The organism is Streptomyces sp. NPDC048462 (assembly GCF_043200175.1).
Classification (GTDB): Bacteria; Actinomycetota; Actinomycetes; order Streptomycetales; family Streptomycetaceae; genus Streptomyces.
Genome location: NZ_JBICXG010000001.1, coordinates 461,009 through 516,537 on the forward strand (window position 1 = coordinate 461,009; position 55,529 = coordinate 516,537).

The following is a 55,529-nucleotide window of genomic DNA, read 5'->3' on the forward strand; positions in this document are numbered from 1 at the left end:
GCGATCACGGGCGGATTCGCCCACCCGCAGCTGGGGCGATACGCCGCCGCCGGGGCCGGCCCGTGCAACTGAGACCCCGGGGGGGCCCCCCCCCCCCCGCGGGCCCCCCCCGCCCGTCCCCCGTGAAACCGTCCGCCGTGAAACCGTCCCCCGTGAAACCGTTCCGCGACGAGGGGGACGCGACGACAGAGACACGACGCGAGATACGCGGCGTGAGAGGAGCGCCATGCCCACCCCAGCCCCCGTCACCTACCGCCACAGCGGCCTGGTCTGCACCGACCACACCCTCGACGTGCCGCTCGACCACAGCGACCCCGAGGGCCCCGCCATCGGCCTCTTCGCCCGCGAAATCGTCGCCGAGGGGCGCGAACACGAGGACCTGCCCCGGCTCCTCTGGCTCCAGGGCGGCCCCGGCGGCCGCGCCGAACGCCCCAACGCCGCCGGAGCCTGGCTGCGCCGCGCGCTCACCGAGTACCGCGTCGTCCTGCTCGACCAGCGCGGCACCGGCCGCTCGGCCCCCGCCGACCGGCGCACCCTGGCCCGCTTCGGTACGGACCACGAGGCGGCCGCCCAGTACCTCGCGCACTTCCGGGCCGACTCGATCGTCCGCGACGCCGAACTCCTGCGCCGCCGTCTCCAGGGCGAGCAGCCGTGGAGCGTGCTCGGCCAGAGCTTCGGCGGCTTCACCACGCTCACCTATCTCTGCCTCGCCCCCGAGGGGCTCACCCGGGCCTACATCACCGGCGGACTGCCGACACTCACCGGCCACGCCGACGACGTGTACCGCGCCGCCTACGCCCGCACCCTCGCCCACAACGAGCGCTATTTCGAGCGCTACCCGGGCGACCAGGCCCTGGCCGACGCCGTCGCCGCACACCTGGACACCCACGACGTCCGGATGCCGGCCGGCGAACGCCTCACCGTGCGCCGCTTCCAGACCCTCGGCATCAACTTCGGCACCGCGGCCAAGTTCGACGCGCTCCACTACCTGCTGGAGACCGCCTTCACCCAGGGCGCCGACGGTCCCGAGCTGACCGACACCTTCCTGCGTGGTGTGGACGCCGCCGTGTCCTTCGCCGAACGTCCGCTCTACGCCGCGCTCCACGAGCCCATCTACGCCCAGGGCGGCCGCGCCACGGACTGGTCCGCGCACCGCGTCCGCCACGAGTTCCCGGCCTTCGACGCCACCGCCGGCGGCCCGCTCCGCTTCACCGGCGAGATGGTCTACCCCTGGCAGTTCGACGAGGACCCCGCGCTCGTGCCACTGCGCCGAGCCGCCGAGGCGCTCGCCGCCCGCACCGACTGGCCGCCCCTCTACGACCTGGACCGGCTCGCCGACAATGAGGTCCCGGTCGTCGCCGCCGTCTACCACGACGACATGTTCGTCGACCGGGAGCACGCCCTGGCCACCGCCGACGCCGTACGCGGCCTGCGCACCTGGGTCACCGACGCCTACGCGCACGACGGGGTCAAGGCCGACGCCGCCGTGCTGGACCGGCTGCTCGCGATGGGCCGGGGCGAGGCCTGACACCGGGGCGGGGCGCCGCCGGGGCGCCCCGCCCCGGCGCATATGATCTACGGGTCCACAGGGCGACCGCCGTCCTGCCGCGCCACCAGGGGTGCCTCATCAGTTCCGTACGCGTCCGGCTTCCCGAACAGCGCGGTGAACTGCTGGCCCGGCACGAGGACGGCGTGCACCTGCACCATCTGGTGTGGCGGCTGGGACCCGGCTGGCGCGTGTGCAGCAGCGCCGTGCTCGGCGGCGGCATCGGCCCGCGCGGCTGGATCCTCAACGCCCAGGTGCCCGGCGGCTATCCGCGCACCGACCCGGACCGGCACCTCGCCGAGATCGCCGCGGCCGAACACCTCACCGGGCCCGGCGCCGGACTGATGACGGCCGCCGACGTCACCGCGTACACGGTCGCCGTGGACGGCGAGGTGACGGCCACCGCCACCTGCGGCCTGGGAGTACGGGGCTGGGCGGCGGCACCGGCCGAGGACACCGGGGCGCTGCCGCGGCCCGGCACGGTCAACATCGTCGTCGTCCTCCCGGTACCACTCTGCGACGCCGCACTCGTCAACGCCGTCGCGACCGCCACCGAGGCCAAGGTCCAGGCGCTCCTGGACGCCGGACTCGACTGCTCCGGCACCCCCACCGACTCCATCTGCGTCGCGTCGCCCGCACCGGACGGGGGACCGGGCGAACCGTTCGCCGGGCCCCGCTCGCGCTGGGGCGGGCGACTGGCCAGGGCCGTGCACGCCGCGGTACTCGAAGGCGCGCTGCGGCAGTCCTGAGCATCCGAAGCGCCGCGCGCGAACTCCGGGCGCGGCCGACGAAGGGAATGGCCCTCATGAATTCAGCAACAGCCGGCACGACCCCGCAGCGGCCGGTCGTCGCCGTCCTCGGCACCGGGATCATGGGGTCGGCCATGACGCGCAGCATGATCCGGGCCGGGCTGGAGGTCCGCGCCTGGAACCGCACACAAGCCAGGGCGGAGCCCCTGACGGCGGACGGTGCCACCGTCACCGAGACGGCGGCGGAGGCCGTACGCGGCGCCGACGTCATCCTCACCACGCTCAACGACACGACCTCCGTCGCCGCCGCGCTCACCGCCGCGTCCGACGGCACCCGCCGGGGCCAGGTCCTGCTGCAGAGCTCCACGGTCGGACCGGACGGGGCGGTCGCACTGGCCCAGCGCGCCGCAGACCTGGGCCTCGTCTTCCTCGACGCACCCGTCTCCGGAACCAGGCAGCCGGCGGAGCAGGGCGCGCTGACCGTCTTCGTCTCCGGACCGTCCGCCGCGCGTGGCGTGGCGGACCCGGTGTTCGACGCGATCGGACAGCGCACGGTCTGGGTCTCCGAGGAACCGGGGGCCGCCTCCAGGCTGAAGCTCGTGGTCAACACCTGGGTGATGAACATGGTGGGCGCGGTGGCGGAGACCCTCAATCTCGCCGAGGGGCTGGGCGTCGACCCGCAGCTGTTCCTCGACGCCGTGCGGGGCGGCCCGCTCGACTCCGGCTATCTGCAGAGCAAGTCCGCCGCGGTCCTGTCCGGCGACCTCACCCCGAGCGTCTCCCTGAGCACGGCCCTCAAGGACACCCGCCTCATCCTCGACGCCGCCGAACAGTCGGGCGTCCGGCTGGATCTGACCGCCGCCTCCGTGGTCCGCTTCGCACGCGCCGAAGCGGCCGGGCACGGCGCCGAGGACATGATCGCCACCTACTACGCGGGCCGGGCGCCGATGGACGGAGCGTCCGGCGTTCGCGGGGAAGCTATGTGATTCTCGCGGTGGCGGTCTTGACGAACTCGGGGAGCACCTTGTCCCGCCAGACGAAAGGCGCCGGCGCCACATTGTCCTTGAAGGTCACGGTGGTCTGGCCGCCTACGGTGAACAGCACCGGGCCTTTGCGGCAGTTCCAGCTTCCCTCGGCGAGATCGACGATGAAGCAACGATCCGCACCCTCCTCACCCTGGTCGGTACGGGTCCCGGTCGCGACACGATCGGCGTAGCCGGAAAGCAGTTCAGGGCTGGCCACGGCGTCGATGCGGAGCCAGAAGAGGGTGGAGCGGTACCTCTCGCCGGGAAGACGCATGCTGTAGAGGCACCGGCCGGACTCGGACCGGTTGTCCGCTTTCCACGAAGGGTGTGCGGCGAACTCCTTGACGGACAAGGGGGTTACCGGGTAGCTCTCCTGTTGGATTTCCTCGGCGCCGGGGAGGACCGTCTCGATGTCCTCCTTGCGCACGAGTGAGCACGCGTCCGGCCACCGGTTCGCGGCCAGGACCTCCCCGCTCTTGAGTGAGGGGATGGGGAGGGCCGCACCGCGGGGGGCCGCGTTGCCTATCTCAACACCGTTGTTGAACAACACGTTGGTACCGACCAGGTACACGAGCAGGACGATGTTTGAGATCAGCAGGGCGCCTATCACGCCGAGCAACGTGGCTCTTTTCTTCAGCATGGCGGCTGATTCTCCACGAAGGGCGAACTGGTTGTCGACCGCGTCCGCCGCGCCGTGGCACCCTGCTGCCGGGAAACCAGGTATCCGCTGCGGGCCTTGTGCCCCGGTACGGCATGCCCCGCCGGGATTCTCACCCGGCGCGGCATGCGGTAGTGGACCGGGAGCCGAACTACGGTCTGCCGCGGCAGTTGACGTGGGCGGTCCCGGAGCCGGTCAGCGGGCGGCGGGGACCTCCACGATCGAGCGACCCGCCCAGGAGGGCGCCTCCTCCGTCAGAGCGACGAGGCGCTCGCGCACCTGGTCCGGGAAGGGCGCGGTGCGCCCGGCCTGCTGGTCCACGTGGAGAGCGAGCAGTTCGGTCGTCGCCACGGGCTCGGCGTCCGGGCCCGGTTCGGCGTCTTCCTGTGCGTCCGGCGCGAGCACGTACAGCTCGTGGGCGAACCGGGTCTTCTTCGCGTCGGCACCCAGCACCCGGGTCCGGACGGCGAGCCGGTCACCCTCGGAGACGTCGCGCAGATACCGGATGTGGGACTCGACCGTGTACAGCGAACAGCCGGTCCGCTCCCGGTACTCGGAGTTCAGACCGGTCTCGATCATCATCCGGTCGGTCGCGAAACCGAAGACGAGTACGTAGAACGCCTCGCTCATATGGCCGTTGTAGTCGATCCACTCCGGGCGCACGGTCTCCCGGTGCAGCGGCAGCGCGGTCACTTGGCCGCCTCCTCGGTGCGCCGCCCGGCGAGCCGGCCGGTGGCGCGCAGGACCTCGATGACGCCCCGGTCGCGTTCGGCCACGAGGTCCGCGATGCTGCGGCCGTCCGCCGCCTCGTCGCAGCCGCGCACCACCGCGTCGTACAGCTCCCGGTCCAGTTCGGGGGCTTCGAGCCGGGTCCACGGGGCCTTGAGCGAGGGGCCGAAGTGATCCAGCATGTGCGCAATGCCGCCCTCGCCGCCCGCGAGCGCGAAGGTGAGCATCGGCCCCATGCACGCCCAGCGCAGCCCGGGGCCCTCGGTGATGGAGGCGTCGATCTCCGCCACCGTCGCCTCACCGTTGGCGACCATGTGCAGTGCCTCGCGCCAAAGCGCCTCCTGGAGGCGGTTCGCGATGAAGCCGGGGACCTCGCGGTCCATCGTGATGACGGACTTGCCGGCGACCTCGTAGAAACGGGACGCCCAGCCGACCGCGGACGGAGCGGTCAGCTCGCCGCCCACCACCTCGACCAGCGGGATCAGGTACGGCGGGTTGAACGGGTGCCCCACGACCAGCCGTCCGGCGTCGGCGGCCCGGGTCTGCATGTCGGTCATCGGGTAGCCGGACGTCGACGACGCGATCACGACGCCCCCGGGCGTGGCGGCGTCGAGGCGGGCCAGCAGGTCCCGCTTGAGCTCCAGCTTCTCCGGAGCGCTCTCCTGGACGAACTGGGCATCGGACACCGCCTCTTCGAGGGTGGCCATGACCGTGAGCCGGTCCGGGGACGCCCCTTCGGCGAGACCGAGCTGCTCCAGCGCCGGCCAGGCGGCGTCGACCAGACGGCGCAGCCTCTGCTCGGCGTCGGGAGCCGGGTCCCAGGCGGTGACGTCGTAGCCACGGGCCAGGAAGTGCGCGACCCAGCCGCCTCCGATCACTCCGGCGCCCACGCACGCCACCCGGCGTACGTCCTGGGGGGCGCAGGGGGCGGGCGCGGGCTGAGCGGACGTCGTGGGCTGAACGGACGGTACGGGCTGCGCGGGCGGTACGGGCTGTGCGGCGTTCATCGTGCGGTTCTCCAGAACGGGTGGAACGAGTGGGGGAGCGGGCGGCGGCCGGGGCGCGCCTCAGCCGCGGGGCTTGAGCCCGAGCCGCTGCCGGGCCTCGTCCGGGGTGGCGACCCGGGAGCCGAGCGACTCGGTGATCTGTACGGCGCGCTCCACCAGCTGGGCGTTGGTGGCCTTGACGCCCTTGCCGAGATACAGGTTGTCCTCGAGACCGACCCGGACATGGCCGCCGAGGAGGATCGACTGCGCGACCCAGGGCATCTGCATCCGGCCCAGCGCGAAGCTCGCCCACTGTGCGCCGTCGGGCAGCATGTTCACCATCGACTGGAGCACGCCGGGGTCGGCGGGCGCGCCCCACGGGACGCCCATGCAGAGCTGGAAGACGGTCGGGGCGTCGAGCAGCCCCTCGGCGAGGAGCTGCTTGGCGAACCACAGCTGCCCGGTGTCGAAGATCTCCAGCTCCGGGCGTACGCCCAGCTCCTGGATGCGGCGGGCGCCGGCCCGGAGCATGTCGGGGGTGGAGACGTAGAGGTTGCTGCCGTCACCGAAGTTCAGTGAGCCGCAGTCGAGCGTGCAGATGTCCGGCAGCAGGTCCTCGACGTGGGGGAGGCGTTCGAGCCCGCCGACGAGGTCGGTGCCCGGCAGCTGCCGCAGCGGGGCGTCGGGGTCGATCACCAGGTCTCCGCCCATCCCGGCGGTCAGATTGATGACGACATCGGTCCCGGTCTCCTTGATCCGCTCGACGACCTCCCGGTACAGACGCGGATCGCGGGACGGTGCGCCGGTCTCCGGCTCACGGACGTGGATGTGCACGACGGCGGCGCCTGCCCCGGCCGCCTCGACGGCGGAACGGGCGATCTGCTCCGGGGTGACGGGCACATGAGGGCTCTTGCGGACCGTGTCACCGGCCCCGGTGAGGGCACACGTGATGATGACGTCCTGGTTTACGGGCATGCGGAAGCGGCTCCTGATTCGGATGGGATTTGTTGGGGATCTGTTGACTCGAACGACTCGAACGAGCTGAGCGAGTCGAAGAGATCGCGATGGGGCGTACGTGCGTGGGGGCGGGTCAGCCCGCGGTCAGGGTCGTGTCCACATAGCGGAGCAGCGCACCGTGCATGTCCTCGGCGCCGGTACCCGGCTCCCCGGGCGTCGTCGCGAGCACCTGGGAGGCCAGGCCGTCGATGAGAGCGGTGAGGCTGAGAGCGGCGGCCTCCGGATCGACCGGCCGGAAGACCCCCTGCGCGACGCCGCGCCCGATCACCTCCGCGACCGTGGCCCGCCACTGCCGGTAGTACTCCACGTGGAGTTCACCGACCGCGGTGGAGCGCGCCGCCTCGGCCCACAGGTCGAGCCAGACGCTCCACTGGCGCCGCTGCTGGGGGGTGTACGGGGTCTGGAGCTCGATCAGCAGGCGGAGTTCGTCGCCGGCGTGGTTCGTATCGGCTGTCCCGGCCGCGCGTCTGGCGGTGTCCTCGTCCATGCACCAGCGAGCGGCCGCCTCCAGCAGCTCGTCACGTCCGGGGAAGTGGTAGTGGATGGCGGCGGTACTGGTCCCGCAGGCCTCCGCGATGTCCGAGACCCGTACGGAATGGAACCCGTGCTCCGCGATCAGCTCGACGGTCTGCCGGACGATCTGGAGGGGTCTGCCGCTGTCCGCCGCCGGACGGCCGGCAGCGGAGTTGCGGGCTCGCCGGGGGCGGGCGGCCGACGGCGGGGCCTCGGAGAGCCGGGCGGGCGCAGTCGCGTGCTCCGGCTGCGTCCCGAGCAGCCAGCCGGCGTCGACCCCGGCGATGTCGGCCACCCGGGCCAGTTCGGCCGTGGTGAAGCGGCGGGTGCCGCCGAGTGAGCGCGAGAGCTTCGACGGATCGATGACCATCCGCCGCGCGAACTCGCGCTGACTCACTCCGGCATCCCGGATCACCTGTCGGACCCGTGCGGCCGCCTCGTCGTGCTGCATGGTCGGTCACGTTACCCATGTGTTGAGAGGATCTCAACATCAGTCACGGTGAATGACCTGTTTGGATGAGCGTTGAGGTGCTGACTGATGCATCAGTCAGCTGCATCGGTCAGCTCATTCGTCGACGAGCATCCCGGTCCGGAGCTTGCCGAGGATCCGGCTGATCAGGCGCGAGACGTGCATCTGCGAGATGCCGAGTTCGCTGCCGATCTGCGACTGGGTCAGCTCCTGGCCGAAACGCATCTCGATGATGCGGTGCTCGCGCGCGTCCAGATCCCCGAGCAGCGGCGCCAGCGTCTGCAGGTTCTCCACCGTCTCCATGGCGGGGTCCGCCTCGCCCAGCGCGTCGGCGTACGTGCGCCCCGGAGTTCCGTTGCGGCCGGTTTCCGTCGCGTCGGTCGGCATGTCCAGGGATCCGGCCGTGTACCCGTTGGCCGCGACGATTCCCTCGGTCACCTGCTCCTCGGTGATCCCGAGGTGTTCGGACAGTTCCTGGACTGTGGGGTCCCGGTCGAGCTCCGTGGCCAGGGACTCCTTCGCCTTGGCGATGTCGACGCGCAGCTCCTGGAGCCGGCGCGGTACATGGACCGCCCAGGTGGTGTCACGGAAGAACCGCTTGATCTCGCCGACGATGTACGGGACGGCGAAGGAGGTGAACTCGACCTCGCGGGACAGGTCGAACCGGTCGATCGCCTTGATCAGCCCGATCGTGCCGACCTGGACGATGTCCTCCATGTCGCCGCTGCCCCGGTTGCGGAACCGGCCCGCGGCGAACCGGACCAGCGAGAGGTTCATCTCGATGAGCGTGTTGCGCGCGTACTGATGGGCGGCGGTGCCCTCCTCCAGGACCTGGAGCCGGTCGAAGAACAGCTTCGACAGCGCCCGCGCGTCCCTGGGCGCGATCTTGCCGGCGTCCTCGATCCACGGAAGCTCGTCCACCGCTCCCTGGGTGTCCACGGCGCCCGTGCCACCGGTCACGCCTGTCGGGTCGGCGGGCTCCAGCAGGACCGCCGCGTCCGCTGCGGCGGTCGCGGCAGGCGCTCCCGCCGCCGTCGACCGTGCACTCTCCGCTCGGTCCGTACCGGCGGTCCGCGCAGTGTGCGCCGTCATCTCGTCACGCTCCCCTGGTCGTAGGCCATGAGGTGTAGGCGTATGCCCGCGAAAAGCCCGCCCATGCGGGTCGCTGAGAGTTGATCAGGCAACAACAGGTCAATGGCCGAAAATCGACGTGATCCCTCGTCATATCTGTGCAGGGACACGGATCCGGCAGCAGAACCGCCCCACCGGTACGGGGGAGCCCGGTGGGGCGGTCGTCACCAGAGTGCCACAGCCCTGGGCGCAATGGGCACCGACCGGCGCATATCCAGCGGTAGTTGAGTTGAAATCGACGGTGCGTCGACTCGCGGTTTCCGGCCGACGGTTTCGGTCGCGCGGATGACCTGCGACGGGGGCGTGGCGGGCGGCCGCGGACCCACTGGCGGGAATCGGTCAGCGCACGGAGAGCAGCGGCGTGTCACGGCTCCGTGAACCCCGTGGGTCGCCGGGAATACGTGCACGCGGGAAGGGCTTCCTGCTGCTGTGGGGCACCGTCCGGGGCGGCCGGTGCAAAGGGAAGCAGGAGAGAGAGGGAGCTCATGCCGAAGGCGTACGTGTTCACCCGCAACGGCGGGCCGGAGGTGGAGGCACTCGTCGAGCAGGACGCTCCGGTGCCCGGTCCCGGGGAGCTGCTCGTCGCCGTACGGGCGGCGGGCGTCAACCCGGTCGACTGGAAGCTGCGTACGGGGTACACCAGGCCCGGCAGCGAGCCGCAGCCGTTCCCCACCGTCCTCGGCAGCGAGGCCGCCGGGGTCGTCGTGGCGGCGGGCCCGGACGCCGAAGGGTTCGCGGCCGGCGACGAGGTGTTCGGCAGCCCGCTGACCGGCGGCTACGCCGAGTACACGCTGCTGCCCGTCGCGGTGACCGCGCACAAACCGGCCGGGCTGTCCTTCACCGACGCGGCGGCGCTGCCGGTCGCGGTGGCCACCGCCTACGACGGGGTGCGCCAGCTCGCTCCCGCCCCCGGCTCGACGCTGCTGGTCACCGGCGCCGGAGGCGGGGTCGGGAACGCCGTGGTCCAGCTCGCGCACCACGCGGGCGTCAAGGTCGTCGCGGTGGCGAGCGCGGCCAAGAAGGAATTCGTCGAGTCGCTCGGCGCGGTGCACGTCGCATCCGGCGCCTCGCTCGCCGGCCGGGTACGGGCGGCGGCCCCCGACGGCATCGACGCGGTCTTCGACCTGGTCGGTGGCGACACGCTGAGCGAGGTCGCCCCGCTGCTCGCCGATCCCGCCGCCCTCATCAGCGCCGCCGACAAGCCGCTCGCGGTGGAGCTGGGCGGGGCGGCTGTGGTGCGCGCCCGTACCTCGGCGGTTCTCGCCGAGGTCGCGGACCTCGTCGTCGCCGGAGCCCTGCGGACGCACGTCACCCGGACCTACCCGCTGAGCGCGGCGGGCGAAGCGCTGCGGGCCGTGGAGAGCGGGCACTCCCGCGGAAAGACAGTGATCGAGGTGAGCGCATGAGCGCGGAGCAGCCCCCGTCCGGCGGCGCGCACCCGCTGGACGACCCGGTCGGCGCGTCGCTGACCGGCCCGCATGCCCGATTCGCCGAACGCCGCGGCCGCGTCCTGCGCTACCCGGCCGACGTCACCCCCTGGGCCGCACTGCCCGACCGGCCGGGGCCCGCGGACTGGGCAGACGCCGCGGCGCTCGCCGGCCCGGGCGGAGCGGTCACCATCACCGCCTTCCGCGAGCTGCCCCCGGAGGACTGGGAGCGGACCTTCCACGCCGAGGGTGTCCAGCTCGTCGACACGGGCGTCGCCGCCGCCCCGGACCCGGAGGCGGTACGGCTGGGCCCGGCCGATGTGCCCGAGATGCTCGAACTGGTGGAACGCACCCGGCCGGGACCGTTCCTGCCCCGGACCATCGAGCTCGGCACCTATCTCGGGATCCGGCGCGAAGGGGTGCTGGTGGCGATGGCCGGGGAACGGCTGCACCCGCCCGGCTGGAGCGAGATCAGCGCCGTCTGCACGGACGAGTCGGTACGGGGGCAGGGGCTCGCCACCCGGCTGCTGCTCGCCGTCTCCCACGAGATCCGGGAACGCGGCGAGACTCCGTTCCTGCACGCGGCGGCGGCCAACACCCACGCCGTGCGGCTCTACGAGTCCCTCGGATTCCGGCTCCGCCGGCGGACATCGTTCCTTGCGGCGCTCGTACCCGACGGCGGGCCGGCGCGGCCGGCCCGGAGCGAGGCGGCCGACGCGGCGGTCCGCGGCTGATCCTGGACATGCCGCACGGGCCGTGATCCGGACTCCCCGGGCGGGACGCCCGTCGGGACCCTCCGGCCCGAGGCGCCCTGAGACGTCCCGGGCCCCCGGCGGGACGTCCGTCCGGGACTTCCGGCCCGAGGAGCACCGCCGACCGGTGACCGGTGACCTTCGGCGTGGTTCAAAAGGCCGAAAGCCCCCTGCGCCGAAGCCCCGGCCCGGGTGGACTGGAGATGACTGCCGGGGCGTGCCCGGCGCCGGCGGGAGGAGAGGGCCTTGACGATCGGGGTGCGACGTCCGGCGATGGCGCGGAGCGTGGAGCCGCCGTCCCCGGACGCCGGGGAGCGGGCCGCCGTCGCGGCCCGGATCGGCACCCCCGCCCTGATGGGCGGACTGGCCCTGCTCTCCCTGATCGTGGTGTGCCTGGACGTCCTCACGGGTGAGGACCTTCGGCTCATCCCCCTCCTGGTCGTCGTGCCCGCACTCGTCTCGGTCTTCTGCACCGTCCGGCAGACTGTCGCGGCAGCGCTGTGGATCATGCCCATCGTCGTGATCTCCCGGCTGGCATCGGGAGGCTCGTTCTGGGACATGGCGAGCGGCGTCTGTTTCACGGTGCTGGCCTGTGCGCTCGGCGTCGGCGTCTGTGCCCGCAGGATCCGGCACGTCAGCGAGATCGCCAGGCTGCGGTCCGCGGCCGTCGCCCTCCAGCGGCAGATCCTGCGCCCGCTGCCCGTGGCGACCGAACAGGTCCACGTGGACGGCATCTACGCGCCGATCGAGGAGGACCACCTGGTCGGCGGCGACATCTACGAGATCATCCAGACCCCGTACGGCACTCGCGTCATCATCGGCGACGTACAGGGCAAGGGCCTCGCGGCCATCGGGGTGGGCTTCGCCGCACTCGGCGCGTTCCGGGAGGCCGCCATCCGTGAGCCCGGCCTGACCGGAGTGGTGGACGCGGTCGAGGACGCCGTCGTTCGGCACAACGCCTTCTCTGCCCAGACCGGCGAGACCGAGCGCTTCGTCACCGCACTGGTGCTCGGCCTCGACGGGGCCGGGCGGGTGCAGGCCGTCAACTGCGGCCACCTGCCGCCCCGGATGCTGCACGAGGGCGTGGCTGCCGCTGTTCCGCTGCGCCGTACGTCGGTGCCGCTGGGTATGGCGGAGCTGAGCAACGAGGCGCGGGTCGCGGAATGGCTGGACTTCCCGCCCGGCGCGACACTCCTGATGTTCACCGACGGAGTGACCGAGGCCCGTGACGCCTCGGGAGCCTTCTATCCGCTGGACGCACGCCTGAGCCACTGGACCCGGCTCGGCCCCCGTGAGCTGCTGGACACGCTCCACACGGACTTGGAGGCCTTCTCCGGAGGTGTGCGGCGCGACGACATCGCGGCGCTCACGCTGAGCGGGTCGTCATCGGACAGCAGCAGCCGTCCCGTGACGGCCGGAGTCGACGCACGCCGGGCCGCGGAGGCTTTCAGCGGACGGTAGGCCCGTACCCGCAGCCCCGCAGCCCCGCAGCCCCGCAGCCCCGCAGCCGTAGGCCCGTAGGCCCCATGCCCCACAGGGCTTTCCCCCCTCGCCGCCCCTTCGGATGTCCCGAAGGGGCGTTTGTCGCAGCGGGACATTCTTGGGTGTACGGTGCAGTTATGAACCGGGAACGGAAGACCCCGGAGAGGCGGAGCCGCAAGGCCCGCCGGACCCGGGACACACTGGCCCAGGCCGCGTTCGAGCTGGTGCTCGACCGGGGGCTGAGGGAAGTGACGGTCGAGGAGATCGCGGAACACGCGGACGTCGACCGCCGGACCTTCAGCCGGTACTTCACCAGCAAGGAAGCCGCCGTACTGGACTCGGTCCGGGGCGACGGCGACCGGATCAACGACGCCCTGCGCGTTCGCCCCGCAGACGAACCGCCGCTCACCGCGTACCGCAGGGCCGTCCTGGACTGGCTGGAGGACCCGGAGGCGGCGGCCTGGCACCGCCGCCCGAGGATCTTCGAACTGCTGGTCCTCGCCGAGCGGGAGCCGACCCTCTACGCGGCGTTCCACCACATCCGGGTGGACGCCCAGGAGGACTCGGTCGCCATCGTCGCGCAGCGGCTGGGCACCGACCCGCGGCAGGACATCCGTCCCGCCGTCACGGTCGCCGCCGGAGCGGGAGCGCTCCTCGCCGCCCAGGCCGCCTGGGTGCGCGGCAACTGCCCCGACGAGCTGCCCCGGCTCGTGGGGCAGGCATTCGACGCCCTCTCGGCGGAGCTGTTCGCACAGCTCCCCGCCGGGCCGGCGTCACACAGCACCACGGAAGGAAACGGAACATCATGAGCACCACCCCCGCCACCACCGAGCAGGAATTCGCCGGACGCACCGCCCTGGTCACCGGAGGGGCCTCCGGCATCGGACTGGCCCTGTCCCACCGGCTGGCCGCCGCAGGCGCGTCCGTGGTCGTGGCCGACTACGACGAGGAGAGCGCCCGCAAGGCGGTCGCCGCACTGGAGAACGCCGGTGCCAGGGCCGCGGCCGTCGCCATGGACGTCACCGACCCCGCCTCCGTCGAGGCGGGCGTGCGGTTCGCCGTCGACACCTTTGGCGCCCTGCACCTCGCGGTGAACAACGCGGGCATCGGCGGCCCGAGCAGCCCGACCGGCGAATACGCCGTCGAGGACTGGAACCGGGTCGTCGCCACCAACCTCAGCGGCGTCTTCTACTCCATGCGCTACGAACTTCCCGCGATCGTCGCCGCCGGCGGTGGCGCCGTCGTCAACATGTCGTCGATCCTCGGCACCAACGGCTTCGCCGGATCGCCCGCCTACGTCGCCGCCAAGCACGGTGTCGTCGGCCTCACCAAGACGGCTGCGCTGGAGTACGCGGCACAGAACGTCCGCGTCAATGCGGTGGGGCCGGGCTTCATCGACACGCCGCTGCTGCGCAACACGGACGGCCCCGCCCGCGACCACCTCATCTCGCTGCATCCGGCCGGACACCTCGGCACCGCGCAGGAGGTGGCGGAGCTCGCCGCCTTCCTGCTCTCCGACCGCGCCTCGTTCATCCACGGCAGCTACCACCTGGTGGACGGCGGATACTCCGCCTCCTGAATGGCGCAGGGGGGCTTCGGGGGCGAGAAATAGAACAGCAGAGGTCAAGGAGGACCCCATGAAAGCCGTCCAGTACCGCACCGTCGGCGCCGCGCCGGAGGTCGTCGCCGTGCCCGACCCGGAGCCCGGCCCCGGGCAGGTGCTGCTGAAGGTCACCGCCGCAGGTGTCTGCCACTCCGACATCGCCGTGATGAGCTGGCCCGCAGACCAGTTCCCCTACGATCTCCCGCTCACCCTCGGCCACGAGGGCGTGGGCACCGTGGCCGCACTCGGCGACGGCGTCGGCGGACTCACCGTGGGCGAGTCCGTGGCGGTATACGGCCCCTGGGGCTGCGGTACGTGCGTCAAGTGCGCCGAGGGCAAGGAGAACTACTGCCTGCGCGCCAAGGAGCTCGGCATCAACCCGCCGGGGCTGGGCTCGCCCGGCGCCATGGCCGAGTACATGATCGTCGACGACCCGCGCCACCTGGTGCCGCTGGGGGACCTCGACCCGGTCCAGGCCGTGCCGCTCACCGACGCGGGCCTCACCCCGTACCACGCGATCAAGCGCTCCCTGCCGAAGCTGGTGCCCGGCGCGACCGCCGTCGTCATCGGCACCGGCGGACTCGGCCACGTCGCCATCCAGCTGCTGCGCGCCATGACGGCCGTGCGGGTCATCGCCCTGGACGTCACGGAGGACAAGCTCGCCCTCGCCCGCACCGTCGGTGCGCACGAGACCGTCCTGTCCGACGAACACGCCGCGGCGCGAATCCGTGAGCTGACGGGCGGCATCGGCGCACAGGTCGTCCTCGACTTCGTCGGGGCGCCGCCCACCGTGGCCACGGCGGGTGCCGCGGCCGCCGTCGACTCCGATGTCACGATCGTGGGCATCGGGGGCGGGGCGCTGCCGGTGGGCTTCGGCTCCCTGCCGTTCAACACCACGGTGACCGCCCCGTACTGGGGATCACGCTCGGAGCTGGCCGAGGTGCTCGACCTCGCCCGTGCCGGTTCGGTCGAGGTGCACGTCGAGACGTACTCGCTGGATGAGGCGCCGCTCGCGTACGAACGGCTGCACGACGGCAAGGTCAGCGGCCGGGCCGTCATCCTCCCCAACGGCTGACCCCGGGCCCTTGGCCAACCGGCCCTTGGCCAACGCCCCTGCGGGCCGTCGCACCGAGCGGCGGCCCGCAGGGGCGTACGCGCGACCGCTTCACGCCGCGCCGCAGGCGAGGGATACTGCCCGGATGGAATTCGCCGCGATGATGACGCTGCCCGGACTGGTGATCGGGCTGACCGTCGTCGCCATCCTCGATCAGCTGATGCTGCGCGCGGGCCGGGCCGGTCTGCTGCCGTGGCGCAACAGCGCCCGGCAGGGCCAGGTGTCGGCGACCGGCTTCGAGCAGCTGCACGCGACCTTCTCGCCAGGCAAGCAGAGCGAACTCAAGGAGCGGCAGAGCGCCCTGCTGCTGCGCGACGACGAGGAGGACGGTGCCCCGCCGCACCGCTCCACCGTGGACCTCGACGGCGGCCTCGCCGTCATCCGCATGCCCGGCAACGAAGGCTGAGGACTGCCACCCACCCGCTCCCGGCCCGCGCGCAGACCTCTGCATGCCCGGCGTCCGGGGCGTCGCGGCCTCAGCGCACCGCCACCAGCGGACGCAGCCGGCTGTCACGCAGGCGCACCACCACCGGGGCGCAGCGCCCGGCCGCCACCACCAGCGGCCAGGCGACCAGCGCGCCGATCAGCAGCCCGGCCAGCACATCGTGCGGGTAGTGCGCGCCGATCCACACCCGGGACGCCGCCATCAGCAGCGCGGCCGCCGCCGCGACCGATCCGAGCCGCCGGTCGGTCAGCCAGATCGCCATCGCGGCCGCCGCCGCGATGGCGGCGTGATTGCTGGGGAAGGACCAGTCGCCCAGCGCCGGGCACGCCTCCACCGTCAGGACATGCAGGCTCCGGCAGGGGCGTTGTTCGTGGAAGGCGGACTTCACCACGTCGTTGACGAGATACGTGGCGACCACGACGAGCGGGGCGCAGAGCGCCATGGCGGTACGCGTGGGGTCCCCGGACCGGGAGCGCCACCAGGACGCGAGCATGAGCACCGCGAACAGGGCGAGCCCGTAGTCCGACCACAGGCGGACGGCGGAGTCCAGGACGGCGGGGGAGCGCTGGGCCAGCTCGGTGACCCAGGTGTACGGCCCACCGTCGATCGAGGTGGCCGCGGAGGCGAGCGGCATCAGTTGTTGTCTCCTTCGGCAGTGGTCCGCCTGCGGGAGCGGAGCAGTTCGGCGGCGAGCGGGACGAGGGAGACCACGACCACGAGAGCGACGATCGGCAGCAGGTAGCGGTCGACGTTCGGTACCGAGGACCCCAGTGCGTATCCGGTGAGGACCAGCCCGGCCGTCCAGACGACGCCCCCGACGACCTGCCACAGGGCGAACACCCTGGCCGGGACGTCGAGCGCCCCGGCCAGCGGATTGAGCACCGTGCGCACGACGGGGACGAAGCGGGCCAGCACGATCGCGCGGGCGTGCCCGTATCTGGCGAGCAGCTCCGCCGCACGGTCGGCGCCCTCGTGCAGCCGTCCGGAGCGGCTGCGGGCGAGCAGCGCCCGGCCGCCCCGGCGGCCGAGCCAGTAGCCCGTCTGCGCACCGAGCAGCGCCCCGGCCACCGCGGCGATCAGCACCTGCGGCAGCGACAGCTCGACCGGGCCGTGGGTGCCGGAGACGCTCAGCAGGCCGGCCGTGAACAGCAGTGAGTCGCCGGGCAGGAAGAAGCCGACGAGCAGCCCCGTCTCGGCGAAGAGCACGACGGCGACGCCGAGCGCGCCGAACGTGCCGAGCAGCGAGCCGGCGTCCAGCAGGTTCACCGCTTGCGGCATGGCCGCCAGTGAGAGTACGGACACGGTGGAGGGTCTCCCATAATGGTGAGCGGGTGCACCGGTGGAACACCCGGACTGACTACAGTGATGTAGACGGTCTACATCACTGTAGACGCCCGAAGGGGGAGGAGAGTTCCCATGCCACAGGTGAACGGCATATCCGGCGGAGAATCCGCCCCCCGGCCGCACGAGGGCCCGGACGCCGGGGGGACGGCACCCGCCGGGCAGGAGCCCGCCCGGCAGGCACCGGCGGCCGGTGAGGCCCCGGTGGAGCGGCGCCCGTCCGGCGAACTGGAATCCGCGATCCTGGCGGCCCTCTGGGCGGCCGGCGCCCCGCTCACCGCAGGGCAGGTACAGGGCGCGATCGGGGCAGAACTCGCACGGACCACCGTCACCACCATCCTGTCCCGCCTGCACGAGAAGGGCACGGTCGCCCGCACCAGGTCGGGACGCGGATTCGCCTACACCCCCACCGAGGACGCGGCCGGGCTGACCGCCCGCCGGATGCACAGCGAACTGCGCAAGGACGAGGACCGGTCCACGGTGCTGGCACGGTTCGTGTCGCAGCTCAGCGACGAGGACGAGCGGCTGCTGCGTGAACTGCTCGACGGGGACGCCGGATGATCTATGCCGTGTGGATCCCGCTGCTGGTGCCGTTCCTCGTCGTGCCGGCCGCCCGCCGGCTCGCGGACGCCCTGTCGCCCCGGCGTGCCGTTCGGCTGCTCGCCGCCACGGGCGCGGGCCTTGCCGTCTTCACCCTGTCCGCGCTGGCGCTGCTGGTGGTGCCCGGCGCCGGGCGGCTGTCCGCCGTCGCCGCCGCCGGAGAGTTCGTGCGCCCGCTCGCCGCCGTCGAACCGGCCCTCGCCCTGCCCCTCGCGGCCGTCGCGCTCGCGCTGCTCCTGGGCTGCGCCGCCGGCATGACCCGGGCGGCGCGCAGGCACTGGGCCCAGCTCCACCGGACCGCCCGCCCCGAGCATGGCGACGACAGCGAACTCGCTGTGCTCCGGGACGCCCGGCCCGACGCCTACGCCCTGCCCGGACGGCCCGGCAGCCCCGGCCGGATCGTCGTTACCACCGGCATGCTGCACGCCCTGGAACCCGCCGAACGGGACGCGCTCCTGGCCCACGAGCGCGCCCACCTCACCGGGCGCCACCACCTGTACCTCGTCGCCGCCGAGCTGTCCGCCCGCTGCCACCCGGCCCTGCGCGCCCTGCGCGCGCCCATGGGCTACGCGCTGGAGCGCTGCGCGGACGAGGCCGCCGCCCGTGCCGTCGGGGATCGGGCAGTCGCCGCCCGTGCGATCGGGCGCGCCGCGCTGGCCGCCCGGACGGCCGGAGGGCCCGCCGAAGCCCACCCCGCACCGGCACTCGCCGCGGCGGCGGGGCCCGTCCCGCGCCGGGTCGCCGCGCTGCTGGGCCGGACCGCCGCCCGCCCGCGCATCGGCCGCGCCGCCGCCGCGACCCTGATCGCCTGCCTGGCCGTCTCGGGAGCGGCCGCCCTCGACGCGACGCACGATCTGCACAGCAGCATCGAGGCCGCCCAGGGCGAGGCTCCGTAGCACCCCCCGGGGGGGGATCCCAAGACAGGGCCTGAGCAGCACCTGACCGTGCGAAAAGGGACCTGACAGCCCCGCGCCCCCTGCCTACACTGACGCCCATGGGTTCGTACTACTTCTTCCGCTGATCCCGGCCAGGGACGCCACCGCGCGACGCCGAGCGTGTCGCCCCGCATGGCATCCTCCCGCGCCCGTTCGGCATCCCCGCCCGCCGTGCCCGTTCACGGGCCGCCGAGGCATGTCACCCGAGGGAAAGCGACCCATGTCCCCCAAGCACGACCGCGCCCAACTGGCCATGAAGGACGTCTCCAAGGCGTACGGAGACCGCACCGTCCTCGATCAGGTGTCGCTCACCGTCCGTCCGGGCGAACGCGTCGGAGTGATCGGTGAGAACGGCTCCGGCAAGTCGACGCTCCTGCGGCTGCTGGCCGGGGCCGAGACACCGGACAGCGGCGAGATCACCGTCAGCTTCCCGGGCGGCACCGGCCACCTCTGCCAGACGCTCGCGCTGGACCCCGCCCGGACCGTTCAGGACGCCGTCGACACGGCACTGGCCGCACTCCGCGAGCTGGAGCGGCGGATCCGTACCGCCGAGTCCGCACTCGCCGTGCCCGGCCCCGCGCACGACGCCCGGCTCGCCGCGTACGGAGACCTGTTGACCGAGTACGAGGAACGCGGCGGCTACCTGGCCGACGCCCGGGTCGATGCGGCGCTGCACGGACTCGGGCTCGGGCACCTCACCAGGGAGCGCCCGCTCGGCACGCTCTCCGGCGGAGAACAGTCCAGGCTGGCGCTCGCCTGCGTGCTGGCGTCCGGTCCCGAACTGCTGCTGCTCGACGAGCCGACCAACCACCTCGACCTCAGGGCCACCACCTGGCTCGAGGAGCATCTGCGCGCCCACCGCGGCACCGCCGTCGTGATCACCCACGACCGGGCGTTCCTGGAGCGCACCACCACCGTCATCGCCGAGGTGGACCGCGATCTGCGCAGCGTCGTCACCTACGGCGACGGCTGGGACGGCTACCGCACGGCGCGGGCGGCCGCCCGGCGCCGCTGGGCGCAGGACCATCAGGAGTGGCTGGACGAACTGGCCCGCACCGAAGAGCTCGTGAACGCCACTGGACGCCGGCTCGCCGGCGCCGGGAAGGACCCGGGCGAGGGCTTCGGCAAGCACCGCCGTTCGCACGAGGCCAAGCTGTCCGGGCAGGTCAGAGCGGCCAGGACCCGGCTGGACGCGCTGCGCAGGGACCCGGTCCCGGCCCCGCCCCGGCCGCTGGGCTTCACTGCCCGGCTGGACCTCGCCGCCGAAGGCGAACTGCCGCCGGGCCCAATGGTGGAGCTCGACTCCGTCACGGTCGGCGACCGGCTGCGCGTGCCCGGACTGCGGGTGGCGGCCGGACAGCGGCTGCTGGTCACCGGGCCCAACGGCGCCGGCAAGTCGACCCTGCTGAGGATCCTGGCGGGAGATCTCGCCCCCGACACCGGCACGGTGCGCCGCCGGGCCCGGATCGGGTACCTCCCGCAGGAACTCCCCGCCCGGCCCACCCGCCGCACGCTGCTGGCCACCTTCGCGGCCGGACGCCCCGGCCACGCCGACGAGTACACTGACCTGCTTCTCGCCCTCGGGCTGTTCCGCCCCGAGGACCTGGGCGTTCCGGTCGCCGGCCTCTCCGTCGGCCAGCAGCGCAGGCTGGCGCTGGCCCGGCTGGTCACCCGGCCGGCCGATCTGCTGGTGCTCGACGAGCCGACGAACCACCTCGCCCTCGGCCTGGTGGAGGAGCTGGAGGCGGCGCTGGCGCAGTATCAGGGAGCCGTCGTGGTCGTCTCGCACGACCGCAGCTTCCGGGGCCGCTTCACCGGCGACCGGTTCGAACTCCGCGAGGGCGCCCCGGCCGGCAGCCCCTGACCCGTAGCTGCCGGACGGCGGCGCACCCGGCCCCGACCGTCGAGGCCCCGAAGGCTCAGGACCCGTCGGGCACGGACGGCCCCCGCTCCGCCGCCAGCGCATCGCGCAGCCGGTCCACGAAGACCCGCTGCCCCTTGACGAGGCGCTCGGCGGCGACCTCCGGGGCGCACCAGGCGAACCGGTCGATCTCCGGGAACTCCCGCCGCACACCGGAGCCCCGCGGCCACTCCATCGTGAACGTTCCCGGAACGGCCGCCGCCGGATCGAGGTCGGCCTCCAGCGCCCACACGGTCACGGTCTTGCCGCCTGCCTGGCGGGATTCGCCCAGCGCCAGCCACGTACCGTCCGGGGCCGGGTGGCCGAACTCCTCCCCGAACTCCCGCCGCGCAGCGGCCGCCGCCTCCTCGCCGGGGCCGTACTCACCCTTCGGCACCGACCACGCCGCGCTCTCCCGGCCCGCCCAGAACGGCCCGCCCATATGGCCGATGAGGACCTCCAGGCCGGATTCCCCGGTGGTGCGGAACAGGAGGAGGCCGGCGCTGCGCCGCTCGTTCGGTGACATGCCGTCAAGTGTGAGCGAGCGGCGCGGGGGCGGGCCGGCGACACGGCCTACACCTTGCGGTAGTCGTACGCCTCCGACGCGGCAGCCGCCACGGCGTCCAGGTCGCCGCCCGCCGACGCGGTGACCACGGCGGCCACCGCGCCCTCCACCAGCGGCGCGTCCACCAGCCGTGCCCCGTCGGGGAGTTCGTCGCCCTCGGCCAGCATCGCCTTGACCGTGAGCACCGCGCTGCCCAGGTCGACCAGGACGGCGACACCCGCGCCGGAGTCCACCGATCTGGCCGCCTCCGCGATGAGCTCCGGGCTCGTCCCGAGGCCGCCCGCGGGCGTCCCGCCGGCGGCGGCCACCGGCGCGGTCGCGCCACCGGCCGCGAGCCCTCTGGCCAGCGCGGCAACCGCCTCGGCCACCGGCCCGCTGTGCGAGACGAGCACGATCCCGACCTGCTTGTCCGCGCTCATGCGGCGCCCCCGTCCGCGCTGCCGGCCGCGGCCAGCGCGGCGATCAGCAGCGCGGCGGACGTGGCCCCCGGATCCTGATGACCGATGCTCCGCTCGCCCAGATAGCTCGCCCGGCCCTTGCGGGCCTGCAGGGGCACCGTGGCCAGCGCGCCCGCGCGCGCCGCGTCCAGTGCCGCTTCGAACGACGTCCCGAGCGCCTCGGCCGCCGGCAGCAGGGCGTCGAGCATCGTCTTGTCCCCGGCCGCGGCCCCGCCCAGCTTGGCCACCGCGGCCACGCCCGCCGCGAGTGCCCGCGCCAGCTCGTCGCGGGTCACGGCGGAGGCGTCACCCAGCTCCTTGCCCGTACGCCGCAGCAGCGTCCCGTACAGCGGGCCGGACGCGCCTCCGACGGTCGAGATCAACTGCCGCCCGGCGAGCATCAGTACGGCCCCCGGCGTCTGCGGCGGTTCCTTCTCCAGGGCGGCCGTCACCGCGGCGAACCCCCGCTGGAGGTTGCTGCCGTGGTCGGCGTCCCCGATCGCCGAGTCGAGGTCGGTCAGATACGCGGCCTCGCGGTCCACGGCGGCGGCGGTCACGGTCATCCAGCGGCGGAAGAAGTCGGTGTCGAGCACATGATCTCCTTGGGTCCATCGAGTGGGGCGGCGTGCGCCGCGGCGGGAGGGCTCAACGGCCCCAGCGCAGTGCGGGAGTCTCCACCGGCGCGTCCCAGAGCCGCACCAGTTCCTCGTCCACCTGACAGAGCGTCACCGAACAGCCCGCCATGTCCAGCGAGGTCACATAGTTCCCCACGAGCGTACGAGCCACGACCACGCCCCGCTCGGACAGCACCCGCTGGACCTCGGCATTGAACCCGTACAGCTCCAGCAGCGGTGTCGACCCCATCCCGTTGACCAGCGCGATCACCGGCCCGTTCGGCCGCAGATCCTCCAGCACCGCGTCCACCGCGAAGTCCGCGATCTCCCGGGACGTCATCATCGGACGCCGCTCACGCCCGGGTTCACCGTGGATGCCCACTCCGAGTTCGAGTTCGCCCTCGGGCAGGTCGAAGGTGGGCGAGCCCTTGGCGGGTGTGGTCACCGAGGTCAGCGCCACCCCGAAACTGCGCGACGACTCGTTCACCTGGCGCGCGAGCGCCGCCACCCGGTCCAGCGGGGCGCCCTCCTCGGCCGCCGCGCCGGCGATCTTCTCGACGAACAGGGTCGCCCCCGTGCCCCGTCGCCCCGCCGTGAAGAGACTGTCGGTGACCGCGACGTCGTCGTTGACGAGTACCTGGGCGACCCGCACCCCCTCCTCGTCGGCCAGCTCGGCGGCCATCTCGAAGTTGAGCACGTCACCGGTGTAGTTCTTGACGACGAAGAGCACGCCCGCACCGCTGTCGACGGCGACGGCCGCCCGCACCATCTGGTCCGGAACCGGGGACGTGAACACCTCCCCGGCACAAGCGGCCGACAGCATCCCGGGCCCGACGAACCCGGCGTGCAACGGTTCGTGCCCGGACCCGCCGCCGGAGACCAGGGCGGCCTTTCCGGCCACGGGTGCGTCGCGCCGTACGACGACACGGTTCTCGACGTCCACGGTCAGATCCGGATGGGCGGCCGCCATGCCGCGCAGTGCGTCCGCTACCACGGTTTCGGGGACGTTGATCAGCATTTTCAACGGTGACCTCCCAGTAGAGCCAGGTGGCGCCCCGAGCGGGTTCTCGCAGCTCAGGGGCCGCTTCCTGAGTCGTTGATCCCGGCGGTGCACGGCCTCGGCGGCCGGGCCCGGCGGGACCGGTGGCGACTCGCTGCCGAGTCTACTGACGGCCTGTCGTCGCGGGGGTGCTCCTGCGGTCACGCGGGTCGAGCGGCGCGGGGCGCCGACCGCGCCGGGTCAGGTGCGGTCGATGTGCACGCTGGTCGATTTCACCCGGGCGGTGGCCTGCATGCCCACCTCGAGCCCGAGCTCCTCGACGGCCTCCCGGGTCAGCAGTGAGACGAGCCGGTGCGGACCGGCCTGGATCTCCACCTGCGCCGCCACGTCCCCGAGCTTGACGGCGGTGACGATGCCGGGGAAGGCGTTGCGCGCCGAGGTGTAGGACGCGTCGTCCTCGCCCGCGCCGCCCTGGGCGACCTCGACGGAGAACGCGGCCAGGTCGCGGCCGTCGATGAGTCGGCGCCCGCCCTCCTCGCGGTGGGTCGCCATGCGGCCGGCGTCCGCCCAGCGGCGCGCGGTGTCCGGGCTGACGCCCAGCAGGCGGGCTGCCTGCCCGATCGTGTAGGACTGCATATGCCGCACCTTAAGGTATATATGCTTGCAAGTGCAAGCTTTTTCTGAGCATTTCGGAGCAGACGCGAACAAGGCCCGCTTGCTCCCGGGGCTGCCGGCGCACGGCGGCCGGCCGCCCCGTTCCGTCTCCCGTCCGCATACCGGTGACCGCGCCAATGTAGCGCGCGGCGCACGGCCGGGTGGCCCTGCCGGGATGAGGAATCGGGGCGTGCGACCTAAGGTGCGAGCCATGGCAGAGAGTGCGGCGAACCGGGGATCCGCGGAGTCCGCCGCCGGGCCGGACGCGCCCGATCCCCGGCGGTGGCGGGCGCTCGCGGTGTGCCTGGTCGCGGGCTTCATGACCCTGTTGGACGTGTCGATCGTCAACGTGGCGCTGCCGTCCATCCGGGAGGGCCTGCACACCCCGGAGTCCGACCTGCAGTGGGTGCTGTCCGGTTACGCCCTCGCCTTCGGGCTGTTCCTGATCCCCGCCGGACGGCTGGGCGACGCCCGCGGACGCCGCCAGGTCTTCATGGCCGGACTGGCGCTCTTCACGCTCTCGTCCGCGGCCTGCGGAGCCGCCCAGTCCAGCCTCTGGCTGGTGGTCGCCCGACTGGTCCAGGGACTGGCGGGCGGGCTCGTGTCGCCCCAGATCTCCGCGCTCATCCAGCAGATGTTCTCCGGACGCGAGAGGGGACGGGCCTTCGGGATGTTCGGCACCGTGGTCGGCATCTCCACGGCCGTCGGCCCGCTGCTGGGCGGACTCCTGATCCAGGCGGCCGGCGCCGAGGAGGGCTGGCGCTGGGTGTTCTACGTGAACCTGCCGCTCGGAGCCGTCTGCCTGCTGCTGGCCCACCGGCTGCTGCCGGACACCCCGTCCGCCGGCCCGGTGCGGCTGCGGGACCTGGACCCGGTCGGGGTGCTGCTGCTCGGCGCGGGAGTGCTGGCGCTGCTGCTGCCCTTCGTCCAGGCACGACAGTGGCCGGGCGACGCGAAATGGCTCCTCCTGCCGGTGGCCGCCGTGCTGCTCGCCGCCTTCGTCGGCTGGGAGGCCCGGTGCGCCCACCGCGGCACCCAGCCGGTGGTGAACCTCGCGCTCTTCCGCGTCCGCTCGTACTGGCTGGGCTGTCTGCTGATCCTGCTGTACTTCGCGGGGTTCACGTCGATCTTCTTCATCACCACGCTCTACCTGCAGAGCGGACTGCACTACACCGCCCTGATGGCAGGCCTCGCGATCACGCCCTTCGCCCTCGGGTCCGCCGTCGCCGCGAGCCCCGGAGGCAGGCTGGTCGGCCAGTACGGGCGCCCCCTCGTCGTCATCGGCATGGCGACCGTGGCCGTCGGACTCGGGGCCACCGCGCTCGCCGTGCACCTGGTGCCCGGCAGGGGAGCCGGCTGGGCGATGGCAGCCCCGCTGCTGCTGGCCGGCCTGGGCAGTGGCCTCGTCATCGCACCCAACCAGACCCTGACCCTGTCCCAGGTCCCGGTGGCCATCGCGGGGAGCGCCGGCGGCACCCTCCAGACCGGCCAGCGCGTCGGTTCGGCGATCGGGATCGCCGCGGTCGGCTCGGTCTTCTTCGCCCAGACGGGTTCCGCCGGCTGGTCCAGCGCGTACGACCGGGGGCTGGTCGTCTCCGTGGCCTTCGTGGTGGCCGGGCTGATCGTGGCCCTGGCCGACGTCGGCGGGACACGGCGGGGGAGAGGCCGTACCCGACAGTCCACCGCCCCATGAGGCCCCAGTCGCTACGATCGGAGCCGTGACCCCGGCCCGATCCGGCCAAGGCCTCAGGCCCTGCCCCAGGGAGAGACGCCATGAATGATCCCGCCAGCACCGCACCGGACGGCAACACGGAGTACGGGCACAAGCCCTTCAAGCGTTCTACCAGCCACTTCGCCGACCGGATCACCGCCGACGGCCGGGACGGCTGGCCAGTCGAGGCAGGCCGTTACCGGCTGGTCGTCAGCCGCGCCTGCCCCTGGGCGAGCCGCGCCCTGGTCTCCCGCCGGCTGCTCGGGCTGGAGGGCGCCCTCTCGCTCGCCGTCACCGACCCGATCCAGGACGACCGAAGCTGGCGCTTCACGCTGGACGAGGGCGACCGGGACCCGGTGCTCGGCATCGAGTACCTCAGCGAGGCGTACGACGCGCGGGAGAGCGGATACCCCGGCGGCGTCAGCGTCCCCGCCGTCGTCGACATCCCCAGCGGCGAACTCGTCACCAACGACTACCAGCGCATCACCCTGGATTTCGCCACCGAATGGACCGCGCTGCACCGCCCCGGGGCGCCCGACCTCTATCCCGAGCCGCTGCGCGAGGAGATCGACGAGGTCATGGAGGGCGTCTACCGCGATGTGAACAACGGCGTGTACCGGGCCGGTTTCGCGGCCGGACAGAGCGAGTACGAGGCCGCGTACGCGGATGTGTTCCGCCGCCTGGACCTGGTGTCGCAGCGCCTGGCGGACCGGCGCTACCTCGTGGGCGACACGATCACCGAGGCGGACATCCGGCTCTTCACCACGCTCGTGCGCTTCGACGCCGTCTACCACGGGCACTTCAAGTGCAACCGCTCGAAACTGGCCGAGGACCCGGTGCTGTGGGGGTACGCCAGGGACCTCTACCAGACACCCGGCTTCGGCGACACGGCCGACTTCCACCACATCAAGCAGCACTACTACCGGGTCCACACCGGCATCAACCCCACCGGCATCGTGCCCGTGGGACCCCGCCTGTCGGGCTGGCTGACCCCGCACCACCGCGAGGCGCTGGGCGGCCGCCCCTTCGGTGACGGCACCCCGCCGGGGCCGGTGCCGGCCGGTGAGGAGATCCCGGAGCAGGGACGGCCCTGAGAGCCGCCGCCCCGTTACTCCGTCTCGTCCAGACGGTCGGCGTAGTACTCGATCGCGGGGCGGTAGGACCGGAGCCGGCCGTCCGCACTGGTGGCCGCCGTGACCCTGAGGAGCGTCCGCACGGCCTCGCGGGAGTCGCCGAGGTTGTACAGCGTCATCGCCAGGAAGGTCAGCAGCGAGGCGTCGTCCGCGAACTCCGCCAGGGCGCGGCGGAACACCTCGCGGGCCGCCTCGTAGCGGCCGAGCACCCGCAGCGTGCTGCCGAGGCCGAGGAAGGCTCCGTGACGGTCCTCGGCCGGCAGCCCCGGACCCTTCAGCGCCCGCTCGTAGAACGGCACGGCCGCTGCCTCCAGGCCGAGCGAGTCGTGCGACCAGGCGGTCTGGTAGGCGATCGCGGCGTCCTCGGGAAACCGCTCGGCCAGGGCCACCAGCCGCTCGTGTGCCTGCGGGCTCTTCTGCTCGCGCAGCCGTACAGCCAGCGTCAGCGGCTCGTCGTGTTCGATTTCCGGACTCATGCTCCGGCACGCTGCCAGGACCGCGGGGACATGGCAAACCAATTGCGCGGCACGGCCGCGAACGCCTCCGCGCTGCGGCAGCGCGGGTTCCGGCCCGTGGGGGCAGGGCCCTGTCGAGGCAGCGGCGATCACGAGATATCTTGATGTCAAGCAATGTTGCAGACGTGGAGCGGAGCACAGGGTGACTGACTCGACCATCATCTATACACACACCGACGAGGCCCCGGCCCTGGCGACGTATTCGTTCCTGCCGGTGATCGAGGCCTACGCCTCCAAGGCCGGGGTCACCGTGGAGAGCCGTGACATCTCCCTGGCGGGCCGGATCATCGCCAGCTTCCCCGACCGCCTCCAGGAGAACCAGCGCATCGAGGACGCCCTCGCGGAGCTCGGCGCGCTGGCCACCACCCCCGGCGCCAACATCATCAAGCTGCCGAACGTCTCGGCCTCGATCCCGCAGCTGAAGGCCGCGATCGCGGAGCTCCAGGAGCAGGGCTACGCGCTTCCGGACTACCCGGACGACCCGAAGTCCGACGAGGAGAAGGACGCCCGCGCGCGTTACGACAAGATCAAGGGCAGCGCGGTCAACCCCGTCCTGCGCGAGGGCAACTCCGACCGCCGCGCCCCCGCGTCGGTCAAGAACTACGCCAAGGCGCACCCGCACCGCATGGGCGCCTGGACGGCCGACTCGAAGACGAACGTCGCGACCATGGGCGTCGACGACTTCCGCTCCACCGAGAAGTCCGTGGTGATCGAAGAGGCCGGCAGCCTGCGCATCGAGCTGGTGGGCGACGACGGCACCACCACGGTGCTGAGCGAGTCCGTCCCGGTGCTCGCCGGTGAGGTCGTGGACGCCGCCGTCATGCGCGTCGCCGCGCTGCGCGAGTTCTTCACCGCACAGGTCGCCCGCGCCAAGGAGGAGGGCATCCTCTTCTCGGTGCACCTCAAGGCCACCATGATGAAGGTCTCCGACCCGATCATCTTCGGCCACGTGGTCCGCGCCTTCTTCCCGAACACCTTCGCCAAGTACGGCGAGGCGCTCGCCGCCGCGGGCCTGACCCCGAACGACGGCCTCGGCGGCATCCTCAAGGGCCTGGACTCGGTGCCGGACGTCGGCGCCGAGATCAAGGCGTCCTTCGAGGCCGAGCTCGCCCAGGGCCCGGCCCTGGCGATGGTCGACTCCGACAAGGGCATCACCAACCTGCACGTCCCCAGCGACGTCATCGTGGACGCCTCGATGCCGGCCATGATCCGCACCTCCGGCCACATGTGGGGCCCGGACGGCGGCGAGGCCGACACCCTCGCCGTGCTGCCCGACAGCAGCTACGCGGGCGTCTACCAGGTCGTCATCGACGACTGCCGTGCCAACGGCGCCTACGACCCGGCCACCATGGGCTCGGTCTCCAACGTCGGTCTGATGGCGCAGAAGGCCGAGGAGTACGGCAGCCACGACAAGACCTTCGAGATCCCCACCACCGGCACGGTGCGGGTCCTCGACGGCAAGGGCGACGCCGTGCTGGAGCAGGCCGTCGGCGCCGGCGACATCTTCCGCGTGTGCCAGGCCAAGGACCTGCCGATCCAGGACTGGGTCAAGCTCGCCGTCACCCGCGCCCGCGCGACCGGCAACCCGGCCGTGTTCTGGCTCGACGAGGACCGGGCGCACGACGCCAAGCTCATCGAGAAGGTCAAGACGTACCTGGCCGACCACGACACCGACGGTCTGCAGATCGAGATCATGTCGCCGGTGAAGGCCACCGCGTTCTCCCTGGAGCGCCTCCGCCGCGGCGAGGACACCATCTCGGTCACCGGCAACGTGCTGCGTGACTACCTCACCGACCTGTTCCCCATCCTCGAGCTGGGCACCAGCGCGAAGATGCTCTCCGTCGTCCCGCTGATGAACGGCGGCGGTCTGTTCGAGACGGGCGCCGGCGGCTCCGCGCCCAAGCACGTGCAGCAGCTCGTCAAGGAGAACTACCTGCGCTGGGACAGCCTGGGTGAGTTCCTCGCCCTCGCCGTCAGCTTCGAGCACCTCGCGCAGACCACGGACAACGCCGGCGCCCAGGTCCTCGCGGACACGCTGGACCGCGCGACGGCCACGTTCCTGAACGAGGACAAGTCGCCCAGCCGCAGGCTCGGTGGCATCGACAACCGCGGCAGCCACTTCTACCTGGCCCTGTACTGGGCCCAGGAGCTGGCGCAGCAGACCGCCGACGCGAAGCTGGCGGAGGCCTTCGCGCCGCTCGCCAAGATCCTTTCCGAGCAGGAGGGGACCATCGTCGACGAACTGGTCGCCGTTCAGGGCAAGCCGGTGGACATCGGCGGCTACTACCAGCCCGACCCGGCCAAGGCCGCAGCCGTCATGCGGCCGTCGGCGACGTTCAACCAGGCGATCGCGAGCCTCGTCTGACCGGACGCCGTGGACGGGGGAGGAGACCCGGTCCCTTCCCCCACCCGCACCGCTTGTGACCGTTCCGCCCCGGCCGACACACCGTCGAGCCGGGGCGGCGCCGTTTCCGGCGGCCGGTGCCGGGAGTCGCCGTCGGGGGACGCCCTGACGGGTGAATGTCGCGCCACGGCGGGCGCAGGGCCACCCCGTGCGGCCACCCGGCTGGTTTGCTGCAACCGGAAACTCGCGCGACGTGCGGGCAGGGCCGTTCGGCCGACCCCGGTGGAGGCGGCGCCACGCCGGGTGCGCGGTCCACCGGCGGCAGACAATCGAAGGAGCGTCCCAGTGACGACGACGGGCACAACAGGGGCGGCGAGGGACGACGAGTCCTACGTCAACGAGCTTCCGGTACACAGCAGAGAACCGGGAAACGTCGTCATCAAGTGGATGACCACCACGGACCACAAGACGATCGGCTCGCTCTACCTGGTCACCTCGTTCGCGTTCTTCCTCATCGGCGGCCTGCTCGCGCTCTTCATGCGCGCCGAGCTGGCTCGTCCGGGCACGCAGATCATGTCGAACGAGCAGTTCAACCAGGCGTTCACGATGCACGGCACGATCATGCTGCTGATGTTCGCGACACCGCTGTTCGCCGGATTCACCAACTGGATCATGCCGCTGCAGATCGGCGCGCCCGACGTGGCGTTCCCCCGGCTGAACATGTTCGCCTACTGGCTCTACCTCTTCGGCTCCGTCATCGCCGTGGCCGGCTTCCTCACCCCTGACGGAGCGGCCGACTTCGGCTGGTTCGCCTACTCGCCGCTGACCGACGCGGTCCACTCACCGGGCATCGGCCCGGACATGTGGATCATGGGTCTGGCCTTCTCCGGATTCGGCACGATCCTCGGTTCGGTCAACTTCATCACCACGATCATCTGCATGCGCGCACCCGGCATGACGATGTTCCGCATGCCGATCTTCGTCTGGAACGTCCTGCTGACCGCCGTCCTGGTCCTGCTGGCCTTCCCGGTCCTCGCAGCGGCGTTGCTGGCACTGGAGGCGGACCGGAAGTTCGGCGCGCACGTCTTCGACGCGGCCAACGGCGGCGCGCTCCTGTGGCAGCACCTCTTCTGGTTCTTCGGCCATCCGGAGGTCTACATCATCGCGCTCCCGTTCTTCGGGATCGTCACCGAGATCATTCCGGTCTTCAGCCGGAAACCGATCTTCGGCTACATCGGCCTGGTCGGCGCGACGATCGCCATCGCCGGCCTGTCCGTGACCGTGTGGGCCCACCACATGTACGTCACCGGCGGTGTGCTGCTGCCGTTCTTCTCGTTCATGACGTTCCTCATCGCGGTCCCGACCGGGGTGAAGTTCTTCAACTGGATCGGCACGATGTGGAAGGGCTCGCTGTCCTTCGAGACGCCGATGCTCTGGTCCATCGGTTTTCTCGTCACCTTCCTCTTCGGCGGCCTGACCGGGGTGATCCTCGCCTCGCCCCCGATGGACTTCCACGTCTCGGACTCGTACTTCGTCGTCGCGCACTTCCACTACGTGGTCTTCGGCACCGTCGTCTTCGCGATGTTCGCCGGATTCCACTTCTGGTGGCCCAAGTTCACCGGCAAGATCCTGGACGAGCGGCTCGGGAAGATCACCTTCTGGACGCTGTTCGTGGGCTTCCACGGCACGTTCCTGGTGCAGCACTGGCTGGGCGCCGAGGGCATGCCGCGCCGCTACGCGGACTACCTCGCGGCGGACGGCTTCACCGCGCTGAACACGATCTCGAGCATCTCCTCGTTCCTGCTCGGCCTCTCCATGCTGCCGTTCCTGTACAACGTGTGGAAGACGGCCAAGTACGGCAGGAACGTCGGGGTCGACGACCCGTGGGGCTACGGGCGCTCGCTGGAGTGGGCCACGTCCTGCCCGCCGCCCCGGCACAACTTCGTCACGCTGCCCCGGATCCGTTCCGAATCCCCGGCATTCGACCTGCACCACCCGTCCGTGCGTGAACTAGACGACGCCGCGTACCACGGCGACCACGCGGCGACGGCGGGCCGGGGGGACCGGCAGGCGTGAGCGGACCGGCCGGCGGAGAGGAGAACAGGGTGGGCATCGACCCCGACAAGGACAGCGCCCGCGGGCTGGCCCAGATGGAGGGCTACCTGCTGTGGAACGCCGAGATCGAGCAGGCGCGCCGCCACGCCCGCCGCTTCACCGACGAACTGCCCTGGCTCACCACCGCCCAGCGCGAGGACGTGGAACGGGTGTACGCGGCCGACCGGGCCGAGGCCTCGCGGGTGATGCTGGGCCGCGTCTGCGCCCGCGCCACCGAACTGCGCGGCGAGTACAGCCGGCGGTACCGCACGCTGAGGGCGCGCTGCGTCGCGGCCACCGCCGTGGTCTGCCTGGGGACGGCCGGCGGCGCCTGCACGGTGGTGACGTACCTGGTCAGGTGAGTACCGGTCGTCCGTTTCGCCGCCCCAGCAGGCGAAGTCTCAGCTGTCTCGTGAAAATGAGAGGTGACGTGCGCGTGCGACGGGGCAGGCGAACGGACGACCGTGCAGACCCCGAGAAGGGACGAACACTGTGGCACGACCCAGGATTCTCGTTGTAGGAGCCGGTTTTGCCGGGGTCGAGTGCGTACGCCGTCTGGAACGCCGGCTCCGTCCCGGCGAGGCGGACATCGCGCTCGTGGCGCCGTTCTCGTACCAGCTCTACCTGCCCCTGCTGCCTCAGGTGGCCTCGGGCGTCCTCACCCCGCAGTCGGTCGCGGTGTCACTGCGCCGCAGCAGCCGGCACCGCACCAGGATCATTCCCGGCGGGGCCATCGGAGTGGACCCGCTGGCGAAGGTCTGCGTGATCCGCAAGATCACCGACGAGGTCGTCAACGAGCGCTACGACTACATCGTGCTCAGTCCGGGCAGCGTCACCCGCACCTTCGACATCCCCGGGCTGCTCGACAACGCCCGGGGCATGAAGACCCTGGCGGAGGCCGCCTTCGTGCGGGACCACGTCATCGCGCAGCTCGACCTCGCGGACGCCAGCCAGGACGAGGAGGAGCGGGCCTCGCGGCTGCAGTTCGTGGTGGTCGGCGGCGGATACGCGGGCACCGAGACCGCGGCCTGCCTGCAGCGGCTGACCACCAACGCCGTCCGGCACTATCCCCGGCTCGACCCGAAGCTGATCAAGTGGCATCTGATCGACATCGCCCCCAAGCTCATGCCCGAACTGGGCGACAAGCTCGGTGAGAGCGCGCTGAAGGTGCTGCGCGAGCGGGGGATCGAGGTCTCCCTCGGGGTGTCGGTCGCCGAGGCCGGCCCCGACAAGGTCACCTTCACCGACGGCCGGGTACTGCCCTGCCGCACCCTGATCTGGACGGCGGGCGTCACCGCCAGCCCGCTGGTCGCCACCTTCGACGCGGAGACGGTACGCGGCCGGCTCGCGGTCACCCCCGACATGAGCCTGCCCGGCCACGACGGCGTCTTCGCCCTCGGCGACGCGGCGGCCGTCCCCGACCTGGCCAAGGGCGACGGGGCGGTCTGCCCGCCCACCGCGCAGCACGCGATGCGCCAGGGCCGCAAGGCCGCCGACAACCTGCTGGCCACCCTCCGCAACCAGCCACTCCAGCCGTACGTCCACAAGGACCTCGGGCTCGTCGTGGACCTCGGCGGCAAGGACGCCGTCTCCAAGCCGCTCGGCATCGAGATGCACGGCATCGGCGCCCAGGCCGTGGCCCGCGGCTACCACTGGTCGGCGCTGCGGACCAACGTGGCCAAGGCGAGGGTCATGACCAACTGGCTGATCAACGCCGCCGCGGGCGACGACTTCGTCCGCACCGGATTCCAGTCCCGCAAGCCCGCGACACTGCGCGACTTCGAGCACACGGACAGCTACCTCACCCCGGAACAGGTCCGCGAGCACACCGCCGCGCTGCACACCGGGATGTGAGCCGCACAACCCGGACGTGATCCGGGACGACGGCGGGACCCTGCCGGATTCCGGCCGGGCCCCGCCGCGTTCGGGTCAGCTGTGGCCCTTGTGGCCGACGGTGAGTCCGGGATCGCGCTGCGCCACCGGGTCCAGCGCCTGGTCCATGGCCTTCAGCAGGTCGGCGTCCAGCCGCACTCCGGCGGCCACGGCGTTCTCCGTCACCTGCTCGGGGCGGGAGGCGCCGATGATCGCGGCGGAGACGTTGGAGTTCTGCAGCACCCAGGCGACCGCGAGCTGAGCCATGGTCAGACCGGCCTCTTCGGCCAGCGGACGCAGCAGCTGCACCCGCTCCAGTACCTCCTCGCGCAGCCAGTCGGCGACCATGTCGGCCCCGCCCTTGTCGTCCGTCGCGCGCGAGCCCGCCGGCGCCGGCGCACCGGGCCGGTACTTGCCCGTGAGCGCGCCCTGGGCGATCGGCGACCAGACGATCTGGCCGATGCCGAGCTCCTCGGACGCGGGCACCACCTCGTCCTCGATGACCCGCCACAGGGCCGAGTACTGCGGCTGGTTGGAGACGAACGGCACCCGCAGCTCGCGGGCCAGCGCGTGCCCGGCGCGCAGCTGTTCGGCCGTCCACTCCGAGACGCCGATGTAGTGCGCCTTGCCGGAGCGGACGACGTCGGCGAACGCCTCCATCGTCTCCTCCAGCGGCGTGGTGTGGTCGTAGCGGTGCGCCTGGTAGAGGTCGACGTGGTCGGTCTGCAGCCTGCGCAGCGAATTGTCGATCGACTCCATGATGTGCTTGCGGCCGAGCCCGCGGTCGTTGAGTCCGGGGCCGGTCGGGAAGTACACCTTGGTGAAGATCTCCACCCCCTCGCGGCGTTCGTCCTTGAGCGCCCGTCCCAGGACCGCCTCGGCCCGCGTCTGCGCGTAGACGTCCGCGGTGTCGAAGGTGGTGATGCCGGCGTCCAGGGCGGCACGGATACAGGCGAGCGCCGCGTCCTCCTCCACCTGGGAGCCGTGGGTGAGCCAGTTCCCGTACGCGAGCTCGCTGATCGTCAGACCGCTGCGGCCGAGTCGGCGGAATTCCATGTGGCTGCTCTCCCTCTGCTGGTAAGTGCCGCTACATGGTAGGACGCATGACCGCCGTTCAGGAGGCCGGCACCGTGTTGCGGATCAGTTCGAGGAAGGCGGCGTTGTCGGGGGTGCGCCGGAGCCGGTCCAGCAGTGTTTCGAGCGAGGTCTGCGCGTCCCTGGAGTGCAGGGCGCGCCGCAGATCGCGTACGGCGGTCAGTTCTTCGGCCGGTACGAGGAGTTCGTCGCGGCGGGTCCCGGAGGCCGCGATGTTCACGGCCGGGTGGACGCGCTTCTCGGCGAGGGCGCGGTCGAGCCGCAGCTCCATGTTGCCGGTCCCCTTCAGCTCCTCGAAGAAGTACTCGTCGGCGCGGGAGCCGGTGTCCACGAGGGCCGTGGCCAGGATGGTGAGGGAGCCGCCCTCCTCGGTGAGCCGCGCGGCACCGAAGAGGCGCTTGGGTCCGAGCAGGGCCGCCGCGTCGACACCGCCGCTGAGGGTGCGGCCGCCGGCCGAGGCCGCGTTGTTGTGGGCCCGGCACAGCCGGGTGAGGGAGTCCAGCAGGATGACGACGTCCCGGCCCTGCTCGACCAGCCGCTTGGCGCGTTCGAGGGCGAGCTCCGCCAGCGCGATGTGCTCCTTGGCGGGCCGGTCGAAGGTCGAGGCGTAGACCTCGCCCCGCACCGAGCGGCGCATGTCGGTGACCTCCTCGGGGCGCTCGTCGAGCAGCACCACCATCAGGTGGCACTCGGGGTGGTTCTCGGCGACCGAGGCCGCGATCTGCTGGAGCAGTACCGTCTTGCCGGTTCTGGGCGGGGCCACGATGAGCCCGCGCTGGCCCTTGCCGATCGGGGCGACGAGGTCGACGACGCGCGTTGACGGGCTGCCCGACGGGGTTTCCAGGCGCAGTCGCCGCCGGGGGTGGAGCGGGGTGAGGTCGCGGAAGTGCGGCCGGCCCCGGAGGGACTGAGGGGGGAGGCCGTTGACGCGGACGACGGCGCTCAGGGCGCGGGGCCGCTCGCAGGTCCCCTCGACGGCGTCGCCCTTGCGCAGGCCGTGCCGGCGGATGATCGCGGCCGGTACCTGGACGTCGCGTGCGGTGGCGTGTCCGTCGGCGGGGCGCAGGGTGCCGTGCCCCTGGTGGGTGATGTCGAGGATTCCGGCCGCGGCCGTGCGGGCGGCGGGCTCGGTGGATACGGGGTTTTCGAGTGTGGTGGTCATGCGGGGTGGTCCTTTCGCGGACATGCGAATGAAGGGGCCCGGCAGAAACGGGGGCGGAGATCTCACGCCCCGGATGACGGGCAGGAAAGGCCGGCGGGACAGCCCGTACCGGACTGGGGAAATAAACGCGATAACGCCGGATCGCCGGTCCTGAGGACGGGCGCGTCAGCGTGACGAGAAATGAATCGGTACCGGCGCCTGAATCTCAAGGCGTACACACGTACCAATGGCAATGTAGCACGGTCCACGGACACCGGTCACGGTCCGGCGCCGGCAACCCGGGTCCGCGGGCGCCGTCCGGGGCCGGGCTCAGCTCAGCCGGAACACCGGGCCGCGCGGGGTGAACGGCAGTGACGCGCCCTGCGGGATCAGGAAGGCGTGCTCGCGCCGGATCCGCAGGGTGTCGCACCGGCCGTCGGTGATCACGAGCAGCGGGGCCGTCGGCGGAAAGTCGTCCGCCCGGTGCAACAGGTCGACTCCCGGCTGGAGTTCGGTCCCGCCTCGGCCGTGCACCCGCACCCGGCCGGCGATCTCGGTCGGTGGCAGGTAGCCCGCGTCGTACGGTGCCGCGTCGCAGAAGACCACGCGCGCCGCGGGGACGTCGCGCGCCTCGGCGTAGGAGGCGATGGCGCCGAGAGCCTTGCCGAGCATGCCGCTGTTCATCGAGCCGGAGGTGTCCAGGACCACGCCGAAGGTGCAGCGGGCCGTCTCCTCGGGCGGGAAGTACCGGCCCGCCCTCGGGATGCCGGGGGTCGATGCCTGGCGCCGTGCGGGGCGGGCATAGGACCGTACGGGCTCCGGCCGGGGAACGAACTCGTCGAACCAGCGGGCCAGCCGCGCGTCCCACGGCACGGGCGGGTGGGCCAGTGCCCGGATCTCCTCGATCAGACCGGCCGGCAGCAGACCGCGTTCGCCGTACTGGTGCAGATCGAATCCCTGAACCAGGCCGCGCCGGTAGAAGTCGTCCAGATCGGTGTACGGACGGGCCCCGGAGTGCGGCAGGGGCTCGCCGAGGATGTCACCGGCCCCCTTGCCCCGCAGCGTCGCGAGCCTGCGGCGCCGGCGCAGGTCGCCCGCGATGCGGTCGTACACCTCCTCGGCGGACAGGTCCCGCAGTTCCGGGTCGTACAGGAGGCCCTCGGGCATGTCGCCGACGCGCATCCGCACGAGCCAGTCGTTGACGACGTAGTCGGCGGCGACGTTGAACAGGAACGGGTCGCGGCCACCGCAGCGTTCGCCGTGGCGGAGCGCGGCGTGCAGCATCTCGTGGGCGAGGACGAAGCGCCATTCCTCGTCGGTGAACGTGCGCAGCGGGTTGATGTAGATCTCGCCCGCGACGGAGCTCACCGCGGCGATGTCGATGCTCTGCGAGCGGGCCAGTTCGGCGTCGGCCACGACCGTGAGCCCCGCGGCGAGCCCGCCCAGCAGCGGGTAGGAGGAGACGAACCAGTTCAGGGCCCGGTCCCAGGGGCGCTGGGGCACGCGCGCCCCGGTCGTGCGGTCGATGCGGCCGCCCGCCACGTCCATCGCGGCGGAGACGCTGCGGGTGAGGGCGTGCGCGAAGGCGGTCTCCCAGTCCGGAACCGCGGACCTGTTCCAGCTGTTCCAGGTGGTGAGGATCTGGTCCGCGCGGTCACCCGCGGTGCCGCAGTGCTCATGGGCTGCGGGGATGCCGTCGCGGCGCCAGCGGGCGGCCAGCTGCTCCTCGTCGCCGCCCGGAGCGTCCGCCGGCAGGTCGTCGGGGGGCCTGCCCGTCGGATGGGTGAGCAGGAAGCGGTTGACGACCGCACACCGTGCCGCGAGGTCGAACCGGTCGGGCTGCTCCCGCGGGTCGTCGGCGGAGGCAGGCACATGGCCGAAGCCCAGATGCAGCAGACAGTGCGCGAGGGCCCAGGCCCATTCGGCCGGGTCCGCCCGCCTGGTGGGGTGGACGTGGATGGTGCCGTTGGAGGTGACGGTGGCCAGCCCGGCCCCCGGGGCGAGGCCGCAGCCGTCCTGTCTGCACACGGAGGCGTCCAGGGCGGCGTAGGCGGGGTTGCGTTTGACCAGCGCGAGCCCGGCGGCGAACGCGGCGGTGGCCGGATCGGACGTGCCGCCCTTGTTGCTCGTACGCCGCGCCGCAGACCTCATCGCCGGGCCTCGACCAGCCTGGGCATGTCGCGCGCCGCCTCGACGAGGAACCAGGAGGGCAGCACCGGCAGCCCGTCGGCGTCGTCCGCGATGACGGTCTGCGCGACCTCGACCGAGATCTCGGCAAGCCGCACGAGCAGCGACTTGGCCCGGTACGACGTCTGCCGCATCGACGCGGAGACGTGCTCCTTCCGGCGCGGCAGCTCCTTGACGAGCCGGCCGCGGAACGCCTCCGCCAGGTAGTAGAGCAGGTCACGGTCCTCCAGCCGGGTGGGCCAGGAGGCATCGCCCCTCATGATCGCCTCGATCCCGAAGGCGTGGCGCACGATCTTCGCGTATCCGCAGAAGGAGACGGCGTGTGCCGGTGTCAGCGTGCCGTGCACGATCACCTTCAGCGTCTCCTCGCCCATCTCCGGCCCGAAGGAGTGCAGGGCGTCGGAGAGCATGTGCCAGGAGCGCGGCGTGGAGAACGGCTCCTCGGTCTTGGGCGGCTGCGACCACAGGTGGTCGGGCCGGTCGGTCAGGTAGTCGGTCACCCAGGGGTGGATGCCGTTCTCGCCCGCCCACACCAGCCAGTCCGCCGACGAGGCCCGCAGATGGACGTGGGTGAGGCGGTTGACCAGCGCGGAAGCGATGGGCCGGGCCAGGGCGTTGTCCGTGGCCCGGTTGCCGGCCCCGATGACGATCGATCCGGCGGGCAGCTCGTACGAGCCGATCCGGCGGTCCAGGATGAGGGAGTAGAAGGCCTTCTGGACATCGGGGGTCGCGGCGTTGAGCTCGTCGAGGAAGAGGCAGTAGGGCTCGTCGCGGGCGATGGCCTCGGGCGGGCAGAACACGGAGCGGCCGTCCCGGATCTGCGGTACGCCGATCAGGTCCTCGGGCGCGAGCTGCGTGCCGAGCATGCTGACGCACTCCAGCCCGAGCGACTCGGCGAAGCTCCGCACGAGCGAGGACTTCCCGATCCCCGGCGCTCCCCAGAGGAACACCGGCCGCACGGTGGCGAGACCCAGCAGCAGCTCGGGTATCTGGGCGGGTGTGACGGTGACGGCGGCCTGCACGCGGGGGAGTTCCTTACGAGTCCGGGAGTTCGGGCCCGCCCAGTATGGGTAGGTCCGAACTCCCGCCGCAGCTCGATTTCCCTCCGGCCGCACCTGACCGGACACGGCCTCAGGACCGGAACGCCGCCAGGATCTGCTCGGCGGCCAGCGTGGCCGGCAGGGTGCCCTCCCGGACCCGCAGCTCGAGCTCCGGTGCCAGCGCGCGCACTCCGGGGTGGCTGCGCAGGCTCTCCAGCAGCTCGTCGCGCACCATGGTCCAGGTCCAGTCGACCTGCTGCTCACGCCGTTTGGCGGCCAGCCGGCCGGTCGATTCGAGCAGCGTCCGGTGCTGTTCCAGCCGCTCCCACAGGGTGTCGAGGCCGCTGCCCTCGCGGGCGCTGCACGTCAGCACCGGCGGGGTCCAGGCCGCGTCCGCCGGGTGCATCAGCCGCAGCGCGCCCGCCAGTTCGCGGGCGGCGGAGCGGGCATCACGCTCGTGCGGACCGTCGGCCTTGTTCACGGCGATGGCATCGGCCAGCTCCAGCACGCCCTTCTTGATGCCCTGCAGCTGGTCACCGGTGCGGGCCAGGGTCAGCAGCACAAACGTGTCGACCATGTTGGAGACGGCCGTCTCCGACTGGCCGACGCCCACCGTCTCCACCAGCACCACGTCGTACCCCGCCGCCTCCATCACCACGATGGACTCGCGGGTCGCCTTCGCCACCCCGCCCAGCGTGCCGGCGGTGGGGGAGGGGCGCACGAACGCCGCCGGGTCCACCGCCAGCCGCTCCATCCGGGTCTTGTCACCCAGGATGGAGCCGCCCGTACGGCTGGAGGAAGGGTCGACGGCCAGCACCGCGACCCGGTGCCCGAGGCCGGTGAGCATCGTGCCGAGGGCGTCGATGAACGTGGACTTGCCGACTCCGGGCACACCGCTGATACCGATGCGGCGGGCGCTGCCGGAGTGCGGCAGTAGCTCGCGCAGCAACTGCTGGGCCAGTGCCCGGTGGTCGGGCCGGGTGGACTCGACGAGTGTGATGGCGCGCGCGATGTGCGCCCGCTTCCCGTCGAGTACCCCCTTCGCGTAGCTGTCGAGATCGATCTTCGGGGCCATGGTTCAGCGGCTCACAGCTCGTGGCCGAGTGAGGCACCGAGCCGCGTCACCAGATCGTGGGCCGCGTCCGGGATCACCGTTCCGGGCGGGAACACGGCCGCCGCGCCGGCCTCGTGGAGCGCGTCGATGTCCTGCGGCGGGATGACCCCGCCCACCACGATCATGATGTCCTCGCGCCCCTCGGCAGCCAGTTCCTCGCGCAGTGCGGGGACGAGGGTGAGGTGGCCGGCGGCCAGGGAGGAGACGCCCACGATGTGCACGTCCGCCTCGACCGCCTGCCGGGCGACCTCGCCCGGGGTCTGGAACAGCGGGCCGACGTCCACGTCGAAGCCCAGGTCGGCGAAGGCGGTCGCGATCACCTTCTGCCCCCGGTCGTGTCCGTCCTGGCCCATCTTGGCGACCAGGATGCGCGGACGGCGTCCCTCCGCCTCCTCGAACGCGTCGACCAGTGCGCGGGTGCGGTCCACGGACGGCGACTCCCCTGCCTCGTTGCGGTACACACCGGAGATCGTACGGATCTGGCCCGAGTGCCGGCCGTACACCTTCTCCAGCGCGTCCGAGATCTCTCCCACGGTGGCCATCGCCCGCGCCGCGTCGACCGCCAGCGCCAGCAGGTTCCCCTCCAGCCCCGGGCCCGGCTCACGGCCCGCCGCCTCCGTCAGCGCGCTCAGCGCGTCCTGGGTGGTCCGCTCGTCGCGCTCCTCGCGCAGCCGGCGCAGCTTCTCGATCTGCTGGGTGCGGACGGAGGAGTTGTCGACCTTGAGGACGTCGATCTTCTCGTCGGTCTCGACCCGGTACTTGTTGACGCCGATGACGGGCTGGCGGCCGGAGTCGATGCGGGCCTGGGTGCGGGCGGCGGCTTCCTCGATGCGCAGTTTGGGGATGCCGGCGTCGATGGCCTTGGCCATGCCGCCCGCCGCCTCGACCTCCTCGATGTGCTGCCAGGCCCGCCGCGCCAGGTCGTAGGTGAGCTTCTCCACGTAGGCGCTGCCGCCCCACGGGTCGATGACCCGTGTCGTGCCGGACTCCTGCTGGAGGAGCAGCTGGGTGTTGCGGGCGATGCGGGCGGAGAAGTCGGTGGGCAGGGCGAGTGCCTCGTCCAGGGCGTTGGTGTGCAGGGACTGGGTGTGTCCCTGGGTCGCCGCCATCGCCTCGACACAGGTGCGGGTGACGTTGTTGAAGACGTCCTGCGCGGTCAGCGACCAGCCCGAGGTCTGCGAGTGGGTACGCAGCGAGAGCGACTTGGCGTTCTTCGGCTCGAACTCCTTGACCAGCTTGGCCCAGAGCAGGCGGGCGGCGCGGAGTTTCGCGATCTCCATGAAGAAGTTCATGCCGATCGCCCAGAAGAACGACAGCCGGGGCGCGAACGCGTCGACGTCGAGCCCGGTCGCCTGCCCGGCCCGGATGTACTCCACGCCGTCGGCCAGGGTGTACGCCAGCTCCAGGTCGGCCGTCGCCCCGGCCTCCTGGATGTGGTAGCCGGAGATGGAGATCGAGTTGTAGCGCGGCATCCTGGCCGAGGTGAACGCGAAGATGTCGGAGATGATCCGCATCGAGGGCTTCGGCGGATAGATGTAGGTGTTGCGGACCATGAACTCCTTCAGAATGTCGTTCTGAATGGTCCCGGCCAGCTTCTCGGGGGGTACTCCCTGTTCCTCGGCGGCCACGATGTACAGCGCGAGCACGGGGAGCACCGCGCCGTTCATCGTCATCGACACCGACATCCTGTCCAGCGGGATGCCGTCGAAGAGCTGACGCATGTCGTAGATCGAGTCGATCGCCACGCCCGCCATGCCGACGTCGCCGGTCACCCTCGGGTGGTCGCTGTCGTAGCCCCGGTGGGTCGGCAGGTCGAACGCGACGGACAGCCCCTTCTGCCCGGCCGCGAGGTTACGGCGGTAGAAGGCGTTGGACTCCTCGGCGGTCGAGAACCCCGCGTACTGCCGGATCGTCCAGGGCTGATTGACGTACATCGTCGGGTAGGGCCCGCGCAGGTACGGCGCGACACCCGGGTAGGTACCCAGGAAGTCCAGCCCCTCCAGATCCTGGCCGGTGTACAGCGGCTTGACCGCGATGCCCTCCGGGGTGTCCCACCGCAGGTCGCCCTCCGAGCTCCCGGCGGACTCCTTCACCGCCGCCCGCCACTGGTCCTCGGTCGCCTCGGTACCACTGCCCGGCCCGAGCTCGATATCGGAGAAGTCGGGGATCCGCATTACGCCACACCCATACGGTCGAGAACGGAGGAGAGGACGGCCACCACATCGCAGCCGGCGAAGACGTACTCATCGACACCGGCGTAATCGCCGGGCCGCCCCGCCAGGTACACCCGCTGCGCACCCGCCGACACGAGTGCCGCCGCGACCTCGCCGGCCTGTTCGGCGTAGAGCGCGTCGCTGGAGCACAGGCATGCCACGTCCGTCCCGGCGGCCGCGAACGCCTCGGCGACCGAGGCGGCGTCCACCCGCACCGGCTCGTGGACCGGCTCGATGCCGCCCGCCTGGAAGAGGTTCGCGGCGAAGGAGGCCCGCGCGGTGTGCGCGGCGGCGGGGCCGAGCGCGGCGATGAACATCCGCGGCCTGCTGCCCGTGGCCGCCAGATGGGCGTCCGAGCGGGCCCGCAGTTCCTCGAACGCCTCGTCACGGCGGACCACCGGAAGACCGCCGCGCGCGGTGGCCGACGGCGCGGCCTCGCGCTCCACCACGCGCTCGGTGAGCTGCGGGAACTCGCTGACGCCGGTGATCGGCTCCTTGCGCCGCGCCAGGTCCTTCTTGCGCGCCGCCCAGGTGGCCGCCAGCCGGTCAGCGATCATGCCGGACTCCAGCGCGGCCGCCTGGCCGCCCGCCCGCTCGATCTCCTGGAAGAACGCCCAGGCGGACTCCGCGAGCTCGTCGGTGAGCCGCTCCACGTACCAGGAGCCGCCGGCCGGGTCGATGACCCGGGCCAGGTGCGACTCCTCCAGCAGGATCGTCGACGTGTTACGGGCGATGCGCCGCGCGAACGCGTCCGGCAGGCCCAGCGCGTGATCGAACGGCAGCACGGTCACCGCATCGGCCCCGCCGACGCCCGCGCCCAGGCAGGCCAGCGTGGTGCGGAGCATGTTCACCCACGGATCGCGCCGGGTCATCATCACCGGCGACGTCACGGCGTGCTGCCGCTGCGCGCCGGCCTCCGCCGCGCCGCAGACCTCGGCGATCCGCGCCCACAGCCGGCGCGCGGCCCGCAGCTTCGCGATCGTCAGGAACTGGTCGGCGGTGGCCGCGTACCGGAACTCCAGCTGCGCGCAGGCCTCATCGACGCCGAGCCCGGCACCGGTCAGCGCCCGGAGGTAGGCCACCCCGGTGGCCAGCGAACTGCCCAGCTCCTGCGCGGCGGAGCCACCGGCCTCGTGGTAGGGCATCGCGTCCACGGTCAGCGCCCGCAGCCCGGGGTACTCACGGGCGCAGCGCAGCGCCCAGCCGGCAGCTGTCGCCGTCTCAGGTGCTCCGCCGTCGCGGGCTGCCTGCCCCAGCGGGTCCGCGCCGAGACTGCCGCGCGCCGACTGCGGCGGTACGCCCCGTTCCGCGTAGAGGCGCAGCAACTCCGTCGCCGCGGCGTCGAGTTCGGACCCCGCGTCGAGCACGACCGGGGCCAGGTCGAGATGGACACCGTGCAGTGCGCGGCCGAGACCGGAGACCGGCACGCCACCCCCGGCATCCCCTACGGTCAGCCACAACGAGGTGACACCGTTCTCCAGATCCGCGAGCACCGCTTCGTTGAGCCGGGCGGGATCCGGTGTGCTGTGGCGTTGCCGAACGCCCCAGCCGCCCACCGTGCTTCCCTCCGGCTTGCTGCCGCGGGTGAAGGGGGCGAAGCCGGGGACACCGGCATTGGGCGCGTCGTCGCGCGAGGTGTAGAGGGGGCGGGTGGTGAGCCCGTCCTCCACCGTGGTGGACAGCGCTTCCTCGGCGGCCGAACCCGAAACGTCCTTGCCCGACTTGCGCAGCACACCCTCGACGAGGCTCTGCCAGTGCTCATGGGCGGGGTCAGGGAATTCGGCGGCCAACGAAAGCCCGTCAGCAGGCAGGACCGTCATGCCCAGATGCTAGGGCAGGATTCTGGAGGCGCAGCAGAGCGACCGGCTGTGACCTTGACCTCCCCGAGCGCGCTTGATCCCTTGCGTACTGTCGAGTAACACGCGGCGCGTGGGGTGGCCAGGTTTTCCTGCATCGGGCTAGGTGGGCGATTTGCCACAGTGCGGCAGTAAATGACCAAAGTTATGCTGCTGGCAATCCATCCCCCCGGAGAGGACACCCCGTGGCTGTGGGACCTGTCGAGTACCTCGTCGTCGCCTTCCCCGGCAGCCGGTTCACCGGTGCGATCGCGCCGGCGCTGGCCGACGCGGTCGCGTCGAAGGCTGTGCGCATCATCGACCTGGCCTTCGTGTACCGCGCCGACGACGGCACGATCGAGACCATTGAGCTGGACGACCTCGACCCAGGCGACCTCGTCTCCTTCGAGCCGGTCGAGGGCGAGGTCACGGGGATGCTGAACGACGACGACATTCGGAAGCTGGGTGAGAGCGTGCCACCGGGCAGCTCTGCGGCGCTGATCGTGTGGGAGGACCTCTGGGCGGTGCCGCTCACCGAGGCCGTCCGCGCGTCGGGCGGACAGCTCGTCGCCCATGAGCGCATCCCCGCCGATGTCGCCGAAGCGGCCCTGTCCGCCGCCGGTTCCGACCGCTGACACCGCTCCCGCACCGGAAAGGCGTACGACATGCCGATTTTTCGAGGACCCGGAATGAATCGCCGCGGCCCCGGCCTGCTCGGCGCGATGGCGCGCACGGCCGTGGTCGCGGGCACGGCCTCCGCGGTCAGCGGCCGGGTCCAGCAGCACCAGCAGGAGAAGTTCACCGAACGGGAGACGGAGCAGATCGCCCCCGAGCCGCAGATGCGGCAGCAGGCCGCCGCGCCGCCTGCGGACGATCTGATCAACCAACTGGAGCGACTGGGCGAGCTGAAGAAGCAGGGCGTCCTCACGGACGCCGAGTTCGCGGCCCAGAAGAACAGACTCCTGGCCGAATGAGCGCGACGGCCCGGACGGCCCCGGCGATCCGGCGGGACCGGTGAATTCGTTGCCCGACCGTCATTGACGGTCGATTGCGGCTCATTGACCAAGGGGCTTTTCAGTGGGTGCCGTTCGCGCCCCGCGCTCCTCTCGTTTCCGCTTCCGTGCGTACCGGCCCGCCCTGTCGATCACCCCCGGCGTTTCACATTGTCGAGTTTCGGACCTCATGCGACTTTTGATCCGGCCAGGCCGAAATCAATTCGGATACGTGCCGGGAAAAGAGGAAGTTCATCGTGCAAACCGTCAGGGACGTCCCGGCAGTGTCCGTTCTCAACCTGCGTGACCTGGGGGGCATCGCCCTGCGGCACGGCCGTCGGGTCAGGCCCGGCCGGGTGCTGCGCTCCGGTCAGCTCAGCGGACTGGGCCCGGCGGACGACGCCGCGGTGGCGGCGCTCGGCATCCGCACGGTCGTCGATCTGCGCACCGCGGACGAACGTGCCTCGGCCCCCGACCGCCTGCCGCCCGGAGCCCGGCGGTTCGTCGCGGATGTACTCGGGGACAACCCGGGCGTGGCACCCGCCAGGCTCCGGGCCCTGCTCGCCGACCCCGTCGAGGCCGAGCGGCTGCTCGGCGGCGGAAAGGCCGAGGAGATGTTCGCGGAGACGTACCGGCAGATGGCGCTCTCGCCCCGGGCCGCCGCCGCGTACCGGGCCCTCGTCGACACGGTCGCCGACGGCGCGGCGTGCCCGGTGCTCTTCCACTGCACGGCGGGCAAGGACCGCACGGGCTGGGCGGCGGCGCTGCTCCTGCTTCTGCTGGGAGCCTCGCGGGACACGGTGCGGACCGAGTACCTCGCGGTGAACCCGGTGGTGCGGCTCGCCTTCCGGCCGTACGTGCAGAACTTCCTCGACGCGGGCGGCGACCCCGAGATCGCGTCCGCGATCATCGAGGTCCGCCCCCGCTATCTCGATACGGCGCTGGACGCCATGGACGAGCGGTGGGGAGGCCTCGACGGCTACGTACGGGACGGGCTGCGTCTGCCCGAAGCGACCCTTCGACGTCTGCGCACCGAACTCGTGAGCCCTTAGGTTCTCCCGTCCGGCACCCGCTTGATCGGCGCGTGGCGCCGGGTGCCGCGAGCCCGGCACGATCCGGGCGAGAGGCACCGGCGCCCCGGCCCGCCGCCGGAGCGCCGGAGCGCGCCGGCGGCGCCGGACCGCGCTCACTGGCCTCAGGCCTTCAGCAGGCGTTCGGTGAGGTCGCGGTACTGCTGCAGGACGATCCGCAGTTCCTCGGTCCGGGTCCCCGATTCCCCGCCCTGCTGCTGGGCGCCCATCTCGCGCCGGCGCTCCTTGAGGGCGTTCGCGAGGCTGTCGACCGCCGCGTCGAAGGCGCCTTCGGCCTCCTCGACCGCGCGCACGGGGTTCTCGACGAATTCGGTCACCGCTTGCTGGAGCCGCTGCGCCAGCTTCTCCTGATCGCCCTCCGGGAAGAGCGGCCGGTCGGCCGCGGCGGCGGCATCGGCGGACGGGCCGGCGGATACCGACGGCCGTCCGGCGGGCCGTTCGGGGGACTTCGGAGACTGCCCGGCGACGCGGTCGGGGTCTGCGGGAGACTTCCCGGTGGTCCGGTCGGTGGTGACCGGCGACGGTTCGGTGGTCCGGTCGGTCGTGACCGGAGCCCGTTCCGAGGTCCGGCCGGAGGTGACCGGAGGCTGTCCGGCGGTCACCGGCGGCTGCTCGGGGGGTGTGGGGGATCCGGTGGGGGTCCGGGGGGTGCGCTCGGTCTCGTACGTCATGCTGTGCCACTTCCTTCCGCATGGTGCCGGTCCCGGTGGACCGGGCTCTGCGTGCCGTTGCTCTGCGTGCCGTTGGAGACCAGTACGTCGAAGAGGCCGCGGGCCTCGATCATGGCCTCGCGCATCTCCTCCGTGCTGCCCTCGCCCCGCTGGACGGCGTGCACCCGGCGGTAGCCGTTGATGTGCTCGGCGTGGTGAACGGACAGGGCCGCCGTCTGCTCCTCGAAGTCGCCGCCGTCAGGGAATCCCGTGTCCCTGGCCAGCTCCGCCAGGAGGGTGTCGGCGTCGGTGACGGCCTGCTGCGGCGCATCGACGAACCCGCCCTGAATCCGGGTCCAGCGCTCGGCGTACTGCGCACGGGCCTCCGGCGACAGGGGACGCTCATCGAGGGAACGGTGCCGCTTCAACCGTTCGCTCAGCTCGTGCTCGGCTGCCTTGGCATCGCCGTCGTGACGCGCGACGGTCCGGTCGTACTCCGGTCCGAAGCGGCGCTGCAGACCGCGACCGCCCGGCTGCCGGCCGAAGGCGAAGAAGAGCCCGGCGGCCACCACCAGAACGACCGCGACGATGATCACGACAGTGGTCATGCTCACCATTCCTTTCGGTCCGTGCCCGGACGAGGTCCGTCCGGGCGTGCCGCTCGTGTACCCCGCCGCACGGATTCATGCCCCCAAAGCGCGAGTTGCTCGCCGGCAGGGCGGAAGTAAGGACGGCGAGCAGGCGTCATGGCGCCTCCCGGAGCGGATTGACCCGACGCGCCTCGGTATCGTGAAGGGGCGCATCAGAATTCTCCGAGAGGGGCGTCACGGTGACCGAACGCAAACCTGCGGGCATCAGCTTCGAGTCCTGGGTCGACAAGCAGATCCGCGAATCCGAACAGCGTGGTGACTTCTCCCAGCTGCCGGGATTCGGCAAGCCGCTCGACGGTCTCGACCGCCCCTACGACGAGACGTGGTGGATCAAGTCGAAGATGCAGCGCGAGGGGGTGTCGGTGCTTCCGCCGACACTGGCTCTGCGCAAGGAGGCGGAGGACGTCCTCGCGGCGCTGCCCGAGGTCCGGACGGAGGCCGCGGTGCGCCGGATGCTGACCGAGGTGAACGAGAAGATCGCCGAGGCCATCAGGCGGCCACCGCCGGGACCGCTCCTGAACCTCAAGCCCTTCGACGTCGATGCCCTGACCGGGGAGTGGCGCGCCGCGCGCGACTCCTCCTGAGCCGGACGCAGACGGACCGCCCGCCGCCCCGCGCCCCGGGTGCGTAATACTCGACGAATGAGATCAAGTGTTACGCAGTCGGGGCGTCCGGCGCCGGGCGGAGGCGTACGGATCAGGCGGGCCGTCGCCCGGGACGCGAGGCGGCTGACCCGTCTGGTCCAGGCCTCGCGAGCCTACGAGGGGCCGTACGCCCCGATGGTCGCCGGATACCGGGTGGGCCCCGACTACATCGAGGCGCACCGGGTCTTCGCAGCCGTCGAGGAGGCTACCGGGCGGCTGCTCGGCTTCTACTCCCTCGTCCTGGATCCGCCCGAGCTGGACCTCATGTTCGTCGCCGACGACGTGCAGGGCGGCGGCATCGGGCGGCTGCTCGCCGGACACCTGACGGACGAGGCACGCCGCGCCGGGCTCACCGGCGTGCGCATCGTCTCGCACCCGCCGGCCGAGGGTTTCTACCGCAGTGTGGGGGCCCTGCGGACCGGTACCGAGCGAGCCGCACCGCCCGCCGTGATGTGGGACCGGCCCGAACTGCTGCTCCCGGTCACCTGAGGACGCCTGAGGGCCCGGCCGGACCCCGCGTGCGGCGGGTCCGGCCGGGCCCCTGGACAGGCACCCGCCGTCAGGAGTCGTAGCCTCCGTACGGACGGGTGATGATCTCCATCCCGTGACCGGCGGGATCGGTGAAGTAGATGCCCCGCCCGCCGTCGTTGTGGTTGATCTCGCCCGGGTGCCTACCGTGCGGATCGGCGTAGTACGCGGCCCCGAGTTCCCGGATGCGGGCGTACGCCGTATCGAACTCCGCCTCCGACACGAGGAAGGCGTAGTGCTGGGGGGTGATGGATTCGGCGGGAACGGTCGCGAAGTCCAGGGTGACTCCGTTGGCCGTGGTGAGCGGGATGAACGGACCCCACTCCTGACCGGTCTCCAGCCCCAGGACGCCGGCCAGGAACTCGGCCGACTCCCGGTTGTCCCGGGCATGAACGATGGTGTGATTCAACTCGACTGACACTGTGGAATGCCTCCAACGGGCATCTCACGGGCACCTCCACGCCTCACCCGGCCGGTGACCGACGCGCGATGCCGTACCGAAGATCCTAGGCGGGCCGGCCCCGGGACGTCGAGGCCGCCCGGGATGCCGGACTGCCGTGATCGCGCCCGGGACGAGGAGGAGCCGCCCGGTCCGTCACGCCGGGGCGGTGGTGGGGTTGTGGACGTCCGTGAGGGTGAACAGTCCGCCGTCCGGGTCGCGCAGCGTCGCCTCCCGGGCGTCGGGCCCCGACAACTCCTCGACGAGCGAACCGCCGTGCTCCTGCGCCGAGGCGACTGCGGCCGCCACGTCGGGGACGGGGAAGTTGACCTGCCAGCGCGGCCGGACCAGCGGATCGGGGGCCGCCTCGACCGCGCCCGAGCTGATCCGGGCCAGCTGGCGCCCGCCGCACGTGACGATCACCTCGTCCTTCGCGTATGACACCTCACAGGAGCCGGGCAGCCCGCTCGCCCAGTCCAGCACCTCGCCGTAGAAGATCGCGGCGTCGAAGGCGCTCCTGGTGTGCAGCCGCAGCCAGGCGTGCGAGTGGCCGTCCGGAGCGGGCGGCGAGGTCGCCGGCTCGGTCCGCTCCCAGATGCCGAACCCCGCCCCCTCGCGGTCGGCGGCCAGTGCACCGCGCCCCTTGCCCAGAGCCAGCGGCCCCACCGCCACTGTGCCGCTGCGCTCGCGGATCCGGGAGGCGGTCACATCGGCGTCCCGGACGGCGAAGTAGGGCGTCCACGCCACCGCGACGTGGAACGTGGTCGCCACCGCGCCGATACCGGCGACGGGCACGTCACCGCGGCGGGCCACCGAGAACTCCTGGCCGAGCTTGCCCGGCCGGAAGGTCCAGCCCATCACCGGGCCGTAGAAATCCTGCGCCGACTCCAGGTCCCGGGTCATCAGGTTGACCCAGCACGGCGCCGCGGGCCCGGTCAGAGGCGCGGGAGCGGATGCCTTGCCAGAGGTGCTTGCGGTCATGGTCCTACTGCCTTCATGGGATGTGCGGCAGATGTGTGCCGATGGCCTGCGGGCCCTCCCCAGCCTCACCGCGGCCGCCCGCTCCCGCAACACGCGGCGACGCCGTCCGCCCCCGCACCCCACCCCCGCCGGGGAGGGGGCGCGGCGGCCCCACCCCCAGACCACCCCCCCCCCCCCGGAGAGATGGGCGCGCCGCCCCCCCCCCCCCCCCCCCCCCCCCCCCCCCCCCCCCCCCGCCGCCCCCCCCCCCCCCCCCCCCCCCCCGGGGGCGGCCCCCCCCCCCCCCGGCGTCGCACCTTCCGTCTCAGCCGCGCCTCTCGTCGTTCTCGGGGCGACCGTGCCCGTCCCCGTGCTCACCGAGCTCGTACGGCGAGAGCCCGCGGCCGTCGGCCGGGAAGCTGTCGTCGGCGTGGACGTCCGGCTCCTCGACATGGGTGCGGTGGTCCGGCGCCACCGGCTGCTCCTCGGGCCGGGGCGGAGGGGGCTCCTGGGTGCGCCGTCGCTTGCCGAGCCACACGGCACCGATCAGCAGGGCCACCAGGATCACTCCGACAACGGCCATCACCGCCCCGGTCGCTCCGCGCCCGTCCGCGAGGGTGAGGGCCAGGGAATTCAGGGCTCCACGCGATACGTCCATGCATGCCGGATACCCCGGGACCGGACCGTCACTCGGTGCGAAGGTTGAATTCATGTTTTAAGTGGATATGGGATAAAAAGTGTTTCGATCGGTACGGGCCGTGTCGCGGCCCGCATCCGCAAGCCGGCGGGGCCGCTCACCTCGCAGACACCCGGCCGCGGGGAGAGTCTGGAGGTACACCCTCAGGAAGGAACCGCGGTGAACAGCACACGGGAAGCGCAGACGCAGGAGAACCGGCAGGGCGGGGAGGTGTCGGTGGTTCTCAGCGGCTGCGCCAAGGACGACGCCGCCACGGTCTTCGACGTGCTGCGGGCCGCGTTCGTCACCGACCGGGCCTCGGTCGACGTGCCGCAGGACGTCACGGGCAAGCGGCCCACCGCCTGGGTCGCGACCGTCGACGTGACCGAGGAGCGGGTGGTCTCCGGGCCCGTGCGCCTCGGCGCGCCCGTCACGCTCGACGTCCAGGGCGGCTACTGGGCGGTCGAACGGCTCAGGCAGAGCCTGGCGGGAGCCTTCGCGGTGCGGGTCGTGGGCACCGTGTCCGGCGACCAGGAGGAGGAAGTGCGGCTGCGGCTGGCGAGCAAGTAGGCCGCTCCTGCCCCGCCCCCTTTCCCTGAAGCGATGCGGTGAGACGTGATCTGACGTGACCGTTCCGGGTGAGGGTGCGAGCGCTGTGGTGCGAATCTGATAGAAGTTTGTCTGATATCAGACAGAACGCACAGATATCGCCCCTTAGTGAGAGGTTGCGCCACGTGGATCCCACCACCCGGCGGGAGGACGACGGGGGAGACCCGCGGGCGACCACCGGCAGCTCCGCCCTGACCCTGAACGTCAACGGCACCGAGCGGACACTGACGCTCGACCACCGCACCACCGTCCTGGACACGCTCCGCCATCACCTGGGCCTGACAGGCGCGAAGAAGGGCTGCGACCACGGCCAGTGCGGTGCCTGCACCGTCCTGGTGGACGGCCGGCGGGCGAACAGCTGCCTGCTGCTGGCCGTCGCGTACGACGGCGCCCGCATCACCACGATCGAGGGCCTGGCCGACGGCCAGCGGCTGCACCCCCTCCAGGAGGCCTTCCTGGACCGCGACGCGCTCCAGTGCGGCTACTGCACGCCCGGCCAGATCTGTTCGGCCGTCGGGGTGCTGCGCGAGGCGGCCGACGGCTTCCCCTCCCACGTCACCGGGCACACCGCGCCCGTCACCGCCCCGGCGCACCTGGACGCCGCCGAGATCCGCGAGCGGATGAGCGGCAACCTGTGCCGGTGCGGCGCGTACCCGCGCATCGTCGAGGCAGTCGGGGACGTGGCGCCATGAAACCCTTCGGCTATCTGCGTGCGGCGTCCGTCGCCGAAGCGGTCCGGGGGAGCGCGGCGGACCCCGGTGCCCGGTTCCTCGGCGGCGGCACCAACCTCGTCGACCTGATGAAGCTGGGGGTGGAGGCCCCCGGCCTGCTCATCGACGTCAGCCGGCTCCCGCTGGACCGGGTGACGGAGACCGCCGACGGCGGACTGCGCATCGGTGCGACGGTGCGCAACAGCGACCTGGCCGCCCATCACGCGGTACGAACCCGCTACCCCGCCCTCTCCCAGGCGCTGCTGGCCGGCGCCTCGGGGCAATTGCGCAACACCGCCACCACCGGCGGCAACCTCCTTCAGCGCACCCGCTGTCCGTACTTCCAGGACACGTCCAAGCCCTGCAACAAGCGCGAGCCCGGCAGCGGCTGTCCGGCCCGCGAGGGAGCCCACCGCGACCTCGCCGTCCTCGGCCACTCCGCCGCGTGCGTCGCCACCCACCCCTCGGACATGGCGGTCGCCCTGGCCGCCCTCGACGCCACGGTCGTACTGCGCGGACCGGACGGCGAACGGACCGTGCCCGCCACCGCCTTCCACCGGCTGCCGGGGGACGACCCGGCCACCGACACCGTGATCCGGCCGGGCGAACTCATCACCGAGGTCCTCCTGCCGCCGCTGCCCGACGGCGCTGTCTCCCTCTACCGCAAGGCCCGCGACCGCGCGTCGTTCGCCTTCGCCCTGGCCTCCGTCGCGGTCGTCCTGCACGTCCGCGACGGCCGGGCCGAACACGCGGCCCTCGCGTTCGGCGGCCTCGCGCACCGCCCCTGGCGGGCCCACGCCGCCGAGGAGATCCTGCGCGGCGCACCCGCCACCGAGGAGACGTACGAAGCGGCGGTGGACGCCGAACTCGCCGCCGCCCGCCCCCTGCGCGACAACGCGTTCAAGGTGACCCTGGCCCGCCGGCTGGCCGTCGACGCCCTGACCGAACTCACCGCCCGCCCCTGAAAGAGCCGAGGACCCCCACCATGAGCCACACCCCCCAGCCCCCGGGCGCCCCCGTCGTCCGCCGCGAGGGCCGGGACAAGGTGACCGGCACCGCGCGCTACTCCGCCGAACGCGACCTGCCCGGCTGCCTGTACGCCTGGCCGGTGCCCGCCACCGTCCCGCGCGGCCGCGTCACCGCGATCGGCACCGCCGCCGCGACGGCGCTCCCCGGCGTCCGCGCCGTCCTCACCCACGAGAACGCGCCACGCACCGAGGAACCCGACGACCCGATCCTCGCCGTCCTGCGAAACGACCGCGTGCCGCATCGCGGCTGGCAGATCGCCCTCGTCGTGGCGGACACCCTCGAAGGCGCGCGGGCGGGCGCCGAGGCGCTGGACATCACCTACGAGACCGATCCGCACGACGTCGTCCTGACGGCGGACCACCCCGGCATGTACACCCCGGAGACCGCCAACGGCGGCTACCCGGCCGTACGCGAACGCGGCGACTTCGACCGGGCGTTCGCCGCCGCACCCGTACGGATCGACGCCACGTACACGCTCGGCGCCCTGCACAACCACCCCATGGAACCGCACGCCTCGACCGCCCACTGGTCGCCGGACGGGCATCTCACCGTGTACGACGCGGGCCAGGGCGCCACCAAGGTGCGCGACAGCCTCGCCACCCTGTTCGGACTGCGGCCGGACCAGGTCACCGTCGTCTCGGAGCACGTGGGCGGCGGCTTCGGCTCCAAGGGCACCCCGCGCCCCCAGGCCGTGCTCGCCGCCATGGCCGCGCTCCACACCGGACACCCCGTCGAACTCGCCATGCCCCGGCGGCACATGGCCGCGGTCGTCGGACACCGGGCGCCCACGCTCCAGCGCGTCCGGCTCGGCGCCGAGGCCGACGGCACCCTCACCTCGATCGCCCACGAGGTCCTCTCCCACACCTCCACCGTCAAGGAGTTCATGGAACAGGCCGCCGTACCGGCCCGGGTGATGTACGGCTCCGCGCACAGCCGCACCGTCCACCGCGTCACCGCCCTCGACGTCCCGAGCCCGTCGTGGATGCGGGCCCCGGGCGAGGCCCCCGGCATGTACGCGCTCGAATCGGCCCTGGACGAACTCGCCACGGCCCTCGGGATCGACCCCGTCGAACTGCGCCTGCGCAACGACCCGGCCGACGAGCCCGACTCCGGGAAACCCTTCAGCAGCCGCGGCCTGGCCGCCTGCCTGCGGGAGGGCGCGGAGCGCTTCGGCTGGCACGGCCGCGATCCCCGCCCCGCGATCCGCCGGGAAGGACCGCTGCTGCTCGGTACGGGCGTCGCCTCGGCCACCTACCCCGTCTACCTGAGCGCCTCCCACGCCTCGGCCCACGCGGCGGCCGACGGCTCGTACCGCATCGCGGTCAACGCCACCGACATCGGCACCGGCGCCCGCACCGTCCTCGCCCAGATCGCCGCGAGCGTGCTGGGGACTCCGGTGGAGAACGTGAGGATCGACATCGGCAACAGCGACCTGCCGGACGCCCCGCTGGCCGGCGGTTCCTCCGGTACCGGCTCCTGGGGCTGGTCGGTGCACAAGGCCGCCACCGGCCTCGTCCGGGAGCTCGGTGCGCGGACCGGACCGCTGCCCGACGGAGGAGTGACGGTCACCGCCGACACCGGGAGCGAGACGGCGGCCGAGTCCCCGTACGCCCGGCACGCCTTCGGGGCGCACTTCGCGGAGGTCGCCGTCGACAGCCGTACCGGCGAGGTCCGGATGCGCCGGATGCTCGGGGTCTTCGCCGCCGGGCACATCCTCAACTCCCGCACCGCACGCTCCCAGTTCATCGGCGGGATGACCATGGGGCTCGGCATGGCACTGACCGAGTCCAGCACCATGGACCCGGTCTTCGGGGACTTCACCGAGAGCGACCTGGCCTCCTACCACGTGCCGGCCTGCGCGGACGCGGTCGGCATCGAGGCGTACTGGATCGACGAGGAGGACCCGCACCTCAACCCGATGGGCAGCAAGGGCATCGGCGAGATCGGCATCGTCGGCGCGGCTGCGGCGATCGGGAACGCCGTCCGGCACGCCACGGGCGCCAGGCTCCGGACGCTTCCCCTCACCCCGGACCGGCTGCTCCCGCACCTGCCCTGAGGAAGGGGCCGCGCCCACCCCGGCGGCGGCGAATGCGCCGGTCACCGGGGGTGCGCGGCCGGATGTGTTGCGCAACCGGCTCTACCGGGTCACCCTAAGGAGTGACCCAGAAGTGACATCTGCTCACTCTTTGCATTCGGGGGTCGTTCGTTCAACGGGGCGAAGCATGTGGGCCTCGATGTGAGGAGCCTCGACGATGACCGTTCCACTCGACCGGCAATATCTGGTCGAACTCCAGGTTTCGGCAGAGCGCGTATCCCAGCTGCGGCGGATCATCGCCGCGCATCTGCGCCACTGGAGTCTCGAACTCCACATCCGGCCCGTGTGCCGTGCTGTGGAGGAGCTGCTGACCAACGTCCAGCGGCACGTCGGTGACGACAACACCTGTGTCCTCGAACTCCGCTGGTCCGGACGGCACCTCACGGTCTCCGTCGCTGACAACGGCGCCGAAATGCCCAGGCTGCTCCACGAGGGCGGCGGCCTCAGCCGGGTGATGGCCCTCAGCGACA

Annotated in this window: 55 protein-coding genes (1 of these 55 cut by a window edge); 29 read left to right on the top strand and 26 right to left on the bottom strand. The window is 72.1% G+C overall.

Annotation, left to right across the window (positions count from 1 at the left end):
* Window positions 1–226: 226 nt before the first annotated feature.
* The 3 genes from ACGFU6_RS01880 (at window position 227) to ACGFU6_RS01890 (ending at window position 3,281) form a co-directional block, all read left to right on the top strand.
* Window positions 227–1,528 carry an alpha/beta fold hydrolase gene (locus tag ACGFU6_RS01880; RefSeq protein WP_393607530.1) on the top strand — a complete coding sequence of 434 codons (1,302 nt, stop codon included), beginning with the start codon at window positions 227–229 and terminating at the stop codon, window positions 1,526–1,528.
* 164 nt (window positions 1,529–1,692) lie between these two features.
* On the top strand, window positions 1,693–2,295 hold the full coding sequence (locus ACGFU6_RS01885; RefSeq protein ID WP_393607531.1) for an adenosylcobinamide amidohydrolase: 603 nt from the start codon (window positions 1,693–1,695) through the stop codon (window positions 2,293–2,295).
* A gap of 56 nt (window positions 2,296–2,351) precedes the next feature.
* On the top strand, window positions 2,352–3,281 hold the full coding sequence (locus ACGFU6_RS01890; protein ID WP_393607532.1) for an NAD(P)-dependent oxidoreductase: 930 nt from the start codon (window positions 2,352–2,354) through the stop codon (window positions 3,279–3,281).
* Here ACGFU6_RS01890 and ACGFU6_RS01895 read toward each other — a convergent pair.
* The 6 genes from ACGFU6_RS01895 to ACGFU6_RS01920 all read right to left on the bottom strand — a co-directional run bounded on the left by ACGFU6_RS01895 (window position 3,274) and on the right by ACGFU6_RS01920 (window position 8,784).
* Window positions 3,274–3,960, bottom strand: coding sequence for a hypothetical protein (locus tag ACGFU6_RS01895; protein ID WP_393607533.1), 687 nt, complete (start codon window positions 3,958–3,960; stop codon window positions 3,274–3,276). The genes ACGFU6_RS01890 and ACGFU6_RS01895 overlap by 8 nt on opposite strands.
* A gap of 213 nt (window positions 3,961–4,173) precedes the next feature.
* The gene (locus ACGFU6_RS01900) at window positions 4,174–4,671 is read right to left on the bottom strand and encodes a thioesterase family protein (protein WP_393607534.1); all 498 of its coding nucleotides are present in this window, start codon (window positions 4,669–4,671) and stop codon (window positions 4,174–4,176) included.
* Window positions 4,668–5,714, bottom strand: coding sequence for a 3-hydroxyacyl-CoA dehydrogenase NAD-binding domain-containing protein (locus tag ACGFU6_RS01905; RefSeq protein WP_393607535.1), 1,047 nt, complete (start codon window positions 5,712–5,714; stop codon window positions 4,668–4,670). The genes ACGFU6_RS01900 and ACGFU6_RS01905 overlap by 4 nt, the downstream gene beginning before the upstream one ends.
* Window positions 5,715–5,774: 60 nt before the next feature.
* The gene (locus ACGFU6_RS01910) at window positions 5,775–6,668 is read right to left on the bottom strand and encodes a 3-keto-5-aminohexanoate cleavage protein (protein WP_393607536.1); all 894 of its coding nucleotides are present in this window, start codon (window positions 6,666–6,668) and stop codon (window positions 5,775–5,777) included.
* A gap of 115 nt (window positions 6,669–6,783) precedes the next feature.
* On the bottom strand, window positions 6,784–7,674 hold the full coding sequence (locus tag ACGFU6_RS01915; RefSeq protein ID WP_393607537.1) for a TetR family transcriptional regulator C-terminal domain-containing protein: 891 nt from the start codon (window positions 7,672–7,674) through the stop codon (window positions 6,784–6,786).
* 114 nt (window positions 7,675–7,788) lie between these two features.
* Window positions 7,789–8,784 (bottom strand): RNA polymerase sigma factor SigF, encoded by a 996-nt coding sequence (locus tag ACGFU6_RS01920; protein WP_393607538.1) that lies wholly within the window; start codon window positions 8,782–8,784, stop codon window positions 7,789–7,791.
* A gap of 524 nt (window positions 8,785–9,308) precedes the next feature.
* Between ACGFU6_RS01920 and ACGFU6_RS01925 the strand changes: the two genes are divergently transcribed.
* From ACGFU6_RS01925 to ACGFU6_RS01955, 7 genes are all read left to right on the top strand, one after another.
* Entirely contained in the window at window positions 9,309–10,229 is a 921-nt protein-coding gene (locus ACGFU6_RS01925) for an NADP-dependent oxidoreductase (protein WP_393607539.1), read from the top strand.
* On the top strand, window positions 10,226–10,984 hold the full coding sequence (locus tag ACGFU6_RS01930) for a GNAT family N-acetyltransferase (RefSeq protein WP_393607540.1): 759 nt from the start codon (window positions 10,226–10,228) through the stop codon (window positions 10,982–10,984). The genes ACGFU6_RS01925 and ACGFU6_RS01930 overlap by 4 nt, the downstream gene beginning before the upstream one ends.
* Window positions 10,985–11,248: 264 nt before the next feature.
* Window positions 11,249–12,463: a PP2C family protein-serine/threonine phosphatase gene (locus ACGFU6_RS01935; protein WP_393607541.1), complete on the top strand. Its 1,215-nt coding sequence runs from the start codon at window positions 11,249–11,251 to the stop codon at window positions 12,461–12,463.
* Between the two features lie 158 nt (window positions 12,464–12,621).
* The gene (locus tag ACGFU6_RS01940) at window positions 12,622–13,293 is read left to right on the top strand and encodes a TetR family transcriptional regulator (RefSeq protein ID WP_393607542.1); all 672 of its coding nucleotides are present in this window, start codon (window positions 12,622–12,624) and stop codon (window positions 13,291–13,293) included.
* A complete protein-coding gene (locus ACGFU6_RS01945; protein ID WP_393607543.1) occupies window positions 13,290–14,063 on the top strand; it encodes an SDR family NAD(P)-dependent oxidoreductase in 774 nt (257 codons plus the stop codon). The genes ACGFU6_RS01940 and ACGFU6_RS01945 overlap by 4 nt, the downstream gene beginning before the upstream one ends.
* 58 nt (window positions 14,064–14,121) lie before the next feature.
* The gene (locus ACGFU6_RS01950; RefSeq protein WP_393607544.1) at window positions 14,122–15,162 is read left to right on the top strand and encodes an NAD(P)-dependent alcohol dehydrogenase; all 1,041 of its coding nucleotides are present in this window, start codon (window positions 14,122–14,124) and stop codon (window positions 15,160–15,162) included.
* A gap of 124 nt (window positions 15,163–15,286) precedes the next feature.
* Window positions 15,287–15,607 carry a DUF6191 domain-containing protein gene (locus ACGFU6_RS01955; protein ID WP_393607545.1) on the top strand — a complete coding sequence of 107 codons (321 nt, stop codon included), beginning with the start codon at window positions 15,287–15,289 and terminating at the stop codon, window positions 15,605–15,607.
* A gap of 70 nt (window positions 15,608–15,677) precedes the next feature.
* Here the strand turns inward: ACGFU6_RS01955 and ACGFU6_RS01960 are convergent, their stop codons facing one another.
* Both ACGFU6_RS01960 and ACGFU6_RS01965 read right to left on the bottom strand, forming a co-directional pair.
* The gene (locus ACGFU6_RS01960; RefSeq protein WP_393607546.1) at window positions 15,678–16,280 is read right to left on the bottom strand and encodes a phosphatase PAP2 family protein; all 603 of its coding nucleotides are present in this window, start codon (window positions 16,278–16,280) and stop codon (window positions 15,678–15,680) included.
* Window positions 16,280–16,924 (bottom strand): DedA family protein, encoded by a 645-nt coding sequence (locus ACGFU6_RS01965; protein ID WP_393607799.1) that lies wholly within the window; start codon window positions 16,922–16,924, stop codon window positions 16,280–16,282. The genes ACGFU6_RS01960 and ACGFU6_RS01965 overlap by 1 nt, the downstream gene beginning before the upstream one ends.
* A gap of 267 nt (window positions 16,925–17,191) precedes the next feature.
* Here ACGFU6_RS01965 and ACGFU6_RS01970 point away from each other — a divergent pair, with 267 nt between their 5' ends.
* The 3 genes from ACGFU6_RS01970 (at window position 17,192) to abc-f (ending at window position 20,386) form a co-directional block, all read left to right on the top strand.
* On the top strand, window positions 17,192–17,548 hold the full coding sequence (locus ACGFU6_RS01970) for a BlaI/MecI/CopY family transcriptional regulator (RefSeq protein ID WP_393607800.1): 357 nt from the start codon (window positions 17,192–17,194) through the stop codon (window positions 17,546–17,548).
* The gene (locus ACGFU6_RS01975; RefSeq protein ID WP_393607547.1) at window positions 17,545–18,483 is read left to right on the top strand and encodes a M56 family metallopeptidase; all 939 of its coding nucleotides are present in this window, start codon (window positions 17,545–17,547) and stop codon (window positions 18,481–18,483) included. The genes ACGFU6_RS01970 and ACGFU6_RS01975 overlap by 4 nt, the downstream gene beginning before the upstream one ends.
* A gap of 259 nt (window positions 18,484–18,742) precedes the next feature.
* A complete protein-coding gene (gene abc-f, locus ACGFU6_RS01980; RefSeq protein WP_393607548.1) occupies window positions 18,743–20,386 on the top strand; it encodes a ribosomal protection-like ABC-F family protein in 1,644 nt (547 codons plus the stop codon).
* A 55-nt stretch (window positions 20,387–20,441) separates the two neighbouring features.
* On the opposite strand, the gene ACGFU6_RS01985 is transcribed toward abc-f, so the two are convergent.
* The 5 genes from ACGFU6_RS01985 to ACGFU6_RS02005 all read right to left on the bottom strand — a co-directional run bounded on the left by ACGFU6_RS01985 (window position 20,442) and on the right by ACGFU6_RS02005 (window position 23,674).
* A complete protein-coding gene (locus ACGFU6_RS01985) occupies window positions 20,442–20,948 on the bottom strand; it encodes an NUDIX domain-containing protein (RefSeq protein WP_393607549.1) in 507 nt (168 codons plus the stop codon).
* Window positions 20,949–20,995: 47 nt separating this feature from the next.
* Window positions 20,996–21,406, bottom strand: a complete 411-nt coding sequence (locus ACGFU6_RS01990; protein WP_393607550.1) for a PTS fructose transporter subunit IIA — start codon at window positions 21,404–21,406, stop codon at window positions 20,996–20,998.
* The gene (gene dhaL / locus ACGFU6_RS01995; RefSeq protein ID WP_393607551.1) at window positions 21,403–22,017 is read right to left on the bottom strand and encodes a dihydroxyacetone kinase subunit DhaL; all 615 of its coding nucleotides are present in this window, start codon (window positions 22,015–22,017) and stop codon (window positions 21,403–21,405) included. Before dhaL ends, ACGFU6_RS01990 begins: the two co-directional genes overlap by 4 nt.
* Window positions 22,018–22,069: 52 nt before the next feature.
* Window positions 22,070–23,056: a dihydroxyacetone kinase subunit DhaK gene (gene dhaK / locus ACGFU6_RS02000; RefSeq protein WP_393607552.1), complete on the bottom strand. Its 987-nt coding sequence runs from the start codon at window positions 23,054–23,056 to the stop codon at window positions 22,070–22,072.
* Between the two features lie 222 nt (window positions 23,057–23,278).
* Entirely contained in the window at window positions 23,279–23,674 is a 396-nt protein-coding gene (locus tag ACGFU6_RS02005) for a molybdopterin-binding protein (protein ID WP_393607553.1), read from the bottom strand.
* 229 nt (window positions 23,675–23,903) lie between these two features.
* Between ACGFU6_RS02005 and ACGFU6_RS02010 the strand changes: the two genes are divergently transcribed.
* On the top strand, window positions 23,904–25,385 hold the full coding sequence (locus tag ACGFU6_RS02010) for an MFS transporter (RefSeq protein ID WP_393607554.1): 1,482 nt from the start codon (window positions 23,904–23,906) through the stop codon (window positions 25,383–25,385).
* An 80-nt stretch (window positions 25,386–25,465) separates the two neighbouring features.
* Window positions 25,466–26,497 (top strand): glutathione S-transferase family protein, encoded by a 1,032-nt coding sequence (locus ACGFU6_RS02015; RefSeq protein ID WP_393607555.1) that lies wholly within the window; start codon window positions 25,466–25,468, stop codon window positions 26,495–26,497.
* Between the two features lie 14 nt (window positions 26,498–26,511).
* Here ACGFU6_RS02015 and ACGFU6_RS02020 read toward each other — a convergent pair whose 3' ends face one another.
* A complete protein-coding gene (locus tag ACGFU6_RS02020; RefSeq protein ID WP_393607556.1) occupies window positions 26,512–27,012 on the bottom strand; it encodes a tetratricopeptide repeat protein in 501 nt (166 codons plus the stop codon).
* Window positions 27,013–27,193: 181 nt separating this feature from the next.
* Here ACGFU6_RS02020 and ACGFU6_RS02025 point away from each other — a divergent pair, with 181 nt between their 5' ends.
* From ACGFU6_RS02025 to ACGFU6_RS02040, 4 genes are all read left to right on the top strand, one after another.
* Entirely contained in the window at window positions 27,194–29,416 is a 2,223-nt protein-coding gene (locus ACGFU6_RS02025; protein ID WP_393607557.1) for an NADP-dependent isocitrate dehydrogenase, read from the top strand.
* A gap of 324 nt (window positions 29,417–29,740) precedes the next feature.
* A complete protein-coding gene (ctaD, locus tag ACGFU6_RS02030) occupies window positions 29,741–31,471 on the top strand; it encodes a cytochrome c oxidase subunit I (RefSeq protein WP_393607558.1) in 1,731 nt (576 codons plus the stop codon).
* Window positions 31,472–31,506: 35 nt separating this feature from the next.
* A complete protein-coding gene (locus ACGFU6_RS02035; RefSeq protein ID WP_393607801.1) occupies window positions 31,507–31,851 on the top strand; it encodes a hypothetical protein in 345 nt (114 codons plus the stop codon).
* Between the two features lie 130 nt (window positions 31,852–31,981).
* Window positions 31,982–33,343: an NAD(P)/FAD-dependent oxidoreductase gene (locus ACGFU6_RS02040; RefSeq protein WP_393607559.1), complete on the top strand. Its 1,362-nt coding sequence runs from the start codon at window positions 31,982–31,984 to the stop codon at window positions 33,341–33,343.
* Between the two features lie 75 nt (window positions 33,344–33,418).
* On the opposite strand, the gene ACGFU6_RS02045 is transcribed toward ACGFU6_RS02040, so the two are convergent.
* From ACGFU6_RS02045 to mutA, 7 genes are all read right to left on the bottom strand, one after another.
* Window positions 33,419–34,417 carry an aldo/keto reductase family protein gene (locus tag ACGFU6_RS02045; RefSeq protein ID WP_393607560.1) on the bottom strand — a complete coding sequence of 333 codons (999 nt, stop codon included), beginning with the start codon at window positions 34,415–34,417 and terminating at the stop codon, window positions 33,419–33,421.
* A gap of 58 nt (window positions 34,418–34,475) precedes the next feature.
* On the bottom strand, window positions 34,476–35,618 hold the full coding sequence (gene rho, locus ACGFU6_RS02050; RefSeq protein ID WP_393607561.1) for a transcription termination factor Rho: 1,143 nt from the start codon (window positions 35,616–35,618) through the stop codon (window positions 34,476–34,478).
* Window positions 35,619–35,927: 309 nt separating this feature from the next.
* The gene (locus ACGFU6_RS02055; RefSeq protein ID WP_393607562.1) at window positions 35,928–37,748 is read right to left on the bottom strand and encodes a hypothetical protein; all 1,821 of its coding nucleotides are present in this window, start codon (window positions 37,746–37,748) and stop codon (window positions 35,928–35,930) included.
* The gene (locus ACGFU6_RS02060) at window positions 37,745–38,806 is read right to left on the bottom strand and encodes an ATP-binding protein (protein WP_393607563.1); all 1,062 of its coding nucleotides are present in this window, start codon (window positions 38,804–38,806) and stop codon (window positions 37,745–37,747) included. Before ACGFU6_RS02060 ends, ACGFU6_RS02055 begins: the two co-directional genes overlap by 4 nt.
* A gap of 109 nt (window positions 38,807–38,915) precedes the next feature.
* Entirely contained in the window at window positions 38,916–39,899 is a 984-nt protein-coding gene (gene meaB, locus ACGFU6_RS02065; protein ID WP_393607564.1) for a methylmalonyl Co-A mutase-associated GTPase MeaB, read from the bottom strand.
* Between the two features lie 11 nt (window positions 39,900–39,910).
* Window positions 39,911–42,112 (bottom strand): methylmalonyl-CoA mutase, encoded by a 2,202-nt coding sequence (scpA, locus tag ACGFU6_RS02070; protein ID WP_393607565.1) that lies wholly within the window; start codon window positions 42,110–42,112, stop codon window positions 39,911–39,913.
* On the bottom strand, window positions 42,112–43,971 hold the full coding sequence (gene mutA, locus ACGFU6_RS02075) for a methylmalonyl-CoA mutase small subunit (RefSeq protein WP_393607566.1): 1,860 nt from the start codon (window positions 43,969–43,971) through the stop codon (window positions 42,112–42,114). The genes scpA and mutA overlap by 1 nt, the downstream gene beginning before the upstream one ends.
* A 221-nt stretch (window positions 43,972–44,192) precedes the next feature.
* Here mutA and ACGFU6_RS02080 point away from each other — a divergent pair, with 221 nt between their 5' ends.
* From ACGFU6_RS02080 to ACGFU6_RS02090, 3 genes are all read left to right on the top strand, one after another.
* Window positions 44,193–44,621, top strand: coding sequence for a DUF6325 family protein (locus ACGFU6_RS02080; protein ID WP_393607567.1), 429 nt, complete (start codon window positions 44,193–44,195; stop codon window positions 44,619–44,621).
* Window positions 44,622–44,675: 54 nt separating this feature from the next.
* A complete protein-coding gene (locus tag ACGFU6_RS02085; protein WP_393607568.1) occupies window positions 44,676–44,960 on the top strand; it encodes an SHOCT domain-containing protein in 285 nt (94 codons plus the stop codon).
* A 275-nt stretch (window positions 44,961–45,235) separates the two neighbouring features.
* Entirely contained in the window at window positions 45,236–46,030 is a 795-nt protein-coding gene (locus ACGFU6_RS02090; RefSeq protein ID WP_393607569.1) for a tyrosine-protein phosphatase, read from the top strand.
* Window positions 46,031–46,173: 143 nt separating this feature from the next.
* Here the strand turns inward: ACGFU6_RS02090 and ACGFU6_RS02095 are convergent, their stop codons facing one another.
* On the bottom strand, window positions 46,174–46,740 hold the full coding sequence (locus tag ACGFU6_RS02095) for a hypothetical protein (RefSeq protein WP_393607570.1): 567 nt from the start codon (window positions 46,738–46,740) through the stop codon (window positions 46,174–46,176).
* Entirely contained in the window at window positions 46,737–47,336 is a 600-nt protein-coding gene (locus tag ACGFU6_RS02100) for a hypothetical protein (RefSeq protein WP_393607571.1), read from the bottom strand. Before ACGFU6_RS02100 ends, ACGFU6_RS02095 begins: the two co-directional genes overlap by 4 nt.
* Window positions 47,337–47,548: 212 nt before the next feature.
* Here ACGFU6_RS02100 and ACGFU6_RS02105 point away from each other — a divergent pair, with 212 nt between their 5' ends.
* Complete coding sequence (locus ACGFU6_RS02105) at window positions 47,549–47,953, top strand: DUF1992 domain-containing protein (protein WP_393607572.1); 405 nt, start codon at window positions 47,549–47,551, stop codon at window positions 47,951–47,953.
* Window positions 47,954–48,010: 57 nt separating this feature from the next.
* Window positions 48,011–48,502 carry a GNAT family N-acetyltransferase gene (locus ACGFU6_RS02110; RefSeq protein WP_393607573.1) on the top strand — a complete coding sequence of 164 codons (492 nt, stop codon included), beginning with the start codon at window positions 48,011–48,013 and terminating at the stop codon, window positions 48,500–48,502.
* 70 nt (window positions 48,503–48,572) lie between these two features.
* Here the strand turns inward: ACGFU6_RS02110 and ACGFU6_RS02115 are convergent, their stop codons facing one another.
* The 3 genes from ACGFU6_RS02115 to ACGFU6_RS02125 form a co-directional block, all read right to left on the bottom strand.
* Window positions 48,573–48,962, bottom strand: a complete 390-nt coding sequence (locus ACGFU6_RS02115) for a VOC family protein (protein WP_393607574.1) — start codon at window positions 48,960–48,962, stop codon at window positions 48,573–48,575.
* A 174-nt stretch (window positions 48,963–49,136) separates the two neighbouring features.
* Window positions 49,137–49,961, bottom strand: coding sequence for a VOC family protein (locus ACGFU6_RS02120; RefSeq protein ID WP_393607575.1), 825 nt, complete (start codon window positions 49,959–49,961; stop codon window positions 49,137–49,139).
* Between the two features lie 304 nt (window positions 49,962–50,265).
* Window positions 50,266–50,598: a DUF6479 family protein gene (locus tag ACGFU6_RS02125; protein WP_393607576.1), complete on the bottom strand. Its 333-nt coding sequence runs from the start codon at window positions 50,596–50,598 to the stop codon at window positions 50,266–50,268.
* Window positions 50,599–50,796: 198 nt separating this feature from the next.
* On the opposite strand from ACGFU6_RS02125, the gene ACGFU6_RS02130 reads away from it, so the two are divergent.
* The 5 genes from ACGFU6_RS02130 to ACGFU6_RS02150 all read left to right on the top strand — a co-directional run.
* A complete protein-coding gene (locus ACGFU6_RS02130) occupies window positions 50,797–51,186 on the top strand; it encodes a hypothetical protein (protein WP_393607577.1) in 390 nt (129 codons plus the stop codon).
* Window positions 51,187–51,350: 164 nt separating this feature from the next.
* Window positions 51,351–51,917 carry a 2Fe-2S iron-sulfur cluster-binding protein gene (locus ACGFU6_RS02135; RefSeq protein ID WP_393607578.1) on the top strand — a complete coding sequence of 189 codons (567 nt, stop codon included), beginning with the start codon at window positions 51,351–51,353 and terminating at the stop codon, window positions 51,915–51,917.
* Window positions 51,914–52,900 carry an FAD binding domain-containing protein gene (locus tag ACGFU6_RS02140; protein ID WP_393607579.1) on the top strand — a complete coding sequence of 329 codons (987 nt, stop codon included), beginning with the start codon at window positions 51,914–51,916 and terminating at the stop codon, window positions 52,898–52,900. Before ACGFU6_RS02135 ends, ACGFU6_RS02140 begins: the two co-directional genes overlap by 4 nt.
* Window positions 52,901–52,920: 20 nt before the next feature.
* On the top strand, window positions 52,921–55,020 hold the full coding sequence (locus tag ACGFU6_RS02145; protein WP_393607580.1) for a xanthine dehydrogenase family protein molybdopterin-binding subunit: 2,100 nt from the start codon (window positions 52,921–52,923) through the stop codon (window positions 55,018–55,020).
* Between the two features lie 196 nt (window positions 55,021–55,216).
* Window positions 55,217–55,529, top strand: partial view of an ATP-binding protein gene (locus ACGFU6_RS02150; RefSeq protein WP_393607581.1) — the 5' portion only. Its footprint extends 224 nt past the window's final position; only the first 313 of its 537 coding nucleotides appear in the window; the start codon lies at window positions 55,217–55,219; its stop codon lies off the right edge, out of view.

Bases quoted from the DNA above. Each gene is read 5' to 3' on its own strand.
- ACGFU6_RS01880 (WP_393607530.1), top strand. From the start codon at position 227: ATGCCCACCCCAGCCCCCGTCACCTACCGCCACAGCGGCCTGGTCTGC.
- ACGFU6_RS01890 (WP_393607532.1), top strand. From the start codon at position 2,352: ATGAATTCAGCAACAGCCGGCACGACCCCGCAGCGGCCGGTCGTCGCC.
- ACGFU6_RS01895 (WP_393607533.1), bottom strand. From the start codon at position 3,960: ATGCTGAAGAAAAGAGCCACGTTGCTCGGCGTGATAGGCGCCCTGCTG.
- ACGFU6_RS01905 (WP_393607535.1), bottom strand. From the start codon at position 5,714: ATGAACGCCGCACAGCCCGTACCGCCCGCGCAGCCCGTACCGTCCGTT.
- ACGFU6_RS01910 (WP_393607536.1), bottom strand. From the start codon at position 6,668: ATGCCCGTAAACCAGGACGTCATCATCACGTGTGCCCTCACCGGGGCC.
- ACGFU6_RS01915 (WP_393607537.1), bottom strand. From the start codon at position 7,674: ATGCAGCACGACGAGGCGGCCGCACGGGTCCGACAGGTGATCCGGGAT.
- ACGFU6_RS01920 (WP_393607538.1), bottom strand. From the start codon at position 8,784: ATGACGGCGCACACTGCGCGGACCGCCGGTACGGACCGAGCGGAGAGT.
- ACGFU6_RS01925 (WP_393607539.1), top strand. From the start codon at position 9,309: ATGCCGAAGGCGTACGTGTTCACCCGCAACGGCGGGCCGGAGGTGGAG.
- ACGFU6_RS01930 (WP_393607540.1), top strand. From the start codon at position 10,226: ATGAGCGCGGAGCAGCCCCCGTCCGGCGGCGCGCACCCGCTGGACGAC.
- ACGFU6_RS01940 (WP_393607542.1), top strand. From the start codon at position 12,622: ATGAACCGGGAACGGAAGACCCCGGAGAGGCGGAGCCGCAAGGCCCGC.
- ACGFU6_RS01945 (WP_393607543.1), top strand. From the start codon at position 13,290: ATGAGCACCACCCCCGCCACCACCGAGCAGGAATTCGCCGGACGCACC.
- ACGFU6_RS01950 (WP_393607544.1), top strand. From the start codon at position 14,122: ATGAAAGCCGTCCAGTACCGCACCGTCGGCGCCGCGCCGGAGGTCGTC.
- ACGFU6_RS01955 (WP_393607545.1), top strand. From the start codon at position 15,287: ATGGAATTCGCCGCGATGATGACGCTGCCCGGACTGGTGATCGGGCTG.
- ACGFU6_RS01960 (WP_393607546.1), bottom strand. From the start codon at position 16,280: ATGCCGCTCGCCTCCGCGGCCACCTCGATCGACGGTGGGCCGTACACC.
- ACGFU6_RS01965 (WP_393607799.1), bottom strand. From the start codon at position 16,924: ATGCCGCAAGCGGTGAACCTGCTGGACGCCGGCTCGCTGCTCGGCACG.
- ACGFU6_RS01975 (WP_393607547.1), top strand. From the start codon at position 17,545: ATGATCTATGCCGTGTGGATCCCGCTGCTGGTGCCGTTCCTCGTCGTG.
- abc-f (WP_393607548.1), top strand. From the start codon at position 18,743: ATGTCCCCCAAGCACGACCGCGCCCAACTGGCCATGAAGGACGTCTCC.
- ACGFU6_RS01985 (WP_393607549.1), bottom strand. From the start codon at position 20,948: ATGTCACCGAACGAGCGGCGCAGCGCCGGCCTCCTCCTGTTCCGCACC.
- ACGFU6_RS01990 (WP_393607550.1), bottom strand. From the start codon at position 21,406: ATGAGCGCGGACAAGCAGGTCGGGATCGTGCTCGTCTCGCACAGCGGG.
- dhaK (WP_393607552.1), bottom strand. From the start codon at position 23,056: ATGCTGATCAACGTCCCCGAAACCGTGGTAGCGGACGCACTGCGCGGC.
- ACGFU6_RS02005 (WP_393607553.1), bottom strand. From the start codon at position 23,674: ATGCAGTCCTACACGATCGGGCAGGCAGCCCGCCTGCTGGGCGTCAGC.
- ACGFU6_RS02010 (WP_393607554.1), top strand. From the start codon at position 23,904: ATGGCAGAGAGTGCGGCGAACCGGGGATCCGCGGAGTCCGCCGCCGGG.
- ACGFU6_RS02015 (WP_393607555.1), top strand. From the start codon at position 25,466: ATGAATGATCCCGCCAGCACCGCACCGGACGGCAACACGGAGTACGGG.
- ACGFU6_RS02020 (WP_393607556.1), bottom strand. From the start codon at position 27,012: ATGAGTCCGGAAATCGAACACGACGAGCCGCTGACGCTGGCTGTACGG.
- ACGFU6_RS02045 (WP_393607560.1), bottom strand. From the start codon at position 34,417: ATGGAATTCCGCCGACTCGGCCGCAGCGGTCTGACGATCAGCGAGCTC.
- rho (WP_393607561.1), bottom strand. From the start codon at position 35,618: ATGACCACCACACTCGAAAACCCCGTATCCACCGAGCCCGCCGCCCGC.
- ACGFU6_RS02055 (WP_393607562.1), bottom strand. From the start codon at position 37,748: ATGAGGTCTGCGGCGCGGCGTACGAGCAACAAGGGCGGCACGTCCGAT.
- meaB (WP_393607564.1), bottom strand. From the start codon at position 39,899: ATGGCCCCGAAGATCGATCTCGACAGCTACGCGAAGGGGGTACTCGAC.
- scpA (WP_393607565.1), bottom strand. From the start codon at position 42,112: ATGCGGATCCCCGACTTCTCCGATATCGAGCTCGGGCCGGGCAGTGGT.
- mutA (WP_393607566.1), bottom strand. From the start codon at position 43,971: ATGACGGTCCTGCCTGCTGACGGGCTTTCGTTGGCCGCCGAATTCCCT.
- ACGFU6_RS02085 (WP_393607568.1), top strand. From the start codon at position 44,676: ATGAATCGCCGCGGCCCCGGCCTGCTCGGCGCGATGGCGCGCACGGCC.
- ACGFU6_RS02095 (WP_393607570.1), bottom strand. From the start codon at position 46,740: ATGACGTACGAGACCGAGCGCACCCCCCGGACCCCCACCGGATCCCCC.
- ACGFU6_RS02100 (WP_393607571.1), bottom strand. From the start codon at position 47,336: ATGGTGAGCATGACCACTGTCGTGATCATCGTCGCGGTCGTTCTGGTG.
- ACGFU6_RS02110 (WP_393607573.1), top strand. From the start codon at position 48,011: ATGAGATCAAGTGTTACGCAGTCGGGGCGTCCGGCGCCGGGCGGAGGC.
- ACGFU6_RS02120 (WP_393607575.1), bottom strand. From the start codon at position 49,961: ATGACCGCAAGCACCTCTGGCAAGGCATCCGCTCCCGCGCCTCTGACC.
- ACGFU6_RS02125 (WP_393607576.1), bottom strand. From the start codon at position 50,598: ATGGACGTATCGCGTGGAGCCCTGAATTCCCTGGCCCTCACCCTCGCG.
- ACGFU6_RS02140 (WP_393607579.1), top strand. From the start codon at position 51,914: ATGAAACCCTTCGGCTATCTGCGTGCGGCGTCCGTCGCCGAAGCGGTC.
- ACGFU6_RS02145 (WP_393607580.1), top strand. From the start codon at position 52,921: ATGAGCCACACCCCCCAGCCCCCGGGCGCCCCCGTCGTCCGCCGCGAG.